42 protein-coding genes and 1 other RNA gene (1 of these 43 cut by a window edge) are annotated in these 40,630 nt (G+C 66.1%); 21 read left to right on the forward strand and 22 right to left on the reverse strand.

Annotation, left to right across the window (positions count from 1 at the left end; all coding sequences use genetic code 11):
* Positions 1 to 534: the 5' portion of a ribose-phosphate pyrophosphokinase gene (locus tag J0F76_RS01650; RefSeq protein ID WP_242689912.1), read on the reverse strand. 486 nt of this gene lie to the left of the window's left edge; only the first 534 of its 1,020 coding nucleotides appear in the window; it begins with the start codon at positions 532 to 534; its stop codon lies off the left edge, out of view.
* A gap of 90 nt (positions 535 to 624) precedes the next feature.
* Here J0F76_RS01650 and J0F76_RS01655 point away from each other — a divergent pair, with 90 nt between their 5' ends.
* Positions 625 to 1,224 carry a 2-hydroxychromene-2-carboxylate isomerase gene (locus tag J0F76_RS01655; RefSeq protein WP_207465014.1) on the forward strand — a complete coding sequence of 200 codons (600 nt, stop codon included), beginning with the start codon at positions 625 to 627 and terminating at the stop codon, positions 1,222 to 1,224.
* A 62-nt stretch (positions 1,225 to 1,286) separates the two neighbouring features.
* A complete protein-coding gene (locus J0F76_RS01660) occupies positions 1,287 to 1,997 on the forward strand; it encodes an alpha/beta fold hydrolase (RefSeq protein ID WP_242689913.1) in 711 nt (236 codons plus the stop codon).
* Here J0F76_RS01660 and J0F76_RS01665 read toward each other — a convergent pair.
* The 3 genes from J0F76_RS01665 to rsmI form a co-directional block, all read right to left on the reverse strand.
* The gene (locus J0F76_RS01665; protein WP_207465018.1) at positions 1,994 to 2,341 is read right to left on the reverse strand and encodes an H-type lectin domain-containing protein; all 348 of its coding nucleotides are present in this window, start codon (positions 2,339 to 2,341) and stop codon (positions 1,994 to 1,996) included. The two genes, J0F76_RS01660 and J0F76_RS01665, sit on opposite strands and share 4 nt — an antisense overlap.
* An 87-nt stretch (positions 2,342 to 2,428) precedes the next feature.
* A complete protein-coding gene (locus tag J0F76_RS01670) occupies positions 2,429 to 2,860 on the reverse strand; it encodes a YraN family protein (protein WP_207465020.1) in 432 nt (143 codons plus the stop codon).
* 2 nt (positions 2,861 to 2,862) lie between these two features.
* The gene (gene rsmI / locus J0F76_RS01675) at positions 2,863 to 3,753 is read right to left on the reverse strand and encodes a 16S rRNA (cytidine(1402)-2'-O)-methyltransferase (protein WP_207465022.1); all 891 of its coding nucleotides are present in this window, start codon (positions 3,751 to 3,753) and stop codon (positions 2,863 to 2,865) included.
* A 125-nt stretch (positions 3,754 to 3,878) separates the two neighbouring features.
* Here rsmI and J0F76_RS01680 point away from each other — a divergent pair, with 125 nt between their 5' ends.
* From J0F76_RS01680 to murJ, 3 genes are read left to right on the forward strand one after another with little or no spacing between them, the layout of a single operon-like run.
* Entirely contained in the window at positions 3,879 to 5,057 is a 1,179-nt protein-coding gene (locus J0F76_RS01680; RefSeq protein WP_479724744.1) for a penicillin-binding protein activator, read from the forward strand.
* A gap of 26 nt (positions 5,058 to 5,083) precedes the next feature.
* Positions 5,084 to 7,843 carry a [protein-PII] uridylyltransferase gene (locus J0F76_RS01685; RefSeq protein ID WP_377707348.1) on the forward strand — a complete coding sequence of 920 codons (2,760 nt, stop codon included), beginning with the start codon at positions 5,084 to 5,086 and terminating at the stop codon, positions 7,841 to 7,843.
* A gap of 1 nt (position 7,844) precedes the next feature.
* Entirely contained in the window at positions 7,845 to 9,371 is a 1,527-nt protein-coding gene (gene murJ / locus J0F76_RS01690) for a murein biosynthesis integral membrane protein MurJ (RefSeq protein ID WP_377707350.1), read from the forward strand.
* A gap of 24 nt (positions 9,372 to 9,395) precedes the next feature.
* Here murJ and J0F76_RS01695 read toward each other — a convergent pair whose 3' ends face one another.
* On the reverse strand, positions 9,396 to 10,097 hold the full coding sequence (locus J0F76_RS01695) for a rhomboid family intramembrane serine protease (RefSeq protein WP_207465034.1): 702 nt from the start codon (positions 10,095 to 10,097) through the stop codon (positions 9,396 to 9,398).
* Between the two features lie 76 nt (positions 10,098 to 10,173).
* Between J0F76_RS01695 and trpS the strand changes: the two genes are divergently transcribed.
* The gene (gene trpS, locus J0F76_RS01700; RefSeq protein WP_207465035.1) at positions 10,174 to 11,208 is read left to right on the forward strand and encodes a tryptophan--tRNA ligase; all 1,035 of its coding nucleotides are present in this window, start codon (positions 10,174 to 10,176) and stop codon (positions 11,206 to 11,208) included.
* A gap of 341 nt (positions 11,209 to 11,549) precedes the next feature.
* Here the strand turns inward: trpS and J0F76_RS01705 are convergent, their stop codons facing one another.
* The 4 genes from J0F76_RS01705 to rplU form a co-directional block, all read right to left on the reverse strand.
* Entirely contained in the window at positions 11,550 to 12,536 is a 987-nt protein-coding gene (locus J0F76_RS01705) for an LLM class flavin-dependent oxidoreductase (protein ID WP_242689915.1), read from the reverse strand.
* A gap of 99 nt (positions 12,537 to 12,635) precedes the next feature.
* A complete protein-coding gene (locus J0F76_RS01710; RefSeq protein WP_242689916.1) occupies positions 12,636 to 13,187 on the reverse strand; it encodes a GNAT family N-acetyltransferase in 552 nt (183 codons plus the stop codon).
* 110 nt (positions 13,188 to 13,297) lie between these two features.
* A complete protein-coding gene (gene rpmA / locus J0F76_RS01715; RefSeq protein ID WP_207465040.1) occupies positions 13,298 to 13,570 on the reverse strand; it encodes a 50S ribosomal protein L27 in 273 nt (90 codons plus the stop codon).
* Positions 13,571 to 13,582: 12 nt separating this feature from the next.
* The gene (gene rplU, locus J0F76_RS01720) at positions 13,583 to 13,945 is read right to left on the reverse strand and encodes a 50S ribosomal protein L21 (RefSeq protein ID WP_207465042.1); all 363 of its coding nucleotides are present in this window, start codon (positions 13,943 to 13,945) and stop codon (positions 13,583 to 13,585) included.
* Positions 13,946 to 14,209: 264 nt separating this feature from the next.
* Between rplU and J0F76_RS01725 the strand changes: the two genes are divergently transcribed.
* Positions 14,210 to 15,184, forward strand: coding sequence for a putative zinc-binding metallopeptidase (locus J0F76_RS01725; RefSeq protein WP_207465044.1), 975 nt, complete (start codon positions 14,210 to 14,212; stop codon positions 15,182 to 15,184).
* On the opposite strand, the gene J0F76_RS01730 is transcribed toward J0F76_RS01725, so the two are convergent.
* On the reverse strand, positions 15,181 to 16,989 hold the full coding sequence (locus J0F76_RS01730) for an ABC-F family ATP-binding cassette domain-containing protein (protein WP_207465046.1): 1,809 nt from the start codon (positions 16,987 to 16,989) through the stop codon (positions 15,181 to 15,183). The genes J0F76_RS01725 and J0F76_RS01730 overlap by 4 nt on opposite strands.
* Positions 16,990 to 17,103: 114 nt before the next feature.
* Here J0F76_RS01730 and J0F76_RS01735 point away from each other — a divergent pair, with 114 nt between their 5' ends.
* The gene (locus tag J0F76_RS01735) at positions 17,104 to 18,042 is read left to right on the forward strand and encodes a nucleoside hydrolase (RefSeq protein ID WP_207465048.1); all 939 of its coding nucleotides are present in this window, start codon (positions 17,104 to 17,106) and stop codon (positions 18,040 to 18,042) included.
* A gap of 1 nt (position 18,043) precedes the next feature.
* Here the strand turns inward: J0F76_RS01735 and J0F76_RS01740 are convergent, their stop codons facing one another.
* From J0F76_RS01740 to pyrH, 8 genes are all read right to left on the reverse strand, one after another.
* Complete coding sequence (locus tag J0F76_RS01740) at positions 18,044 to 18,676, reverse strand: OmpH/Skp family outer membrane protein (RefSeq protein ID WP_207465050.1); 633 nt, start codon at positions 18,674 to 18,676, stop codon at positions 18,044 to 18,046.
* Positions 18,676 to 20,976: an outer membrane protein assembly factor BamA gene (gene bamA / locus J0F76_RS01745; RefSeq protein ID WP_207465052.1), complete on the reverse strand. Its 2,301-nt coding sequence runs from the start codon at positions 20,974 to 20,976 to the stop codon at positions 18,676 to 18,678. The genes J0F76_RS01740 and bamA overlap by 1 nt, the downstream gene beginning before the upstream one ends.
* A 105-nt stretch (positions 20,977 to 21,081) precedes the next feature.
* Complete coding sequence (rseP, locus tag J0F76_RS01750) at positions 21,082 to 22,413, reverse strand: RIP metalloprotease RseP (protein ID WP_207465054.1); 1,332 nt, start codon at positions 22,411 to 22,413, stop codon at positions 21,082 to 21,084.
* Positions 22,410 to 23,567: a 1-deoxy-D-xylulose-5-phosphate reductoisomerase gene (gene dxr / locus J0F76_RS01755; RefSeq protein ID WP_207465056.1), complete on the reverse strand. Its 1,158-nt coding sequence runs from the start codon at positions 23,565 to 23,567 to the stop codon at positions 22,410 to 22,412. The genes rseP and dxr overlap by 4 nt, the downstream gene beginning before the upstream one ends.
* Positions 23,568 to 23,570: 3 nt before the next feature.
* Positions 23,571 to 24,413: a phosphatidate cytidylyltransferase gene (locus J0F76_RS01760; protein ID WP_207465058.1), complete on the reverse strand. Its 843-nt coding sequence runs from the start codon at positions 24,411 to 24,413 to the stop codon at positions 23,571 to 23,573.
* On the reverse strand, positions 24,410 to 25,147 hold the full coding sequence (gene uppS, locus J0F76_RS01765; RefSeq protein WP_374299128.1) for a polyprenyl diphosphate synthase: 738 nt from the start codon (positions 25,145 to 25,147) through the stop codon (positions 24,410 to 24,412). Before uppS ends, J0F76_RS01760 begins: the two co-directional genes overlap by 4 nt.
* 6 nt (positions 25,148 to 25,153) lie before the next feature.
* A complete protein-coding gene (gene frr, locus J0F76_RS01770; protein WP_207465063.1) occupies positions 25,154 to 25,717 on the reverse strand; it encodes a ribosome recycling factor in 564 nt (187 codons plus the stop codon).
* 117 nt (positions 25,718 to 25,834) lie between these two features.
* Positions 25,835 to 26,569 carry a UMP kinase gene (gene pyrH, locus J0F76_RS01775; protein ID WP_207465065.1) on the reverse strand — a complete coding sequence of 245 codons (735 nt, stop codon included), beginning with the start codon at positions 26,567 to 26,569 and terminating at the stop codon, positions 25,835 to 25,837.
* A gap of 93 nt (positions 26,570 to 26,662) precedes the next feature.
* Here pyrH and miaA point away from each other — a divergent pair, with 93 nt between their 5' ends.
* Together miaA and J0F76_RS01785 are read left to right on the forward strand one after the other, a co-directional pair.
* Positions 26,663 to 27,556 carry a tRNA (adenosine(37)-N6)-dimethylallyltransferase MiaA gene (gene miaA / locus J0F76_RS01780; RefSeq protein ID WP_341351547.1) on the forward strand — a complete coding sequence of 298 codons (894 nt, stop codon included), beginning with the start codon at positions 26,663 to 26,665 and terminating at the stop codon, positions 27,554 to 27,556.
* A 77-nt stretch (positions 27,557 to 27,633) separates the two neighbouring features.
* Positions 27,634 to 28,650 carry a helix-turn-helix transcriptional regulator gene (locus tag J0F76_RS01785; RefSeq protein ID WP_207465069.1) on the forward strand — a complete coding sequence of 339 codons (1,017 nt, stop codon included), beginning with the start codon at positions 27,634 to 27,636 and terminating at the stop codon, positions 28,648 to 28,650.
* On the opposite strand, the gene J0F76_RS01790 is transcribed toward J0F76_RS01785, so the two are convergent.
* Together J0F76_RS01790 and J0F76_RS01795 are read right to left on the reverse strand one after the other, a co-directional pair.
* Positions 28,638 to 29,387, reverse strand: coding sequence for an RlmE family RNA methyltransferase (locus tag J0F76_RS01790; protein ID WP_207465072.1), 750 nt, complete (start codon positions 29,385 to 29,387; stop codon positions 28,638 to 28,640). The genes J0F76_RS01785 and J0F76_RS01790 overlap by 13 nt on opposite strands.
* A gap of 1 nt (position 29,388) precedes the next feature.
* Positions 29,389 to 30,510, reverse strand: coding sequence for a Ppx/GppA phosphatase family protein (locus tag J0F76_RS01795; RefSeq protein WP_207465074.1), 1,122 nt, complete (start codon positions 30,508 to 30,510; stop codon positions 29,389 to 29,391).
* A 136-nt stretch (positions 30,511 to 30,646) separates the two neighbouring features.
* Between J0F76_RS01795 and J0F76_RS01800 the strand changes: the two genes are divergently transcribed.
* From J0F76_RS01800 to J0F76_RS01825, 6 genes are all read left to right on the forward strand, one after another.
* On the forward strand, positions 30,647 to 31,324 hold the full coding sequence (locus tag J0F76_RS01800) for an MOSC domain-containing protein (protein WP_207465076.1): 678 nt from the start codon (positions 30,647 to 30,649) through the stop codon (positions 31,322 to 31,324).
* Complete coding sequence (pdxY, locus tag J0F76_RS01805; RefSeq protein ID WP_207465078.1) at positions 31,321 to 32,157, forward strand: pyridoxal kinase; 837 nt, start codon at positions 31,321 to 31,323, stop codon at positions 32,155 to 32,157. The genes J0F76_RS01800 and pdxY overlap by 4 nt, the downstream gene beginning before the upstream one ends.
* A 10-nt stretch (positions 32,158 to 32,167) precedes the next feature.
* Positions 32,168 to 32,614 (forward strand): PaaI family thioesterase, encoded by a 447-nt coding sequence (locus J0F76_RS01810; RefSeq protein WP_242689917.1) that lies wholly within the window; start codon positions 32,168 to 32,170, stop codon positions 32,612 to 32,614.
* Positions 32,615 to 32,684: 70 nt separating this feature from the next.
* Positions 32,685 to 34,085, forward strand: coding sequence for an NADP-dependent phosphogluconate dehydrogenase (gene gndA, locus J0F76_RS01815; protein ID WP_207465080.1), 1,401 nt, complete (start codon positions 32,685 to 32,687; stop codon positions 34,083 to 34,085).
* A gap of 6 nt (positions 34,086 to 34,091) precedes the next feature.
* Positions 34,092 to 34,446: a transfer-messenger RNA gene (ssrA, locus tag J0F76_RS01820) on the forward strand.
* Positions 34,447 to 34,588: 142 nt separating this feature from the next.
* A complete protein-coding gene (locus tag J0F76_RS01825; RefSeq protein WP_207465081.1) occupies positions 34,589 to 35,068 on the forward strand; it encodes an SspB family protein in 480 nt (159 codons plus the stop codon).
* Positions 35,069 to 35,089: 21 nt separating this feature from the next.
* On the opposite strand, the gene J0F76_RS01830 is transcribed toward J0F76_RS01825, so the two are convergent.
* Entirely contained in the window at positions 35,090 to 36,685 is a 1,596-nt protein-coding gene (locus J0F76_RS01830) for a peptide chain release factor 3 (RefSeq protein WP_207465083.1), read from the reverse strand.
* 177 nt (positions 36,686 to 36,862) lie between these two features.
* On the opposite strand from J0F76_RS01830, the gene J0F76_RS21315 reads away from it, so the two are divergent.
* From J0F76_RS21315 to tnpC, 5 genes are read left to right on the forward strand one after another with little or no spacing between them, the layout of a single operon-like run.
* Positions 36,863 to 36,976: a DUF6471 domain-containing protein gene (locus J0F76_RS21315; RefSeq protein ID WP_377707344.1), complete on the forward strand. Its 114-nt coding sequence runs from the start codon at positions 36,863 to 36,865 to the stop codon at positions 36,974 to 36,976.
* Positions 36,977 to 36,982: 6 nt separating this feature from the next.
* Complete coding sequence (locus tag J0F76_RS01835; protein ID WP_207465085.1) at positions 36,983 to 37,957, forward strand: hypothetical protein; 975 nt, start codon at positions 36,983 to 36,985, stop codon at positions 37,955 to 37,957.
* A 46-nt stretch (positions 37,958 to 38,003) separates the two neighbouring features.
* On the forward strand, positions 38,004 to 38,411 hold the full coding sequence (locus J0F76_RS01840) for a transposase (RefSeq protein ID WP_242689918.1): 408 nt from the start codon (positions 38,004 to 38,006) through the stop codon (positions 38,409 to 38,411).
* Entirely contained in the window at positions 38,411 to 38,764 is a 354-nt protein-coding gene (gene tnpB, locus J0F76_RS01845) for an IS66 family insertion sequence element accessory protein TnpB (RefSeq protein ID WP_242689931.1), read from the forward strand. Before J0F76_RS01840 ends, tnpB begins: the two co-directional genes overlap by 1 nt.
* A 57-nt stretch (positions 38,765 to 38,821) precedes the next feature.
* Complete coding sequence (gene tnpC / locus J0F76_RS01850) at positions 38,822 to 40,387, forward strand: IS66 family transposase (protein ID WP_207465089.1); 1,566 nt, start codon at positions 38,822 to 38,824, stop codon at positions 40,385 to 40,387.
* Here the strand turns inward: tnpC and J0F76_RS01855 are convergent.
* Positions 40,370 to 40,630, reverse strand: a 261-nt coding sequence (locus J0F76_RS01855; protein ID WP_207465091.1) for a DUF2158 domain-containing protein, incomplete at its 5' end; no start/stop codon positions are given. The genes tnpC and J0F76_RS01855 overlap by 18 nt on opposite strands.

Below are 40,630 nucleotides of genomic sequence, written 5' to 3' on the forward strand. Positions count from 1 at the left end.
CACGACCATCAGGTCCTGCATCCGGCCGCGGAAGTGGTGCTGCACGTCCAGGGCAAAGACCGGCGCGGCATAAAGGTTGTCCACCGGGATGTCGAAGAAGCCCTGGATCTGGGCCGCGTGCAGGTCCAGCGTCAGGACGCGATCGATCCCCGCCTCGGTCAGCAGGTTCGCCACCAGCTTGGCGCTGATCGGCGTGCGGGCCTTGGCACGGCGGTCCTGGCGGGCATAGCCGAAATAGGGGATGACCGCCGTGATCCGCGCCGCCGACGACCGCTTCAGCGCATCGGTCATCACCATCAGTTCCATCAGGTTGTCGTTTGCCGGGTTCGAGGTCGGCTGGATGATGTACATGTCCTCGCCCCGGACATTCTCGTACACCTCGACAAAGATTTCCTGGTCGTTGAACCGCTCGACCCGTGCGTCGCAAAGGCTGACATTCATGCCCCGGTGCATCGACATCCGCCGGGCGATCGACGCGGCAAGGGTCCGGTTGGCATTGCCAGAAATCAGCTTGGGTTCGGTCATGACGGGCATGGGATGAAGGCCTTTTCGCGGGGATTCGCCAGATTGCGCCCGCCTTAGCACCCGGCTAGCTTGCGGGCAAACCGCAAGGGAGCCCTCGTTATGGCTAACATCGACTACTATTTCGGGACGATCAGCCCATGGGCCTATCTGGCAGGCGACCGGCTTGAACGGATCGCAGGGCGCCATGGCGCGACGATCACCTACAAGCCGCTGGACCTGCTGCAGCTTTTCGACCGGACGGGCGGGGTCCGGCCCGCCAACCGCCACCCCAGCAGGATGGACTACCGCGCGCAGGAACTGACCCGCTGGGCCGACCACCTGGGAATGGCGCTGAACCTGAAGCCCGCGCATTGGCCGGTGAACATGGCGCCGTCCTCCTATGCCATCATCGCGGCCCAGCAGGCCGGCGGCGGGGATCTGGGCGGGCTGGTGCAGGGCTTCCTGCGGGCCGTCTGGGCCGAGGATCGCGACATCAGCGACGACTCCATCATCCGCGACGTCCTGGCGGGGCACGGCTTCGATCCGGCCCTGACCGACAAGGGCCTGTTCGTCGGCGCCGAGACCTATGGCCGCAACCTGGAACAGGCGGTCGAGGCCGGCGTCTTCGGATCGCCCTTCTACGTCGTGCAGGCATCCGGGCAGAAGTTCTGGGGCCAGGACCGGCTGGACTTCCTGGACCGGCATCTCGGCACGCTATGACCGGCATCCACAAGCGGCACTGGCCGGGTGACACGGATCGCCCGGCCCTGGCGCTCCATTGCATGATGGGAAGCGCTGGTTATTGGGGACCGATCGCCAGGCGGCTTGGCGGCCGCGTCGATCTTGTCGGCTTCGACATGCCCGGCCATGGCCGGAGCGGCCCTTGGATGGAACAGCCGGACGGCCCCGACTTCCACACCGCCGTGACCCGGATCGCGGCCAGCTTCATCGACCGGCCCTTGGACCTGATCGGCCACAGCCTGGGCGCAACCGTCGCCCTGCGCATCGCCGTCGCCGCGCCCGAGGCGATCCGCAGCCTTACCCTGGTCGAACCCGTCCTGTTCGCCGCGGCCCCGGACGCCGGGCAGAAGGCGCGCGACCACGTCATTGCCGGGTTCCTGTCGCAGGATCGCCCCGAGGACGCCGCGCGCGCCTTTATCGACGTCTGGGGGGCCGAGCCGTTCGACGCCCTGCCGCTTGCGGCGCGCGAGACCATGACCCGGCAGATCCCCCTTATTGCGGCGACCGACGACACCCTGTCCGGGGACCGTGCCGACATCCTGCGCGACGGGGGACTGGAGGCCATCGACGCGCCGGTGCTGATCATCGCGGGCGAGCAGTCGCCTCCCGTCATCCACGGCATTGCCGAGGCCCTTGCAAAACGCCTGCCGGATGTCGGGCGCGCCCTTGTGCCGGGTGCGGGGCACATGCTGCCCTTGACCCATCCCGACCAGACCGCAAGCCTGATCGCCGTCAACCTCGACCGAGCCTAGACGTCGAATTCGTCGTCATGTCCGACAGATCCGATCGCCAGCCACTCGGCCCGGATGCGGGCGACCTTCGTGTCGCCCCAGGTCCTGAAGACGATCTCGAAGCTTGTGGCGGTGACCTCTTCGGCACTGATGTCCGCGCGCTGGTTGGCCTTGCCCTCGATGTCCCACATCCCGATCGAGACGTGGACAACCGGCGGGGCGGCAAAGGGCTCAGGGAACGTGACGGTCTGGCGAACGACCCGAGGTCCCTCGCCGGCCCACATCTCGCCCTGGTCCTCGAAGGCGGAAAACAGAAGCCGCGAGCCCCGGCTGACCCCGATCGCATGATAACCGAACCGATGCATCAATCCCTTCCGTCTCCGTCCGGAAACGTTAACGGCTCGGAACGGCTGACGAAAGCTGTTGATTGGGATAGGCTTTCGCGGCCGACCTCAGGGGCATGGCTCGTCAAAGGCGGCCTCCAGGATCTCGACGCGGCCCCGCTGATCGACAAGCGCGACATCGAAGCGCATTGCCGGCCATGGCGCATGGCCCTGGCTTTCGCAATACTCCAGCGCCCCCCGCAGGATGCGGCCCTGCTGAGCGGCGTTCAGGCGCTGGGCAGCCTGCTGGTGGGTGGAGGATTGCTTGACCTCGACGAAGACCAGACAGTCGCCGTGCTGACAGATCAGGTCGATCTCACCTGCCTGTCCGCGCCACCGGCGAGCCAGCACGGCCATTCCCTTGCCTTCCAGCAGGCGGGACACATTGTCCTCGGCCATGGCGCCGGACACATGGGCCACGCGCCCCCGCGCCTGCCGGGCCGGCGATGCCGCCCCACCCGGCTGCGCCTTCCTGGAAACCGGTGCCCTGCCCCTGGCCATGCTCAGTCCTTGTCGTCGCCCAGGGCCAGCGCGATCTGGTAGACCTCGCGCCGCGCCAGCTTCAGATCCGCCGCCACCTCTCTTGCGGCATCCTTCATTGTCATCCGTCCCATCCTGTCCCGCAGCGCCTGCCTGATCGTGTCCTCGTCGGTCTCGACCGCGCCCGGCCGATCGACCAGCATCACGACCTCGCCCTTCAGCCCGGCCATGCGCCCGTCCTGCGACAGTTCGGCAGCCGTGCCCCGGATCACCTCCTCGAACTTCTTTGTCAGTTCCCGCGCCACCACCGTCATGCGATTCGCGTCAATCTCGCACATCTCTGCCAAGGTCTGGTTAACGCGCCGGGGGCTTTCGAACAGGATCAGCGTCGCATCGACGGCCATCCAGTGCCGCAGCCATGTCATGCGCGCCCCCTTTGTCGATGGCGGGAACCCCGCGAACAGGAAGCGGTCGCTGGGAAGGCCGGACAGGCTCAGCGCCACCAGGGGGGCCGAGGGGCCGGGGATCGCATGGACGCGGTGCCCGGCCGCCGCGGTTTCGCGCGCCAGGCGAAAGCCCGGATCGGCGACCAGCGGTGTGCCCGCGTCCGAGGCATAGGCCACGCTTGCGCCATCGTTCAGGGCGGCCAGCAGGCCAGGGCGGGCACGGTCGCCGTTGTGGTCGTGATAGGGCAGGATGCGGCGGCCGCGCAGAGGAATGCCGTGGATGTCCAGCAGATGACGCAGCACGCGCGTATCCTCGGCGGCAAGCACGTCGGCCCCGTTCAGCACGTCCAGCGCGCGCAGCGTGATGTCGCGGGCGGTGCCGATGGGCGTCGCCACGAGGTAAAGTCCGCCGTCGAGCCGCCGCCCCTCGACATGGGCGGCAAGGCGCTGCGGGGGCTGAATGTCCATGGCGTTCTCCTTCCGACTGATTGCCAAGCAGGCCGGTTGGTCCTAGGCTGCCCGCACCTCGCCGATACCTCACAGCAGGGAAGTTTCCTATGGTCGTTTCCGCCACAACCCGGCCCGCAACCGGATTGCGCCGCGTCGTTTCCCGTGCCGCTGCCATCCTGTCGGCCTTTGTCCTTGCCGCCTGCGAGCCCACGGGCGGGTCGCAAACGGCACGCGGCCCCGTCACCGGCCCCCTGATCAACCCGGGCGAGCCCGTGCGCGTGGCCCTGCTGGCCCCAGGCGGCAGCGGTTCGGCCGATCTGGAATGGCTGTCGCGCAGCCTCAAGAACGCCGCGCGGATGGCGGCGGCCGACGCGCAGGGCGCCAATATCGACCTGCGCGTCTATGACACGGGCACCAGCACCGCGCAGGCCGTGGCACAGGCGAACGCCGCCGTCGATGCGGGCGCGCAGATCATCGTCGGCCCCCTGTTTGCCGAGGGTGCAAATGCCGTGGGCAACGCGATGCGTCCGCGCAACGTGAACGTCCTTTCCTTCTCGAACAATGCCGAGATCGCGGGCGGCAACGTCTTCATCCTGGGCAACAGCTTTTCCAACGTCGCCAACCGGCTGGTCGGCTTTGCCGCCCGCCAGGGCAAACGCAACATCTATGTCGTGGCCGAGGATGACGTCGCGGGCCAGCTTGGCGGCCGCGCCATCGAGACCGCCATCTCTCGCAACGGCGCCCGTCTGGCGGGGCGCAGCAACCACCCCGTCTCGGTGACGGGGATCGACGCCGTGACGCCGCAGATCGTCGCCGCCGCGCAGTCGGGCCAGGTCGATGCCGTCTTCATGACCGCCAACAACCAGGCCGTGCTGCCCTACCTGACCGAGAAACTGGCCACGGCCGGCGTCCGGTCGCCCGTCACGCAGATGATGGGCCTGACCCGCTGGGACCAGCCCGCCAACCGCATCGGGATGCCGCAGCTTCAGGAAGGCTGGTTCGCGATCCCGGACCAGGGCCTGAAGGCGCAGTTCGACGCGCGCTACCGTTCCGCCTATGGCGAGCAGCCGCACGAGTTGGCAAGCCTGGCCTATGACGGGGTCGCGGCCATCGCCTCGCTGGTCCGCAGCGGCAACCGGAATGCCGTGACCAGCACCGGCCTGACCCAGAACGCGGGCTTTGCCGGCGTGGGCGGGGTGTTCCGGCTGCGCCCGGACGGCACCTCGGAACGCGCGCTTGCCGTGGCGACGCTGCGCGGCAACCGGCTGGTGATCCTTGATCCGGCGCCGCGCGGCTTTGGCGGCGGCGGCTTCGGGTTCTGATCTTGGCCGACCTGTCCGACGTGACGATCCGGCGAAGCGCCCCGGCCCCGTCCGGGGCGCATCCGATCTTCGACCCCGCCATCTTCCTGCCGACCCTTGATGCCGCCCTGGCCGGGCTGACCGACCGCAAGGCGATCCGCGCGCGCACCGTGGCGCTGCTTCTGGATGCGCGCGCCGCGGCAATGGCCGCGATCGAGGCCGAACTGGCCAGCCACCCGCGCGCCGCGCGCGAAACGGTCAGGGCGATCGCCAGCCTGACGGACGGCATCGTCATCGCCAGCCACCACGTCGCGACGATCCTTCTGCACCCCCAGCAGTCGCCCTCGGACGCCGAACGGCTGGCCGTGCTTGCCGTCGGCGGCTATGGCCGGGCCGAGATGGCCCCCGCCTCGGACGTAGACCTGCTGTTCCTGACACCCTGGAAGATGACCGCCTGGGCGGAAAGCGTCGTGGAATCGATGCTGTACATCCTGTGGGATCTGAAGCTGAAGATCGGCCATTCGATCCGCAGCGTGGACGACTGCATCCGGCTTGGCGCGGGCGACATGACGATCCGCACCTCGCTTGTGGAACACCGGCTGGTGACGGGCCACGCGCCCCTGGCGGAAGAACTGCGCGAGCGCCTGTGGGTCGAGCTGTTCTCGAAGACCGTGCCCGAGTTCATCGAGGCCAAGCTTCAGGAGCGCACCGCCCGCCACCAGCGCCAGGGCGGTCAGCGCTATGTCCTTGAACCCAACGTGAAAGAGGGCAAGGGCGGGTTGCGCGACCTCCAGACCCTTTACTGGATCGCGAAGTATATCCACCGCGTGGACCGGGCCGTCGAACTGGTCGATCTGGGCGTCTTCACGCGCGAAGAACACCTGGCCTTCTGGCAGGCCGAGGATTTCCTGTGGGCGGTGCGCTGCCACCTGCACCTGATCGCGGGCCGTCCCGTCGACGTCCTGTCCTTCGACATGCAGGTCGAGGTTGCGCGCCGGATGGGCTACAAGGACACCTCGGCCCGGCGCGGGGTCGAATATTTCATGCAGGACTATTTCCGCCACGCCACCCATGTGGGCGAATTGACCCGCGTCTTCCTGACCGAGCTTGAGGCCCGCCATGTCCGCAGCGCCCCCTTCCTGGGCCGCCTGTTCCGGCGGCGGCGCAAGCTGCGGGCGGGTTTCCTGGACAATCACGGCCGCCTCAGCATCGTGAACGAAGCCGACTTCCTGAAGGACCCCCTGAACATCCTGCGCCTGTTCGAGGAAGCGCTGCGCACCGCCATCCTGATCCACCCGGACGCCATGCGGCTTGTCGCGGCGAACCTGGATCTGTTCGACGACAAGGTCCGGTCCGACCCCGAGGCCACGCGCATCTTCATGGATCTGCTGCTGAAGCACGGCAATCCCGAACGGGGCTTGCGGCGCATGAACGAACTGGGCGTCCTTGCCGCCTTCATCCCGGAATTCGAGCCGGTGGTGGCGATGATGCAGTTCAACATGTACCATCACTACACGGTGGACGAACATTCGATCCAATGCGTAGCCGCCCTGGCCGAGATCGAGCGGGGCGAACACCCCGAGGATCTGCCCCTCTCCAGCGAGATCATGGAAAGCGGCATCAACCGCAGGGTGCTCTATCTTGCGGTGCTGCTGCACGACATCGGCAAGGGCCGGCGCGAGGATCACTCGATCCTGGGCGCGCGTCTGGCTCGGCGGATCGCGGCGCGCTTCGGCTTTCCACAGGACGACATCGACACGGTGGAATGGCTGGTCCGCAACCACCTGCTGATGTCGGATGTCGCGCAGAAACGCGACATCGCCGACCCGCGCACCCTGCGCGATTTCGCCAAGGCCGTGAAGACCCGCAAGCGGCTGGACATGCTTCTGGTGCTGACGGTCTGCGACATCCGCGGCGTCGGCCCGGGCACCTGGAACAACTGGAAGGCCGCCCTGCTGCGCAAGCTGCATACCGAAACGGCGCTGGTGCTGGAGAACGGGCTGGAGGACCTGAACCGCGACCGCCGCCAAAGCGAGGCCAAGCGCAGCCTGCGCCACCTGCTGACGGCCCGGGGCTGGGAACCCAGGACCCTGCGCGCCGAATTGGGGCGGCATTACGACAGCTACTGGTCGGGGCTTGCCACGGAAACGCAGGCCACCTTCGCCGAACTGCTGAGCGAGATCGGTCCCGACGAAATCCGCATCGACCTGCGCGCGGACCCCGACCGCGACGCGACGCGGGCGGCCTTTGTCCTTGCCGACCATCCGGGCATCTTCTCGCGCCTGTGCGGGGCGCTGACCCTGATGGGCGCGAACGTGGTCGATGCGCGCACCTATACGACACGCGACGGCTTCGCGACCGCCGTGTTCTGGGTGCAGGACCCCGACGGCAGCCCCTTCGCCGAAGACCGGCTGCCCCGGCTGCGCCAGACGATCCTGCGCACCCTGGGCGGAGAGATTGTCGCGCGCGAAGCCTTCGCCAGCCGCGACAAGCCCAAGAAGCGCACGCGGGAATTCAGGTTCCCTACCCATGTCACCTTCGACAACGAAGGCAGCGACATCTATACCATCATCGAGGTGGACACCCGCGACCGGCCCGGCTTGCTTTACGACCTGACGCGGACGCTGGCCGCGAACCACATCCAGATCGTCAGCGCCGTGATCGCGACATTCGGCGCGCAGGTGGTGGACAGTTTCTACGTCAAGGATATGTTCGGCCTCAAGCTGCACAGCGAGGCGAGGCGCGACGCGCTGGAAAAGAAACTGCGTGCGGCCATCGTCGACGGGGCAAAACGGGCAGAGGCTTGAGATCATGAAAACCGGGCTGGTGCGCGGATTCCTCTCGGTGGGGATCTGGACCTTCGTGTCGCGCGTCTCGGGCTTTGTCCGCGACATCCTCATGGCCGCCTGGCTGGGCACCGGCCCCATGGCCGAGGCCTTCCTGATCGCGCTGTCCCTGCCCAACATGTTCCGCCGCTTCTTTGCCGAAGGCGCGTTCAACACCGCCTTCGTGCCAATGTTTTCCAAGAGGCTGGAAAACCGCGATGAGGCACAGCGCTTCGCCTCCGAGGCCTTTTCCGGCCTGTTCATGGCGGTGCTGGTCCTGTCGGCGGTCGCCATGATCTTCATGCCGGTGCTTGTCTGGCTGATGGCCGCGGGCTTTGCCGGTGACGAACGGTTCGGGCTGGCGGTCGAATACGGGCGGATCACCTTCCCCTATATCCTGCTGATCTCGCTAGCCTCGATGATCTCGGGCGTGCTGAACGCCAACGGCCGGTTCACGGCCGCGGCGGCCGCGCCGGTGCTGCTGAACCTGCTGTTCATCGTCGCCATGTATCTGGGCCGCTGGCGCGGCTGGGATCTGGGCCTGACGCTGGCTTGGGCCACGCCCGTGACGGGCCTGGCGCAACTGGGGCTGGTCTGGCTGGACGCGCGCCGCACCGGCTGGACCTTCCTGCCCCGCCGCCCGCGCCTGTCACCCGACATGCGTCGGCTGCTGGCCGTGGCGCTGCCCGCGGCCTTTGCCGGCGGCGTGGTCCAACTGAACCTGCTGATCGGCCGCCAGGTCGGTTCCCAGTTCGAGGGGGCCATCGGCTGGCTGTCCTATTCCGACCGCCTGTATCAACTGCCGTTGGGTGTCGTGGGGGCGGCCGTAGCCGTCGTGCTTCTGCCCGAACTGTCCCGCCGCCTGCGCGCGGGCGATCACGCGGGCGGCCAGTCCGCTTATTCCCGCGCGACCGAGTTCGGGCTGTTCCTGACCCTGCCCGCCGCCTTCGCCATCGCCGTGATCGCGGAACCCATGGTCCGCACGCTGTTCGAACGCGGCCAGTTCACCGCCGAGGACACCACCCAGACCGCCCGCGCCCTGGTCGTCTATGCCTTCGGCCTGCCCGCCTTCGTGCTGCAGAAGATCCTGCAACCGCTGTATTTCGCGCGTGAGGATACGAAGACGCCCTTCCGCTTTGCCCTATGGTCAATGGTCGTGAACGCCCTGGTGGCCTTTGGCCTGATGCCGTTCTTCGGCTTCCTGGCCGCCGCACTGGGCACGACCGTCGCCGCCTGGATCATGGTTGCGCAACTGTGGTGGGGCACGCGCGCCATGGGGGACGCCGCCCGCGCCGACGACCGCCTGCGCCGCAAGACACCCTTGATCGTCCTGTCATCCGCGCTGATGGCCGGGGCACTGTGGCTGATGATGGGCTGGCTGGATGGCCTTGGACAGGTGGCCGGGCTGGCAATCCTGGTTTTCGGCGGGGCCGCGATCTATTTCACGCTCAGCTTCCTGACCCGCGCTTATCGCCTGTCGGAACTCAAGGCGGCGGTACGGCGCTCGTAGGGTGGGGTTGCTCGCCCACCCTGCCTACCGCGCCCGGATCTGGCGCAAGACACGCTGCACCCCGCCATCCACCAGCACGAAGCTGAGCAGGAAGCCCGTGCCGAAGCCGGCAAGCTCGGCGATCCAGCCATAACCCGCGCCGCCGAAGACCATGGCGAAGACAAGCTGGAAGGCCAGCAGCATTCCGATCAGCGTGAAGGCCCGCGCCCGGTTGGCATGGACCGCACCCAGCCGAGCCCACAGCAGGAAGGTGAAGGCGCCGACAAGGCCGTAGACCGCCGGATAGCCGCCAATCAACGGCCCCTGCCGCCCCGGCAGGAGGGATATTGCCGCCGTATAGACCAGCGCACCGCCGACGGCCGATCCCAGGAACAGCGCCACGACCGCCCAAGGGCGGAACTCTCGCGCGATCATGTTGCCAAGCGCCAGGGTGAAGACCACCACGAAAAGCGCGTGGGTGAAGGACGAATTGACGAAGCTGTAGGACAGGATGCGATAGGCCTGGTCCCAGTCGATCGCGCCCACCTGCCACATGCGCTGCACCATCTCGGGCGCGAAGGCAGTCATCTGCATCGCGTTCAGGCGCAGGCCGATGCCCTGCGCGCCGCCGATCAGGCCGGTCTGGCCCAGAAGGAACGCGATCTCTCCGGCAATGGCAGGCAGGGCCAGGACCCAGACCGCGGCAGGCAGCGGATTGATCGGCGAGAGGGGCATGGCCTGGCGCATCGGTTTTCCTTCGCGGTTGCGGTCGCTCTGGCCAAGGGCTAAGCCAACGGCACGCAAAATCCAAGCAGGCCCGCATATGACCGAGACGACGAAAACCCGTTTCAAACCCCGCATCTTCTCGGGCATCCAGCCCTCGGGCGGGCTGACGCTTGGCAACTACCTGGGCGCGCTGAAGCGTTTCGCGGCCCTGCAGGGGGGCGAGGCCGAGACGATCTACTGCCTTGTGGACCTGCACGCGATCACCGTCTGGCAGGACCCCGAAACGCTGCGGCGCAACATCCGCGAGGCGGCTGCCGCCTTCATGGCGGCGGGCGTCGATCCCCGGCAGTCGGTCCTGTTCAACCAGAGCCAAGTTTCGGCCCATGCCGAAATGGCGTGGCTGTTCAACACCGTGGCCCGCGTCGGCTGGATGTACCGGATGACGCAGTTCAAGGACAAGGCCGGCAAGAACACCGAAAACGTCAGCCTGGGCCTGCTGGCCTATCCGGCGCTGATGGCCGCCGACATCCTGACCTACCAGGCCACCGCCGTCCCCGTGGGCGAGGATCAGAAGCAGCACCTGGAACTGACCCGCGACATCGCCGCCAAGTTCAACCACGACTACGGCGTCGAGCAGTTCCCGATCACCGAACCCCTGATCGAGGGCGTGGCGACCCGCGTGATGTCGCTTCGCGACGGATCGAAGAAGATGTCGAAGTCCGATCCCTCGGATGCCAGCCGGATCAACCTGACCGACAGTGCAGACGCCATCGCGCAGAAGATCCGCAAGGCCCGCACCGACGCCGATCCGCTTCCCGGCAGCGTGGACGGCCTGAAGGACCGCCCCGAGGCGCGCAACCTGGTCAACATCTATGCCGCCCTGGCCGATGCGACGCCCGACCATGTCCTGTCGCAGTTCGAAGGCCAAGGCTTCGGCGCCTTCAAGCCGGCGCTGGCGGAACTGGCCGTCGCCTCGCTGGAGCCGATCACCCGGCGCATGAACGACTACATGGCCGACCCGGCAGAGATCGACCGCATCCTGGGTGAAGGCTCGGTGCGCGCGGACGAGATCGCCACCCCGATCCTGGAACGCACGAAAGAGATCATGGGCCTGCTTCGCACCCGGCCTTGATTCGCGGTCCTGCTTCAGAAATCCGCCGGGCCAAAGGCTTCGGCGGATTTTTCATGGCCATGATCAAGCAGGGATTCTGTTTGCCTGCCAACGGCTTGACAAACACCCGACGAAAACAGTCAACATATTGATATTGCAGCGTTTATTGTTGCGCCATGCTGCAGGCCGCGATATGAAGAAGGTGACAAAGCCAGCCAGCCCCTGCCGCCAGCAAGCTTTCCCGGACCCCAGCAAGCCAGCATCACGCCCGCCAGCCAGTGGTCCTCTGCCAGCACAGCGCCAGCATCACAGGCCACATGGCCAGCAAGACAGCCCTTCGCCATCTCGCCAGCCCCGCAGCCCTACAGCGATCGCATCACCTCCGCTGCGATCTCGAAGCTTCGCAGCCGCGCCTGGTGATCGTGAATCTGCCCGGTCAGGATGACCTCGTCCGGCCCATACTTCGCGATCAGCGCCTGCACGTCATCCTTCACCTGCCCCGCATCGCCGACGGCGCTGATCGTCAACGCCTGATCCACCATGCGCCGCATCTGCGGCCCGATCTCGGCATCCAGGTCGCGCACGGGTCGCGGCAGCTTGCCCGGCATTCCGGTCCGCAGGCGCGCAAAGGCCAGTTGCATGGACGTGCGCAGATACTGCGCCTGGGCCGCATCGTCGGCGGCAAAGACGTTGATCGCGATCATCACCTGCGGGCGGTCGTTCCAGGGACCAGGGCGGAAGCGGTCGCGATAGATAGCGATGGCCCCCTCCATGTCCGAAGGCGCGAAATGGCTCGCAAAGGCATAGGGCAGGCCCAGATGCGCCGCCAGTTGCGCGCCGAAAAGGCTGCTGCCCAGAATCCAGACCGGCACGTTGGTCCCCTCGCCCGGCAAGGCGCGAACAGCGGCACCCGGACGTTCGGGGCCAAGGTAGTCGAGCAGTTCGACGACATCCTGCGGAAAGCTGTCCGCCATGGGATCGCGGCGCAGCGCCCGGATCACGGCGCCATCGCCCCCCGGCGCGCGGCCCAGTCCCAGGTCGATCCGGTCGGGAAAGGCGGTCGCCAGCGTGCCGAAGGCCTCTGCCACCGTCAGCGGCGCATGGTTGGGCAGCATGATCCCGCCCGCGCCGACCCTGAGCCGCGATGTGACCTGCGCCACCAGGCCGATCAGAACGGCGGTGGCGGCGCTGGCGATGCCAGGCATGTTGTGATGTTCGGCCAGCCAGAAGCGATGATAGCCCCAGCCGTCGGCCTGACGCGCAAGGTCAAGCGTGTTTCGGATGGCGTCGCCAGGTTCGAACCCTTCGGGAACAGGCGACAGGTCGAGAAGGGAAAATGGAATGCTCATGCTGCCGAGTTATGCCTCCGGCCTTGAAATGCAAGCGGCCGGATGCAGAATCTGCAACCGGCCGCGTCTGATCAGCACGGGCGGGATGGCGGCGCGGGATCACCCCATCTTGCGCAGATAGGTCCAGGTCGGCACACGGGCATTGCGGGCCACGGACCAGCTTTCCGCGTCGCCCAGGTAAACGAAGCCGCAGTTCGTCAGCACACGCGCCGAACCGGGGTTGTCCTGAAACGCTTCCGCAAACAGCGTCCGCGCCTTGTGCGGGTTGGCGCGTACCAGCGCATCGACAGCCTCGGTCGCGAAGCCGGTGTTCCAGAAACCGGCGCCGATCCAGAAGCCCAGTTCAGACTGGTCGCCCTCCATCCGGGTCAGCGAGACGACACCCAGCAGTTCCGCCAGCCGGTTCGCCGAGCCGTCGATCGCCCAAACGTCTTCGGTGCGGTCGGCCGAAAGGGCGCGTGCCACGAAAGCCTCGGACGCGCGGGGCGGCAGGGGGTGCGGAATCGCCCGCGTTCCTTCGGCGACGCGCTTGTCGGCGGTGTAATGCGCGATCATCCCGGCATCCGAGGGGCGCAGGGGACGCAGGACGAATCGCTCGGTGGCGATGACGGGCTGGTTGAGGGCGGCCTCGGATATCTTCAGATCGTCCAAGCGCGTACCCTCCCGCAGCGGTGCAGACATGACCATCTTCCCCTCCCGGAAAACAGGCGGGGGACCGGCTTTCGCCGATCCCCCTGTAACACTGGAATGTTAAACTCGGGTTACTCGGCAGCTTCGAGGGTTGCGGGAACCACCGAAATGAAGGTGCGACCCTTCAGGCCCTTCTTGAAGGTCACCTGGCCGTCGGACAGCGCGAACAGGGTATGATCCTTGCCCATGCCGACGTTGTCACCCGGCCACCAGGTGGTGCCGCGCTGACGCACGATGATGTTGCCGGCGATGGCTTGCTGGCCGCCATACAGCTTGACGCCCAGACGGCGACCGGCCGAATCGCGACCGTTGCGGGACGAACCGCCTGCTTTCTTGTGTGCCATGGGTCGGTCTCCTTACGCGTTTTCTTTGGTGCGGGCGCCGGTGGCGGTCTTCACGCCGGTCGAGCCTGCGCCTTCGGCCAGAACATCGGTCACGCGCAGCAGGGTCAGCTGCTGGCGATGTCCGCGCGTGCGCTGCGAGCTGTGCTTGCGGCGGCGCTTGACATAGGTGATGACCTTGTCGGCCTTGATCTGGTCGATCACTTCGGCCTGCACGCAGGCGCCGTCCACCAGGGGCGCGCCCAGGGTCGAGCCGACCATCAGGATTTCGTTGAACTGGACCTTGTCGCCAGCGGCGGCATTCAGCTTTTCAACGCGCAGGACATCGCCCGCCTGCACCTTGTATTGCTTGCCGCCCGTCTTCAGAACCGCGAACATTCGCCTTTTCCTTCGTTGCCGCGTCCTTCGGCCCCGGATCGCTCCGGCGTTCGGGCTTGCCCCGCCTTCGGACAGCGCATCCCGCGCATGGGGATGTCATTGAAAATAACACACCGGCCAAGGGCATGCGCCCGGCCGGTCCGCGTGGATATGGCCGATTTCCCCGCGCAAGTCAAGCAGCCCGCGTCCTGGGAAATTTGCGCCCGCCGGTGGAACCTTGGCGCGCGGCGGGGTTTTGTCCGCAGCCCAGCCAAGGAACCGATCATGCAGAGCTTTACCTGCCCCGCCTGCAACCAGCGCGTCTATTTCGACAACATGTTCTGCGCCTGCGGGGCGCCGCTTTTCTATGAACCCGAGGCGCGGGCCATGTGGAACGAGGCCGAGCCCTGCGCCAACCGCGATGCCATCCAGTGCAACTGGGTCGCCGTTCCGGGCGAAACGCTGTGCCGGTCCTGCACGATGTCGGACACCGTGCCCGCGCTGAACGTGGGCGACAACCGGCAGCTTCTTGAACGGGCCGAGCGGGCCAAGCGCTGGGTCCTGGCCAACCTGTCGAACTGGCAATGGTTCACCGATGCCGATGCCGGGATGCGGCCGCGCTTCCAGATGCTGTCCGAAAACACCGGCGGCGGCCGGGCCGAGCAGATCATGATGGGCCATGACAATGGCGAGATCGTCATCAACGTCACCGAGGCGGACGAATTGATCCGCATCCAGCGGCAGCACAAGCTGGGCGAGCAATACCGCTCGATGGTGGGGCACTTCCGGCACGAGCTGGCGCACTTCCTGTTCGACCGCCTTGCCGTCGCGCCGGGCTTTCTTGACGATTTCCGCGCGCTGTTCGGAAACGAGACGGCTGACTACAACGCCGCCCTGCAGGAACACTATGCCAATCCCAAGGAGCCGGGAGAGGAGTTCATCACCGCCTACGCCACCTCTCACCCCCACGAGGACTGGGCCGAGACGGTCGCCCACCTGCTGCACATGGTCGATTTCACCGACAGCTTCGTCAGCGCGGGCCTTTCGATGAAGGGCCTGCCCGACGACTACCAGCCCTATGCCGACACGGACGCCGACCACCTGCTGACCATCGCGGCCGCTGTCGCCATCGCCATCAACGACATCAACCGCGCGCTGGACAATTCGGACCTGTATCCCTTCGTCCTGACCCCGAAGATCCGCGAAAAGATCAAATTCGCGCATGGCTGGATCAGCAGCCATGCCGAACGCGGCGCCTAGGAGGCGGCCTTTTCCTCAAGCGACAGCCATTCTTCCTCGGCGACCGACAGCGCCTCCTGCCGCTCGGCCAGGGCTTCGGTCGCCTTCTGGAACTTGGCGGGCGCGGTCGTGAACAGATCCGGCTGGGCCAGGAACTCGGACAGCTTGGCGATCTCGGCCTCGAGCCGCTCGATCACGGCGGGCAGCGCGTCCAGTCGATGGCGTTCGGTAAAGGACAGGCCAGACTTGACGGACTTCGGCTTTTCCGGCGCGGCTTCGGGCTTCTTGGGCGCAGTCTCGATTGCCGCGGGTGCATCCTCGCCCCGCTGCGCGCGATAGTCTGACCAGCCGCCCGCATAGACGGTGGCGCGGCCGTCGCCCTCCATGGCAACCGTCGTATCCGCCACCCGGTCGATGAAGTCGCGGTCGTGGCTGACCAGCAGGACGGTGCCGTCGTATTCGCCCAGCAAGTCCTGCAACAGGTCCAGCGTTTCCACGTCCAGGTCGTTGGTCGGTTCGTCCATGACCAGCAGGTTCGACGGCTTCGCCATCAACCGGGCCAGCAGCAGCCGGGCCTTCTCGCCGCCCGACAGGCTGCGCACCGGCGCGCGGGCCTGCCCGTCGTCGAACAGGAAATCCTTGAGATAGGCCACCACATGCTTCGGCTGGCCCCGCACCATGACCTGGTCGGCGCGGCCCGACACGCGCATGTCGGGATCGCCGGTCAGCGATTCCCACAAGGTCTGGTCCGGATTCAGCGCCGAGCGGGTCTGGTCGAAGACCGCCACCTCCAGATTGGTGCCAAGGGTCACGGTGCCCTCGTCCGGCGCGATCTCTCCGGTCAGCATCTTGATCAGCGTGGTCTTGCCCGCGCCGTTGGGGCCGACAAAGGCCACGCGGTCGCCACGGTTCACCAGCAGGTCGAAGGGGCGCAGGATCGTGCGGTCGCCAAAGGTCTTTGCGATACCCTTGGCTTCGATCACCTTCTTGCCGGACTGCGGACCCGAATCCAGCGCCATCGCCGCCGTTCCCTGCCGCCGGATCTGGGCGCTGCGTTCGGCGCGCAACGCCGCCAGGGCACGAACCCGTCCCTGGTTGCGCTTGCGGCGCGCGCTGATGCCCTCGACGGCCCAGCGGGCCTCGGCCTTGATCTTGCGGTCCAGCTTGTGGCGGGCCTCGTCCTCGGCCGACCAGACGGCCTCGCGCCAGTCCTCGAACCCCTCGAAGCCGCGTTCCTGGCGGCGCACCTCGCCCCGGTCGATCCACAGGGTGGCGCGGGTCAGGCGGCGCAGGAAGGCGCGGTCGTGGCTGATGATGACATAGGCCGCGCGCGTCTGCGACAGGTGGTCCTCAAGCCAGCCGATCGCCTCGATGTCCAGGTGGTTGGTGGGTTCGTCCAGCAGCATCAGTTCGGGCGCCTGCGCCAGCAGCCGGGCCAGCGCGGCGCGGCGGCGTTCGCCGCCCGATGCGGTCTCGACCGGACGGGCGGGATCGAACTTCAGCCCCTCGGCCGCCATCTCGACCTTGTAGGCATCGGAGTCGGGCAGGCCCGCCGCGGCGAAATCGCCCAGCGTCGCAAAGCCCGACAGGTCGGGGTCCTGTTCCATGTAGCCGGTGGACACCCCGGCGCTCAGCACGACCTCGCCCCGGTCAGGCTCGACCAGACCGGCCATGACCTTCATCAGGGTCGATTTTCCCGACCCGTTGCGGCCCACCAGGGCCACCCGGTCGCCGGGCTGGATGGTCAGGGAAAGCCCGTCGAACACGGGGTCGCCGCCATAGGTCAGCGAGATGTCGGTCAGTTGAAGAAGGGGTGCGCGTGCCATACCCGCGCCCTAGCGCGGGGCGGTCGCAGGGTCAATGGACGCGGATGCCTTGCAGGGGGGCTTGCATGATCCCCGGATGCCACCCACAAAAGCGCCACCAGCCAGGAGGAACGCATGGCGCGCAAGATCATCATCGACACGGACCCCGGCCAGGACGATGCGGTGGCGATCCTGCTGGCTCTTGCCAGCCCCGAGCTTGAGGTGCTGGGGCTGACCGCCGTTGCCGGAAACGTCCCGCTGCCCCTGACCGAACTGAACGCGCGCAAGATCATCGAACTGGCAGGCCGCACCGACATTCCGGTCTTCGCGGGCTGCGACCGGCCCTTGTCGCGCAAGCTGGTCACGGCCGAGAACGTCCACGGCACCACGGGCCTGGACGGGATTGAGCTTCCCGCGCCGACCACGCCCCTCCAGGCCCAGCACGCGGTGGATTTCATTATCGACACCCTGCGGCGGGAACCGGCGGGCAGCGTCACGCTGGTTCCCATCGGCCCGCTGACCAACATCGCGACCGCTTTCCGCCGCGCGCCCGACATCGTCGCCCGCGTGGAACAGGTCGTCCTGATGGGCGGCGCCTATTTCGAGGTCGGCAACGTCACCCCCGCCGCCGAGTTCAACATCTATGTCGATCCCGAAGCCGCGGCCGCCGTCTTTGCCTCGGGCGTGCCGCTGGTGGTGATGCCGCTTGACGTCACGCACGATGCCTTGACCTCGCGCGACTGGATCGACGGAATGCGCGGACTACCCGGCCGATGCGGCCCGGCCGTCGCAAGCTGGACCGACTTCTTCGAGCGTTTCGACAAGGCGAAATACGGCAGCGAGGGCGCGCCCCTGCACGACCCCTGCACCATCGCCTGGCTGCTGCGCCCCGATCTGTTCCAAGGCCGCCGGATCAATGTCGAGATCGAGACCGAGGGGCGATTCAGCACCGGCATGACCGTCGCGGACTGGTGGGGCGTGACGGACCGTCCGGCCAATGCGCTGTTCATCCGCCATGTGGACCGCGACGGGTTCTTTGCCCTGCTGACGGAACGGCTGTCCCGGCTGCCCTAGGCTATTCGGCGGCCCTGTTTTTCAGGGGTACCCGCCCGGCGCCGTCGCCGAGGTCCTTGTTCAACCGCAGGACCAGATCCTGCGTGATGTCGATGGCGTCCATCGAAACGAAAACGGTGCGGCGGTCCAGCACCGCGACAGCGCCGCGTTCCTGCATCAGTTCCCCCATCAGGGGCAGCGCCGCGCGATAGAAGGCAGTGCGGTCGGTCTCGGCCCAGGCGTTCAGTTCCTGAACCACCTGCGCCCGCGCTCTGCGCACCTCGGTGGCCTTCTTGTCGAAAGCCTCGGCCAGCTTGCGGAACTCTGCCGGGTCGAGGGTGCCGCGCTGCTGGGTCAGGGCCGCTTCCTCGGTCGACAGCTCGTTCACCAGGCGCTCGTTCTCGGCCTCGATCTTGGCTTCTTCCTCGTCAAGGACGCGCTGCGTCCGCTTGCCCCAGTCCGAATTGGTGAACAACAGGTCCTGGTCCACCGTCACGATGGCCGAGACGCCCAAGGGCGGGGCGTCGGCCGGCGTCCGGATCGTCTGCGACGGAAGGTCGGCGGGCGGCTGCACCGCATCCGGCGCCCCGTCCTGCGCCGCGGCCCCGGTCGCCAGGGCCAGCGGCAGGATTAGGGCCAGGCCGACACCCCTCATCAGAACCGCGTCGAGATGGTCAGGTCGAAGTTCTGCTCCTCGTCATAGTCTTCCTTCTTGAGCGCATGAGAGAAGTTGAACCGCAAGGGGCCGATCGGCGTCGTCCAGAACAGCGAGGCCCCGACCGAGGCCCGGATATTCATCGAGTCGTCCACGATCTCTCCGCCGGTGCCGACCGTGTCGTCAAGACCCCAGATCGAGCCCACATCGGCGAACAACCCGCCCGAGATCCCGTATTCCTCGGGCAGGCCCAGCGGAAACTGCGCCTCGGTCCGGACCACCCAGAAGTAGTTGCCGCCCAAGCCGTCCTCGTTCTCGGCTGCAAGGTCGCGCGGGCCGATGCCGTTCGGCTCGAAGCCACGGATGCGGGTACCGCCGCGATAGCGGTCGAGAATCCAGGTGGAGTAGTCGTCAAGCGAGTGGATCGCGCCGCCCTCGAACTCGGCGCGCAGCGTGACCTCGTCGCGCCAGGCGTTGCTTTCCACGCCGGCCAGGGCGCTTGTGGTCACGCTTTTCGTGTCGCCGCCAAGCCCGGCAAAGTCCTGCGAGAAGCGCAGCTTGTAGCTGGTCAGGGGATCAAGCCCGGTGATGCGCGTGTCCCACAGGTAGCTGTAGCCCACTGCCGAGGTGACGCGCTGGCCTTCCTCGCGCTGCAGGATTTCAGAACTGTCGTCCTCGACCCCGCCAAGCGTTTCCTTGGAAAGGCGATAGCGCAGTTCCAGACGGCCGTTCTGCGAGATCGGGAATTCGATCGACGGGCGAACCCCGACCGAACGGGTGTTGTAGTCCGAGTTCAGGCTTTCGGTGACGTTGTAATAGGTGTTGAAGCCGAAGCGCAGATCGCGCCCCAGGAAATAGGGTTCGATGAAGGTCAGCGACGACGACTGGTCGCCATCCGCCGTCGAGAGCGACAGCCCGACCGTCTGGCCGCGGCCCAAGAAGTTGTTTTCCTGCAAGGACGCGTTCAGCCCCACGCCGGAGGCCACGCCATAGGACGCCCCGAAGGACAGCGAGCCGGTCGGCTGCTCCTCGACGTTCACGTCGACGATCACCTGTTCGTTGCTGCTGCCGGGGCGGCTTTCGACCTGCGCATCGCTGAAATAGCCAAGAGCGCGGATGCGCTCGGCAGCGTTGCGGATTTCGCGCGGGCTGAAGGGGTCGCCCTCGACCGTGTTGAACTGGCGGCGGATCACCTGGTCCAGCGTGGTCGTGTTGCCCTCGATGTCGATGCGTTCGACAAAGACGCGCGGGCCACGGGTGACGGCGAAGGTCAGGTCCAGGGTCTGGGTTTGCGGGTTGCGCGTCACGCGCGGGTCGATATTGACGAAGTTCAGACCCTGCTGCAGGGCCACCGTCTCCATCCGCCGGATGGTGTTGTCGATGGCGGCGGGGTTATAGATGTCGCCCCGCCCGACCCGGTTCTGCGCCGCGAATGCCGCCGCGTCGACGCCCGGGATCTCGGACACGGTGTTGACCTGCGCGAAGCGATAGCGCGGGCCTTCCTGGATGTTGAAGGTGATGTAGAAGGCGTCCCGTTCGCGTGCCAGTTCCGGCGCCACGGCCTGCACCCGGAAATCGGCATACCCGCGCGAGCGGTAGAAGTCCGTCAGCAACTGTTCGTCCAGTTGCAGCCGCTCGGGCGCGAAGGTGTCACGGCGGATGAAGGTGCGCAGGATGCCCGCCTGCTTGGTGTCCAGCACGTTGCGCAGCCGACGGTCGCTGAAGGCGCGGTTGCCGGTAAAGCCGATGCGCTCGATTTCGGTCACGTTGCCCTCGCGGACCTCGAAGACCAGATCGACGCGATTGTCGCTGCGGCGGATGATGCGAGGGTCCACGCGGGCGGCAAGGCGCCCCTGGGCGGCATAGGCCTGGGCGATGTTGCTGGCGTCCTGCAACGCCTGGCTGGGCTGGTAGACGCGGCGCGACTGGCTTTGCACGACCTCGGCCAACTGGTCGTCCTTGATGCGGCGGTTGCCCTCGAAGCTGATCTGGTTGATCGTCGGGTATTCCCTGACGCGGATCACCAGCACGTTGCCCTGCGGGACGATCTCGGCCGTTTCGAACAGGCCCGAGTTCTGCAGCCGTTGCAGGGCGTCATTCAACTCGCCTGCCGAGACATCCTGCCCACGCGCGATGTTGGCATAGGACAGCACGGTGGCCGGTTCGACCCGTTGCGACCCCTCGATCCGCACCTCGTTGAAGACATAGGCTGCGGCCGCGCTTGGGATGAGGGCCGCCGGGGCCGCGATCGTCAAGGCCGTCATCAGCGCAACCGCGCCCTTGCCCAGTTTCCGTGTCATTGCTGCCCCTCTTGCCGTCAGCCTGAAACGGCGCTGTTTTCAGCACCTTCTTTTATGTCAAGCTTGTGCATCAATAACCCCGCGCTGTCAAAAGCGCATCGCGGGTCAGGGACAGAAAAGATCGTTGGTGAGCCCGAAAATCATCAGCGACAAAACCGCCGCCATGCCGACCGCCGTCAGCAAGTTCAACGCCTTGTCCGAGGGAGGCCGTCCCGTCACGGCTTCCCATGCATAGAACATCAGATGCCCGCCATCCAGCACGGGGATCGGCAGCAGGTTCAGGAAGCCGATGGCCGCCGACAGGACCGCGATCCACCACAGGAAGTTGCCGCCCCCCGCGCTGGCGGCCTGCCCCGTGCTTTCCGCGATGCTGATCGCGCCGCCCAGGTTGCACGTCCCGATCTGGCCCGAGATCATCGCCCACATTCCCGACAGCGACGACACGATGATCCCCCAGGTTTGCGCGATCCCCAGCCACAGCGCCTCAAGCGGCCCCGCTTGCCGAGTCGCAGGTGCGAAGAAGCTTTCGCCGCCGGTCACGCCGATCAGCCAGCGGCGTTCATAGCCGCCGCCATCGGCGGGCAGGTCCTGCATTTTCGGGACCAGCGTATAGTCCGAAACCCCTTGGCCCGGCCGCCAGACCTGCAAGGCCAGCGGTTCGCCCTCCGCAGCCTCGACCGCCTCGCGCATCTGGGTGAAGCGGCTCACGGGACGGCCCTCGATGGAGGTGACGACGTCGCCCGCGCGCAGACCGGCATCCGCCGCGGCGCTGCGGGGGGCGACACCGCTGATGCGGGCGGGCATCGGGTCGGGACCGGGCACCGTCACCTCGACCCCGTCGCGCAGGACGCGCCAGTCCTGTCGAGGGGCAACCGGCAGCGTTTCCGCGATCCGCCCGATGTCGCCCCAGGTTTCGACCGGCTGGCCGCCCAGGGCGATGATGCGGTCGCCCGGTTGCAATTCGTTCACCACGCCCGGCGGCGCCTCGGCGATGGTGCCGACCTGCGGCTCATCGACGGGAAGGCCCTGGAACAGCGCGAAGCCGCCAAAGACCAGGATCGACAGCACGAAGTTGAAGACCGGCCCGGCCAGCAAGGTGGCAAAGCGCGCCCATAACGGGGCCCCGGTCAGCGTCTGGCGCCGCAGCGCCGGATCGACCGCGCGGCCCGTGCCGGCACTTGCCGCATTGGCATCGCCCAGGAAGCGCACATAGCCGCCCAGCGGGATCGCGGCCACCTGCCACAGCGTGCCCCGCCGATCCCGGCGCGAAACCAGCCGCGGCCCGAAGCCGACCGAGAACACCTCGGCCCGGATGCCCGACAGCCTGCCGATATAGTAATGGCCGAACTCGTGCACCGTCACGATGACCGCAAGGGCCACGAAAAAGGCGGCCAGTGTCCACAGGGTGCCGCCGAATTGCGGAAGAAGGTCGGTCATGCGGCGGCTTCCTTGCGTGCTTCCTGGTCCCAATGCAGGACAGTTTCGAGATCAGCCGGATCATCGCCGAAGCCCGCCCGCCCGGACAGGGCCTGCAAGGTCATTTCCACGCGAGGCGCCATCCGCGTGAAGCCGATCCGTCCGCCGATGAAATCGTCTAGGGCCTGTTCCTTGGCCGCATTGAAGACGGCGCCCGCCATGCCCCCCGCCGCCATGACCTCTCGGGCAAGGCGCAGGGCAGGCCAGCGATTTTCGTCGGGCGCGCGGAAGGTCAGGCTGCCGATTACGGCAAGATCCAGCGGCGCCACCGGCAGGGGCGCGCGGCGCGGCCAGTTGAGCGCATAGCCGATGGCATGGCGCATGTCCGGCGCGCCAAGATGGGCAATGGTCCCGCCATCGACATGGCTGACCATCGCGTGGATGATCGACTCGGGGTGGACAAGAACGCTGATCTGGTCGGGACGAAGGCCGAAAAACTCTTTGGCTTCTATGACTTCCATCGCCTTGTTGAACATCGAGGCGCTGTCGATGGTGATCCGCTGCCCCATTGCCCAGTTCGGATGGGTCGAGGCCTCGGCCACCGTCGCGGCCGCAAGCCGTTCCAGCGGCCAGTCGCGGAAGGCGCCACCCGAGGCGGTAATCGTCACATCCTTGACGTTTTCGACGTTTTCTGTACCAAGTGCCTGAAATATGGCGGAATGTTCTGAATCCACCGGCAGGATCGTGGCGCCGCTCCGCTTGGCGGTTGCATGGATCAGCGGTCCCGCACAGACCAGCGATTCCTTGTTGGCCAGCGCCAGCACGCCGCCTTGCGCCAGCGCCGTCAGGCCCGGCACCAGACCCGCCGCACCGACAATCGCCGACAATACCCAGTCAGCGGGCCGCTGCGCCGCCTCGACCAGGGCCTGCGATCCCGCAGCCGCCTCGACGCCGCTTCCCGCCAGGGCGGCGCGCAGTTCGTCCAGCAACTCGGGATGGGCGGTCACGGCGATTTCGGCCTGCAGGTCGCGCGCCATCCTGGCCAGCCGCGCGATGTTGCGCCCGCCCGTCAGCGCGACCGTATGGTAGGCCGCAGGCCCGCCCGCGCGGCGGATCAGGTCAACGCCATTCGCTCCGACCGAGCCGGTCGCGCCAAAGATCGAAATTCGTCTCATTCGTCAATTCACCGCGGGCAGCGCCGTCAGAAGCCCGATCAACATGGTGGCGAGAACCGCCCCCGTCACTGCGTCAAATCGGTCCATGAAGCCGCCATGCCCGGGGATCAGGTTCGAGCTGTCCTTGACCCCTGCCCGGCGCTTCAACCAGCTTTCGGCGATGTCGCCCATCTGTCCGGCAAAGCACACGATGGGCGAACACCAGATCAGCATGGCATCGCCCCGGCCCAGGCGCCACAGGATCACGCCCAGCACCAGCGCGCCGATCCATCCGGCTATGGTGCCGGACCACGTCTTCTTGGGGCTGAGCGAGGGCCAGAACTTCGGGCCGCCGATCATGCGACCGAAGAAATAGCCGGCGGTGTCGGAAACGATCACGATCCCCATCAGCCACAGAACGAAGTTCAGACCGTAAGCCTCGCGAAAGCCGACCAGGCCATAGGCGACCAGCATGATGGCCAAGCCGAAGATCGCATAGGTCCAGCGGTCGCGGGTCGCCGCGCCGGGGATGCCCGCCACCAGCGGGAACAGCAGCGCCAGGATCGCGGCCGGATGATCGACCTGCGCGATGACTTGCGACATGAAGGCGATCACCGCCAGGGCAAAGGGACGCCAGGCGCCGAAGATGCCGGGGTGCAGGCGCGGGTTCTTCCAGCCGGTCATCGCCGCCAGTTCCCAGAAGGTGATGGCCGAGATCGCCGCCATCGCCAACCGCAGCCAGATGCCCGTCGCGACCGCCAGCATGATGCCGATGCCCAGCAGCACCAGCGTCGAGGCGACACGGCGCGACAGGTCGGCCCATTTGCCCGCAGGGGGCTTCACCGCCGAGACTCGCCCCGCGCTCATACGCCCCCGAAACGTCGGTCGCGCAGGCCGAAACGGTCAAGTATCCGCGCCAGATGGTCAGGCGTGAAATCCGGCCACAGCGTCGGCGTGAATTCGTATTCCGCATAGGCGGCCTGCCACGGCAGGAAATTCGAGGTCCGCGTCTCTCCCGAGGTGCGGATCACCAGGTCGGGGTCCGGATGGCCGGCCGTGTCCAGGCAGGCGGTCAGGTCGGCCTCGGTCGGGTTTTCGATCTCGCCGCGCGCGATCTTCTGCGCCAGACGGGCCGAAGCGCGGGTCAGTTCGTCGCGCCCGCCATAGTTGATCGCCACGGTCAGGTTCAGGCGGCTGTTGCCGGCCGTCCGCGCCTCGATCGAGGACATCAGGGCCTGCAGCTTGCCGTCAAGGCGGCTCCGCTCGCCGATGAAGCGCAGCCGGACGCCTTCGGCGGCCATGCCTTCGGCTTCATACTGGATATAGCGGCGAAAGATCTTCATCAGCCCAAGGACTTCCTCGGTCGTGCGCTTCCAGTTCTCGGTCGAGAAGGCATAGATCGTCAGCCAGTTCACGCCCAGGTCTGGACAGGCGCGGACGATCTGCTTGACGCGCTCGGCCCCCCGCCTGTGACCCACAAGACGCGGCCAGCCGCGTTCGACGGCCCAGCGGCCGTTGCCGTCCATGATGATCGCGACATGCCGGGGCCGCTGATCGACCCCGCCCGATAGCAGCAGCGGTGCGGTTTCAGCGGCCATCATTGTCCCTCAGACCTGCATGATTTCGGCTTGCTTGCCTTCAAGCGCCTGATCGACCGAGGCAATCATCTTGTCGGTCAGCTCTTGCACGGCGGTTTCCCAGAACTTCTGGTCGTCCTCGGGCATCCCGTTGGCCTTGCCCTTCTTGATCTGGTCCATGCCGTCGCGGCGCACGTTGCGGATCGCGACGCGGGCGCTTTCGGCATATTGCGCGGCGACCTTGGTCAGCTCGCGCCGGCGCTCCTCGTTCAGTTCCGGGATCGGCAGCATGATAATGGTGCCGTTCAGCTGCGGATTGATGCCCAGCCCGGATTCGCGCAACGCCTTCTCGACCTTGCCGACCATGCCCTTGTCCCAGACGTTGATCGTGACCATGCGCGGTTCCGGGACGTTCACGGTGCCCAGCTGGTTGATCGGGGTCATCTGGCCATAGGCTTCGACCTGCACCGGGTCGATCATCGAGGCCGAGGCGCGCCCGGTCCGCAGGCTGGAAAACTCATGGCGCAGGCTTTCCATCGCGCCTTTCATCCGCCGCTCCAGGTCGTCGATGTCGATTTCGATGTCCTCTGCCATGTGGCACTGCCCTTGTATTGAATTTTGTTCGTTTGTAACGGGATTTGCGCATGTTGGCAAAGCCTTTGCCCGGCATTCCGGCAGCGGTTTTCCGCCCTCTGCGCCGAATTGCAGGTCCTAGTTGTGCACCCGCGTGTAGGTTCCCTTGCCTTCGAGGATCGTGCGGAATCCGCCCGGCTCGTCCAGCGAGAAGACGATGATCGGCAGGCGGTTGTCGCGGGCCAGCGCGATGGCCGATGCGTCCATCACGCCCAGGTGCTTTTGCAGCACTTCGTCATAGCTGACCTCGCCGTAACGCTTGGCATCCCCATGCTTCTTCGGGTCCTTGTCATAGACGCCGTCGACCTTGGTGCCCTTGAAGATCGCCTCGCAGTTCATCTCGTTGGCGCGCAGGGTGGCCGCGGTGTCGGTGGTGAAATACGGGTTCCCGGTCCCCGCCGCGAAGATCACGATGCGCTTCTTTTCAAGGTGGCGGATGGCGCGGCGACGGATGTAGGGCTCGCAGACCTCATCCATGCGGATGGCGCTGATGACGCGGCAATGCAGGCCCTTGGCTTCAAGCGCCGACTGCATGGCCAGCGCGTTCATCACGGTGGCCAGCATCCCCATGTAGTCCGCGGTCGTGCGCTCCATCCCCTGGGCGCTGCCCTGCAGGCCCCGGAAGATGTTGCCGCCGCCGATCACCATGCAGACCTCGACCCCCATCTTCTGGACCGATTCGACCTCGTCGGCGATGCGCGCGACCGTCGGGGGATGCAGTCCATAGCCCTGATCGCCCATCAGCGCCTCGCCCGAGATTTTCAGCATCACCCTGCCGTATTGCGTGGGCGCCGCGTTCTGATGATCGGTCATGTCCATTCCTTCGTGTCAGCGCCGGTCGCTTTCATCGGGGCGCAAAATGTCGCAAAAGGCGGCCGTGTTCAACTGTCCGAAAGCCACCCTGCCGTGCCTCCTCTGCACCAGATCGACCCTGCCCGCCACCTGCTGATCGCGGGCCCGACGGCCAGCGGCAAGTCTGCGCTTGCGATGCGGGTCGCCCAAGCGCAGGGCGGCCTGATCGTCAACGCGGACGCGCTGCAGATCTGGTCCTGCTGGCGGGTGCTGACCGCCCGGCCCTCGGCGGCGGACGAGGCATCCGCGCCCCATGCGCTTTACGGGCATGTCGCGCCGGGCGTGACCTATTCGGTCGGCGACTGGCTGCGCGACATCGCCGGACTGTTGGACAGGCGGCTGATCGTGGTGGGCGGGACCGGCCTTTACCTGACGGCGCTGACGCGGGGACTGGCCCATGTGCCGCCAACGCCCCCTGCCGTGCGGGCCGAGGGGAACGTCCGCCTTGCCGCCGAGGGCGGGCTGGCGCGCATGGTGGCCGACCTGGACCCCGCCACCCGCGCCCGCATCGACACGCTGAACCCCGCCCGGGTCCAGCGCGCATGGGAGGTGCTGACCGCCACCGGGCGCGGTCTGGCTGACTGGCAGGCCGACACGCCGCCGCCCCTGATCGGCGCGGACGATGCCCAGCGCATTGTGGTGACGGCGGATCGCGACTGGCTGGCCGACCGGATCACCGCCCGCTTTCAGGCGATGATGCGACAAGGCGCGCTGGAGGAAGCGCGCGCCATGCTGTCATCCTGGGACCCCGCGCAGCAATGGGCGCGCGCCATCGGCGCACCCGAACTGATCGCCCATCTTCGGGGACAGATCGACCTGCCCACGGCAACGGAACGCGCGATCATTGCCACGCGGCAATACGCCAAGTCGCAGCGCATCTGGTTCAGGGGCCGCATGAAGGACTGGAAGACCGTCGAGGCTGACCAAAAAGGCACGGAACGAAACTGATCGCGCATCAACGACGTTGAGTTGAAAACGTTCATCGGCGATAATTCGCTTATTGTCCTTTATGTCAGGCGAATCTCATGACCGCGTTGGAGCATTCGCAGTGGAAAGCCGGCTTTCCGTTTTCGCCCAGCACCATCCGGGCAGGACGCCGCCTGCAGGTGGACGGGGTGAACGCCCCCTTCATCCCCGAGGCTCATGAACATCCGGCCGCGCCGCCCGCCGTCGCCCCGCCCGCCGCCGCGCCGTCCGGGGACAACCCCATGCCCGCCGTCATGCAGCCCGCCCTTCGCGGAGCGCATCCGGTCGGCCGTCAGAGCGGGATGCGGCTGGTGCCGCTTGAGGCCTTTGTCTGGGGCAGCCGGTCCAATCCGCCGCAGCCTCGTACCCGTCCGGATCATGTGCTGATCTGGGTCAACGAAGGGCGCACGCAACTGGATTTCCCGCGCAACCGCTTCTGTCTGCGCGCCGACGACCTGCGCTACATCCCTGCGGGAACCGCCTTCGCGGCCTCGCCCGCAGGCGGGACAAGGGGGCATGTCGCGCTGATCTCGGCCCGGCTGGGGGCTCAGGCCACGCCTCGGCTGCCCGACCGCGTCACGGCCGCGCATGTCGGAAACCATGCCGCGCAACTGGAAGCCACGCTGCGCGAGATCGGTGTCGAGACATCGACCAGCGATCCCGGCACGCTGTCCTGCCTGGTGAACCTGCTGTCGCTGCGCCTGCGCCAGCTTGCGCCGGACCGCCCTGACGCCGCGTCCGAGACGGGCCTGCCCGACCGCCCGCTGATCGACAGGTTCCTGGCCCTTGCGCAAGAAAGGCTTGGCGCGTGCCGGTCGGTGGCGGAACTGGCGGCCGAACTGGGCAGCAGCACCTTGTTGCTGGATCAGGCCTGCCTTGCCGCCCATGGCAAGCGCGCGGTCGAACTGGTCCACGACCTGCAACTGGAATGCGCCGTCCGCCTGCTGCGCGAAACCGCCCACGCGACCCAGCGCATCGCGGCAGAGCTTGGCTATTCCAGCCATGCCCATTTCACCCGCGCCTTTGTCGCGGCGACCGGGCGAACGCCCGAGGCATTCCGCGCTCAGTCCTGCTGATCGTCCTGCGGCTGCCGGCCGCGAAAGCCGGTGGCGACCACGAACTTCTCGGACGAATCGCTGCGGCTGGCGGGCGGCTTGACGTTGGCGACCTTGTCGAAGTTGCGCTTCAGCATGGCCTGCATCTCGGTTTCCGCACCCCCGGCCAGGACCTTGGCCACGAAAGTTCCACCGGGTTCAAGGACATCGAAAGCCAGCGCCGCCGCAGCTTCGACCAGCGCCACGATGCGCAAATGGTCGGTGCCCTTGTGGCCCGAAGATGCGGCGGCCATGTCGGACATCACCACGTCGGCGGGACCGCCCAGCCATTCCTTGACCTTCTCGTCCGCGCCCTCGGACAGGAAATCAAGCTGGTGGATTTCAGCGCCGGCGATGGGATCGACCTCTTGCAGGTCGACGCCCAGGACCTTGCCGACAGCCTTGCCGCCCTTCTCGCCCAGGGCATTCACGCGGCCCACGGCGACCTGGCACCAGCCGCCGGGCGCGCAGCCAAGATCGACCACGCGCGCGCCAGGCACCAGGAAGCGATACTTGTCGTCCAGTTCCAGAATCTTGAAGGCCGCCCGTCCGCGATATCCCTCGCGCTTGGCCCGCGCCACATAGGGGTCGTTCAACTGCCGTTCCAGCCACAGCTTCGACGACAGCTTGCGGCCCTTGGCGGTCTTGACCCGCACGCGCAGGTCGCGCTGACCGCGACCGCTGGACTTGCCCTCGCGGCTGCCTGGCGCCTTTGTCATCTCATGCCACCCCGTTCAAACCTTCCGATGCCAGCACCCCATCGCGCACCATCTGGGCATAAAGCAACCCCTCGCGGAGGCCCCGGTCGGCAACGGACAGCTTGCTGGTGGGCCAGATGCGCATCAGCGTCTGCAGGATCGCGGCCCCAGACATGATCAGCGCATGGCGTTCGCGCCCGATGCGCGGGTCGGCACGTCGTCCGTCCGGGCCAAGCTGCAGGTATGAATGGATCACCCGGTCGATCTGGGTGCTGGTCATCTCCAGCCCGTCCACCTTGGTCCGGTCATAGCGGCGCAGGCCAAGGAAGCTGGCCGCCACCGTCGTCACCGTCCCCGAGGTGCCGATGATCTGGAACCCCTCGTCAGGCGAGCCTTCGGCATAGGGGGTGAAGCCCGACAGCATTTCCTCGAAATACCAGGACATAAGGGCGAAGCGGCCCTGGTCGTCCTCGACATCGGCGAACTGGTCGCGCAGCGTCGCCACGCCCAGCGGCACGCTGATCCAGTCCACCACCCGCGCCCCGCCGGGCTGCGGATTGCCGAAGCCGTCCGACAGCCGCATGATCGCGCGCGGCCGCTCCTTCGGCTCCACGTCCTCCAGGTCGATCCAGACCAGTTCGGTGGACCCGCCGCCGATATCGACCACCATCAGCGTTTCCGTCTTGTGGCTGACCAGCGGCGCGCAGGAGATCACGGCCAAGCGGGCCTCTTCCTCGGCGCTGATGGTTTCGATCTGCAGGCCGGTTTCGCGGCGGATCGTGCGCAAGAGGTCGCGGCTGTTGCGCGCGCGCCTGCAGGCCTCGGTCGCGACCAGGCGCATGTTGCGCACGCGGTGCTGTTCCAGCTTGCGCCGGCAGACCTGCAATGCATGAACCGTGCGCGCCATCGAGCTGCGGGACAGGCGCCCCGAAGCTTCCAGCCCCTGACCAAGCTGCACAGGCTTGGAGAAGCTGTCGATGACCTGGAACTGACTGCCCTTCGGTCGGGCAATCAGCATCCGGCACGAGTTTGTGCCAAGGTCGAGGGCGGCATAAAGCGCCCCCTCCTCGGGTTGGCGGGCGACGGACGGCTCTACCGTAATTTTCGGGAACGCGTCCGCACCCGCAGGACGCTTGGGCGCCATCACGACACGCCCTCCGATATCAAGTTGAACAAAACGTAACCTGCGGCCCTGTCCCATTCAAGGGGCGGCAAAAGGGTGATTGCCGAGGAAGTGCCAGCCGGTTGATAACGGTATGAAGTTTAAGCCAAGGCAGCCCATGCCCATGACCCTGTTGACTGGCCCCGTGCCCCCCCTTCCGGGGACCGATGCCAGAAGCGCGATTGCCAAGTTTCCCGTGGCGGGCAGCCTTGCCCTGACGCGCGACGGATTTGAAGGCGATGCCCAGGCCGACCGTCGCGTGCATGGCGGCCCCGAGAAGGCGGTGCATCACTATCCCTTCGACCACTATGCCGCGTGGAGGCAGGACCTGGGCGCGCTGCCCCTTCTGGACGAACCCGGCGCCTTCGGAGAGAACATCTCGGTGTCCGGCCCGACCGAGGACGACGTGGCGGTCGGCGACATCTTCCGCCTCGGCAGCGCGTTGGTCCAGGTCTCTCAGGGCCGCCAGCCGTGCTGGAAGCTGAACCATCGCTTCGGCATCCCGGACATGGCCCGGCGGGTCCAGGCGACCGGCCGGATCGGCTGGTATTACCGCGTGCTGGAGCCGGGAAAGGTCCGGCAAGGCGACGACCTGCACCGGATCGACCGCCTTGCGCCCGACTGGACGCTCCGGCGGCTGTGGCGGGCAATGTATGTGGACCGCCTGAACCGCGCCGAACTGGAGGGCATCGCTGCCCTTGAGGTGCTGGCGGACGGGTGGCGGCGTCATGCCGTCCGCCGCCTCGACAGCGGCCGGGTCGAGGATTGGCGCCCCCGGCTGGAGGGCAAGGCATGAGACCGCCGCTGGTGATCTCCATCCAGAGCCAGGTGGTCCACGGCCATGTCGGCAACTCTGCCGCCGTCTTTCCCATGCAGGCGGCAGGGCTGGAGGTCGCGGCGATCCCCACGGTGATCTTCTCGAACACGCCGGACTATCCCACCCTGCGCGGCGCGCCCCTGCCGCCCGGCCTGTTCGCCGACCTGCTGCTGGGCGCCGAGGAACGGGGCCTGCCCCAGCGCGCGGAATGGATGATGACCGGCTATATCGGCTCGGTCGAGGTGGGGCTGCTGGTCGCGGACTTCGTGGCACGGGCCAAGGCCGCCAATCCAAGCCTTCGTTACCTGTGCGATCCGGTGATGGGCGATCACGGGCCGGGTCTTTATGTCCCGCCCGAACTGGCGCAGGTCATGCGGGACCGGCTGCTGCCCCTGGCCGATCTGGCGACGCCCAATTCCTTCGAACTTGGCTATCTGACGGGGCGCACCATCACCGGGGTGGCCGATCTGCGGGACGCGGCCGCCGACCTTCGCATGGCGGCTGGCAGCACCCTGGTCGCGACGGGCTGCGTGCTGAGGGACAGTCCGGCGGATCATCTGGAAAGCGTCATCCTGGGGCCAGGGGGCATGTCGCGCCATCCGACCCGGCGGCTGCCCTTCGCGCTGCCGGGAACGGGCGATCTTTACGCCGGGCTTGTCATGGCGGGGCTGGCCAGGGGGCGGGACCTGACACAAGCGGTCGAAACGGCGCAGGACCTGACGGCGGCGGCGCTGGCCCATGCCGACCGGATCGGCGCCCGAGAGGTCGTGCTGTCCGATCCAGACTTCCGCGCCGCCTTGCTGACCTTGTGAAGGACACCACATGAACATCGGCGACGACCTGTCCCCCGCGACCGTGATCCGCATCCGCGACAGTTTCGCCCGGCAGGGACTGATGCGGCACCTGGGGGCGGACCTGGCCGAGGTGAAGGCGGGACTGGTCACGATCCGCCTGCCCTTCCGGCCGGAACTGACGCAGCAGCACGGCTATTTCCATGCGGGCGGCACGTCCTCGATCGCGGATTCGGCGGGCGGCTATGCGGGGTTCACCCTGTTCCCCGAGGACAGCTCGGTCCTGACCGTCGAATTCAAGCTGAACCTGATCAACCCCGCACAGGGCGACTGCCTGGAGGCACAAGGCCGCGTCATCAAGCCGGGCCGCACGCTGACCATCTGCCACCTGGATGTCTGGGCAACCACTCCGGACCGGCGCATCCATGTGGCGACAGGACTGCAGACACTGATCTGCGTCAGGGGCAAATCGGCTTGACGTCAGCGTGACAACGGCAAGCCGTTAGCGTAAACAGCCCGAAATCATGGAATTGCGGAAGGATTGCATCATGGCACAGGCGCGGATCGGGCTGATCGGCTTGGGGACGATGGGGGCGGCGCTGGCGCTGAACATCGCGGAAAAGGGATTCCCCATCGCGGTCTGGAACCGCACGACCGAGGTGACGCGCGCCTTTGCCGCCAATGCTGGCGACTTGGCGCAGAACGTCATCCCGACCGAGACGCTGGCCGACCTGGTTGCCGCCATTGCGAAGCCCCGCGCCATCATCCTGATGGTGCCTGCGGGCCAGCCGGTGGATGACCAGCTTGCCGCCCTTGCGCCGCTGCTGGATGCCGACGACCTGGTGATCGACGCGGGCAATGCCGACTTCCACGACACCAATCGCCGCGACGGCGCCGGGCTGCCGTTCCGCTTCCTTGGCATGGGCGTGTCGGGTGGCGAGGAAGGCGCGCGCCACGGCCCTGCCATCATGGGCGGCGGCACGGCGTCCGACTGGGACCGCGTGGCCGACGTGATGACCGCCATCGCCGCCCGGGCCGAGGACGGCACCCCCTGCGCCGCCCGCATGGGCGATGCGGGCGCCGGGCATTTTGTGAAGATGGTCCACAACGGCATCGAATACGCCGACATGCAGATGATCGCCGAGATCTATGGCATGATGCGCGACGGCATGGCGATGGAAGCGGCGGCGATCTCGGACATCTTCGCGCGCTGGAACACGGGCGTGCTGCAGTCCTACCTGATCGAGATCTCGGCCAAAGTGACGGCCGCCGCCGATCCCCATACCGGCAAGCCGATGGTGGACGTGATCCTGGACCGCGCGGGCCAGAAGGGCACCGGCCGCTGGACCGCGATCGAGGCGCAGCACCTGTCCGCCCCCATTCCCGTGATCGAGGCCGCCGTGATGGCGCGCAACGTCTCGGCCCGGCTGGACGAACGCCTGGCGGGCGAGGCGCGCTTCGGTGCCGCCCCGCAGCCCTGCGCCATCGACCCGCAGGTCCTGGAACAGGCGCTGATCGCGGGCAAGATCCTGTGCTACGCGCAGGGCTTCACGATGATCTCGGCCGCGTCCGGGCGATTCGGCTGGACGCTGGACCTGCCCGAGATCGCGCGGGTCTGGCGCGCGGGCTGCATCATCCGGTCCGCCATGCTGAACGACATGGCCGCCGCCCTGGCCGAGGACCCGGCCCGCAACCTGATCATGGCGCCCTTCTTCGCGGACCTGATCGAGACGGCCATTCCCGCGCTGCGGCAGGTCGTGTCGCAAGGCGCGGCGGCGGGCCATGCGCTGCCCGCGCTCGCGTCGGGGCTGATGTGGTTCGACCTGATGCGGACCGGCCGGGGAACGGCGAACCTGATCCAGGCCCAGCGCGACTTCTTCGGCGCGCATGGCTTCCAGCGGATCGACGGACTGGACGCGCCGCATGGCCCCTGGGGCGGCCTGGCCTGAACGGCATGGCTTGAAGCCGCCGGACGGGACGCCTATATTCGTCCTGTCCGGGGCAACCCGGACTATGGACATAAACGCGCATGGAATAAGCGGATCGGACCCGGGGGCGGTACCCGGCGACTCCACCAGATCACCCTCGTTGGGGGGCCTTGGGGTCGAAACAGGATCGACGAACGTCTAAAGATGTTTGCTTTGTCTCGGTGAGCTACCACCGTTATCGGTGCAAAATGTACAGTTGCCAACGACAACCGTGCTCCGGTCGCGCTGGCTGCGTAAGCAGTCCGCAAGATCGAAACCTAAGCCCTTGCGCCTAGCAGCGTAAGGCGGGGCCCGCAGGAGCCTGGCAACAGAATCCTGCACTTTCAGCCCTTTGCCCATCATGCCCGCCCTGCGTCCTTGCGACCGCCGGCAAGGCGATGAGGGTTTCTTGCCAAAGCCTTGGCCCTCCCTCTTTTCAATACCGGTCATATGCCTATGCTGGCCCGAAATCGAAGGGAACGGACATGGCGCGATCGGGAATCGACTACGGCGGAATGATGCATCGCGCATTGCAGGGTCTGATCGCGGACGTGCTGGAGCGTGTTGCCGAACACGGGCTGCCGGGCGACCACCACTTCTTCATCACCTTCGACACGCGCGACGAAGGGGTCGAGATGGCCGACTGGCTGCGCGAACGCTATCCCGAGGAAATGACCATCGTCATCCAGCACTGGTTCGACAACCTGACCGTGGACGACGAGGGGTTCACCGTGACCCTGAACTTCGGCAACTCTCCCGAGCCGCTGCGCATCCCCTTCGACGCCTTGCGCACCTTTGTCGATCCTTCCGTCGAATTCGGCCTGCGCTTCGAGACGCAGGAGTCCGAGGACGACGACGATGATGACGAAGGCGATCAGGACGGGGACGAGGATGGCGGCGACAATCCCGACGGCACCCCGAACGGCGGGGGCGAGGTGGTGCAACTGGACCGCTGGCGGAAATAGCCGCGCGGTCCAGGCACGGGCCTAGACCATCATTTCCTTTGTGGCCGTCAGCCGCAATTCGGGATGGTCGCGCCCCACGCGGTCGATGTCCCATTGCAGGCGCGTCAGATAGACCATGTCGCCGTCGTGATCCTGCGCGATATGGCCCTTGTTGGCGTTCACGAAGGCCTCGACCTTGTCCTTGGGTCCGGCAACCCAGCGGGCAGAGGTGAACTGCGACGCCTCGAAGCGGACGGGGATGCCGTATTCGATCTCGATCCGACTCGCCAACACCTCGAACTGCAACGCGCCCACGACGCCCACGATGAAGCCCGACCCGATCATCGGCTTGAAGACCTTGGCCGCGCCTTCCTCGGCGAATTGCATCAGCGCCTTTTCCAGGTGCTTGGCCTTCATCGGGTCGGTCGCGCGCACCGATTGCAGCAGTTCGGGGGCAAAGGACGGGATGCCGGTAAAGCGCAGCGCCTCGCCCTCGGTTAGGGCGTCGCCGATGCGAAGCTGGCCGTGGTTGGGGATGCCGATGATGTCGCCTGCCCAGGCCTCGTCCGCCAGTTCGCGGTCGGCGGCCAGGAACAGGACCGGGTTCGTCACTGCCATCGGCTTTTTCGACCGCACATGGGTCAGCTTCATGCCGCGTTCGAAATGCCCCGAGGCGAGGCGCACGAAGGCCACCCGGTCGCGGTGCTTGGGGTCCATGTTGGCCTGCACCTTGAAGACAAAGCCGGTCACGGGCTTTTCCTCGGGCGCGATCTCGCGGTCGGCGGCGTTCTGCGGCTGCGGCGCGGGGCCGTATTCGCTGATCCCGCGCATCAGCTCTCGCACGCCGAAGCTGTTGATCGCGCTGCCGAACCAGATCGGCGTCATGTGCCCTTCCAGGAAGGACTTGCGGTCAAAGGCGGGCAGCAGTTCGCGCGCCATCTCGACCTCCTCCCGCAGCTTTTCCAGCAGGTCGGCGGGAACGTGGTCGGCCAGGCGGGGATCGTCCAGACCTTCCATCTTGACCGACTCGGCGACCTTGTTGCGGTCGGCGCGGTCCATCAGCTCCAGCCGGTCGTTCAGCATGTCGTAGCAGCCGATGAAGTCCCGGCCCACGCCGATGGGCCAAGATGCCGGGGCTACGTCGATGGCAAGGTTTTCCTGGATCTCGTCGATGATCTCGAACGTGTCGCGCGATTCGCGGTCCATCTTGTTGCAGAAGGTCAGGATCGGCAGGTCGCGCAACCGGCAGACCTCGAACAGCTTGCGGGTCTGGGATTCGACCCCTTTGGCCCCGTCGATCACCATGATCGCCGCGTCCACGGCGGTCAGGGTGCGATAGGTATCCTCGGAAAAGTCGCTGTGGCCCGGCGTGTCCACCAGGTTGAAGCGGTGGCCGTCGAAGTCGAAGGACATCGCCGACGCGGAAACCGAAATCCCCCGCTCCTGCTCCATCTTCATGAAGTCCGACCGCGTCCGCCGCGCCTCGCCCTTGGCGCGCACCTGACCGGCCATCTGGATGGCGCCGCCATACAGCAGGAACTTCTCGGTCAGGGTGGTCTTGCCCGCGTCGGGGTGCGAGATGATCGCGAAGGTGCGGCGGCGGGCGATTTCGGGCGGAAGTTCGGGGCGATTTGTCATGGTGCGGCCTGTAGCCTGCGGATCGGAAATGCGCAATCGCCCTGACGGGCGACGGGTGCATCTGAACGGGATCTGAAATGGTGCTGCGAGAGAGAATTGAATTCGGCGTCTCCGATCAGTGTTGCTTGATTTTATTTCATAAAACTTCTCCCCGCGCAAATGCTGTGTGTAAGGTAGGTGTGCGAGCCAGTTTGGGGACACCCGGCGACCTATGCTCAGATGGGCCGAAAGCTGCAAGCGATAGGCGTTGGTGACAACGTGAGGAACTTGCGGAATAAGGTGAGCCGATAGAAATTCATGAGGCTTCTTTCTTCAATGTCTAAGCGATTTGAGAACGGATACTTTGCCCTTGTTCTGACAGGCGCTCTCGCCCTGTTGAGCATCGCTTTTATTAGTTACATCTTTGCATTCTCAAAGGGCTATCAAAGCGCCGACCGAGAGCATTCCGCCTTTTATGCCAAAAGGGATGCAACAGAAGTAGCCTATAGCGAATGTCTTAGTAACTCTTCATCGCTCGACAGTGCGAAGGACTGTATAAACAATGCAAAAGATATTAGCCGCGAATCTGAGCGTTCCGAGCAAGATTTAAACATTCAACGGGAAATGGCCCATTGGGCCGAGGGGGCTCTATGGGCCGCTTGGCTAATTGGCTTGGCCACTATAGGCATCACCACTATTGGTGTGCGTTATGTATACCTGACACTTATCGCGACTCAGCAGATGGTAGTCGACACGAGGGCGCTGGGAGAGGCTCAAACCCGCGCGTGGCTTGGCATTGAAATAACGGATATCGCGATACGCCCCTACTTTTACGAAGGCCATAAGAGGCTCGCCTTTACGGTAAGACTAGCAGTGGTCAATCAAGGCAATAGCGTTGCTGGGGACGTAAGATTTTCATGGCTAGGTGACATAATTGCCGATGGCGATAATCCAGACAACTTCTTGGACAGGTTCAATGAGCTACCTGAGAAGAAACTACACTCCGTGGTTCCAAATCTCCCCAAAGGAGCACGCGCCGACTTTAATCTCTCAGAAGCCGATATATTGAAAAATCCCGATTTCATAGGTTTTGGCTTTTGGGGGAGATTAAGCTATGTTTCGGTAGGTCAAAAAGAGACAAAGTCTGTTGATTTTTACACCCTGCTTGCCAATATAGATGGTCCTCATACCAAACGGATTGATATTAGCACCGCCGATTGGATCAAGCGTAAGCGCGACGGCGTTCCCCTTCTGCCTCTTGTAATCTGCTTGGGCCATTCTGCACGCGCATGAGCGTGGGAGTGTTGGCTTGGAGAGAGACGGCAAAGTGGGCGTCCATTTGGACGGCTTCTCGGGTAGTGAGGTTTCCCGGCTGGAGGTGATGGAGGGGCCGACCGGGCGCCGGCGACGCACAAAAGCGGAGCGGGCGCGGATCGCAGCTGAGAGCCTGGTGCCGGGAGCTTCGGTTACGGAGGTCGCGCGGCGGCACGGGACGACGCGCTGGCAGGTCTATGACTGGCGGAAGAGGCTGCGGACGGGGCAGTTGATTGTGCCCGAGCGCGTGGCGGCGTTGCCGATGTTTGCGGAACTGGTCGTTGAGGGCACCGCAGCGGAGTTGCCGGCAGAGATGGGGATCACCACCGGCGTGGAGATTGTTGTCGGCGAAGTCGTGATCCGGGCCTCTGCTGGCGTAGACGAGGAGTTGCTGACGCGGGCAATCCGGGCAGTGCGGGCGGCGGCATCGTGATGCTCGGTCAGGGAGGGCCGGTAAAGGTCTACGTGGCAACACGTCCTGTGGACTTCCGCAAGGGAATCGACGGTCTCGCGCTTGCTGTGCAGGAGATGTTCGGCCTCGACCCGTTCTGTGGGGCGGTGTTCGTATTCCGTGCGAGGCGGGCAGACCGCATCAAGCTCTTGATCTGGGATCAGACCGGGATGGTGCTGGTTCACAAGCGGCTCGAAGGCGGCAAGTTCGTCTGGCCTCAGGTGCGGGACGGGGTGATGCGGATGTCATCGGCGCAGTTGTCGGCGCTGTTCGAGGGGCTGGACTGGCGTCTGGTGCGACCGCAACGTTCGCGGCGTCCGCAGGTAGCCGGGTGAGCCCTGGGCACCTGTTTTTGCTGGCCAGAACCGGGTCAGCGTGATTCAATCCCGGTTATGGATGCCAATGCCCTCAGTCGCGAGAACGCCCATCTGAAGGCCCGCCTGGCCGAGGTCGAGGCGGCACTGGCCGAGGTGCAGGAGGCCAACCGTCGGCTGGAAGATATCCTGCGCTCTTCGCAACGCGCGCAGTTTGGCAAAAGCTCCGAGAAGCTGTCGCCCGACCAGATCAACTTGGCCCTGGAGGATGCCGAGTTTGCTCAGGGTGTGCTCGAGGCGGCACAAGAGAAGGCCGAGGCTGCGCTGCAACGCGCGCGCGGGGAAACGCCTCCCAAGCCAGCGCGCAACCGCGGGCATCTGCCGCCGCACCTACCGAGGATCGAGCGGGTGATCGAGCCCGCCAGCACCCTTTGCCCTTGCGGTTGTGGCGAGATGGCCCGGATCGGTGAGGACATCTCCGAACGCCTTGATGTGATCCCGGCGCAGTTCCAGGTGCTGGTGACGCGGCGTCCCAAATATGCCTGCCGCCGCTGCTCGCAGGCCGTGGTGCAGGCGCATGCGCCGGAGCATGTCGTGCCAGGCGGGCTGCCGACCGAGCGGCTGATTGCCTGGATCATGGTGTCGAAGTTTGGCGACCACCTTCCGTTTTACCGCCAGGCCGGGATCTTCGAGCGGCAGGGCCTCCATCTCGACCGCGGCACGCTCGGCAACTGGGTTGGCCGCGCCTGCTTCCACCTGATGCCGGTCGTCGACCACATGCGCGCCCATCTGCGCGGCGCCGATCGCATCTTCGTTGACGAGACCCGGGCGCCGGTGCTCGATCCGGGCAGGAAGGCCACCAAGAGCGGCTTCTTCTGGGCCGTCGTGTCCGATGATCGCGGTCATGGCGGGGCAGGCCCACCAATCGTGCTGTTCCATTATGCCCCTGGCCGGGGAAAGCAGCATCCGCTGAAGTTCCTTGCCGGATACCGCGGCCGGTTTCTGCAATGCGACGCCTATCAGTCCTACAATGCGATGACCGGGATGGAGCGCGACAACGGCCCCTGGCAACTGGTCTATTGCTGGACCCATGTGCGGCGGCGCTTCGTGAAGCGCTTCGAGAACGAGGGCTCGCCCATTGCCGAGGAGATGCTGCGCCAGATCGCACTGCTGTATCAGATCGAGAAAGTTGTGCGCGGCAAGCTCCCTGCCGACCGCCTCGCAGCCCGGCGGGAGCACGCCACGCCGATCATCGCCGCACTCAAGCCTTGGCTGGAAGTCCAGCTTTCCCGCATCCCGCAGAAATCCCAACTCGCTGAGGACATCCGCTACACCCTCGCCCACTGGCCCGGCCTGATCCGTTTCCTCGAGAACGGCACCCTCGAACTCGATACCAATCCGGTCGAGAACCAGATCCGTCCGATCGCGCTGACAAGGAAGAACGCCCTCTTTGCAGGCAACGAGGTCGGCGCCGAGAACTGGGCTATGCTCGCCTCACTCGTCGCCACCTGCAAGATGTCCGGCGTGAACCCCGTCGACTACATCTCCACCACCTTGCACGCCATCCTCGAGGGCCATCCGAAAGCCCGCATCGAGGAACTCATGCCCTGGAGCTTCGCGCAGCCGTCAAGCCTCGCCGCATAGGCCCACGCCGTCGCGCTTACAGTAAGACTCATGTTTCGCAACATGAAACCAGGTGCAGATTGCTCGTCCTGCAAAGTCGTTGCCCGAGTAGGTCATGATCGGTCCTCCAGACTTGAGCCGTACCAGATCGCCGGGTTTGAATTCTTGTTCGTTCATTAGAGCGTGTTGCGGCTTTCCCGATTCAGGATATCCCTGCGGCTTGATCTGTGATTCCCTGCCTGCATGACAGGTGGAGGGATGATA

The organism is Paracoccus fontiphilus (genome assembly GCF_017356265.1).
Taxonomy (GTDB): Bacteria; Pseudomonadota; Alphaproteobacteria; order Rhodobacterales; family Rhodobacteraceae; genus Paracoccus; species Paracoccus fontiphilus.

Bases quoted from the DNA above. Each gene is read 5' to 3' on its own strand.
- J0F76_RS01835 (WP_207465085.1), top strand. From the start codon at position 36,983: ATGAGGCTTCTTTCTTCAATGTCTAAGCGATTTGAGAACGGATACTTT.
- J0F76_RS01760 (WP_207465058.1), bottom strand. From the start codon at position 24,413: ATGAGCGCGGGGCGAGTCTCGGCGGTGAAGCCCCCTGCGGGCAAATGG.
- J0F76_RS01725 (WP_207465044.1), top strand. From the start codon at position 14,210: ATGCAGAGCTTTACCTGCCCCGCCTGCAACCAGCGCGTCTATTTCGAC.
- rpmA (WP_207465040.1), bottom strand. From the start codon at position 13,570: ATGGCACACAAGAAAGCAGGCGGTTCGTCCCGCAACGGTCGCGATTCG.
- bamA (WP_207465052.1), bottom strand. From the start codon at position 20,976: ATGACACGGAAACTGGGCAAGGGCGCGGTTGCGCTGATGACGGCCTTG.
- J0F76_RS01800 (WP_207465076.1), top strand. From the start codon at position 30,647: ATGCCCATGACCCTGTTGACTGGCCCCGTGCCCCCCCTTCCGGGGACC.
- J0F76_RS01695 (WP_207465034.1), bottom strand. From the start codon at position 10,097: ATGCGCCAGGCCATGCCCCTCTCGCCGATCAATCCGCTGCCTGCCGCG.
- trpS (WP_207465035.1), top strand. From the start codon at position 10,174: ATGACCGAGACGACGAAAACCCGTTTCAAACCCCGCATCTTCTCGGGC.
- tnpC (WP_207465089.1), top strand. From the start codon at position 38,822: ATGGATGCCAATGCCCTCAGTCGCGAGAACGCCCATCTGAAGGCCCGC.
- J0F76_RS01730 (WP_207465046.1), bottom strand. From the start codon at position 16,989: ATGGCACGCGCACCCCTTCTTCAACTGACCGACATCTCGCTGACCTAT.
- J0F76_RS01655 (WP_207465014.1), top strand. From the start codon at position 625: ATGGCTAACATCGACTACTATTTCGGGACGATCAGCCCATGGGCCTAT.
- dxr (WP_207465056.1), bottom strand. From the start codon at position 23,567: ATGAGACGAATTTCGATCTTTGGCGCGACCGGCTCGGTCGGAGCGAAT.
- rseP (WP_207465054.1), bottom strand. From the start codon at position 22,413: ATGACCGACCTTCTTCCGCAATTCGGCGGCACCCTGTGGACACTGGCC.
- tnpB (WP_242689931.1), top strand. From the start codon at position 38,411: ATGCTCGGTCAGGGAGGGCCGGTAAAGGTCTACGTGGCAACACGTCCT.
- J0F76_RS01790 (WP_207465072.1), bottom strand. From the start codon at position 29,387: ATGACAAAGGCGCCAGGCAGCCGCGAGGGCAAGTCCAGCGGTCGCGGT.
- J0F76_RS01825 (WP_207465081.1), top strand. From the start codon at position 34,589: ATGGCGCGATCGGGAATCGACTACGGCGGAATGATGCATCGCGCATTG.
- pdxY (WP_207465078.1), top strand. From the start codon at position 31,321: ATGAGACCGCCGCTGGTGATCTCCATCCAGAGCCAGGTGGTCCACGGC.
- J0F76_RS01660 (WP_242689913.1), top strand. From the start codon at position 1,287: ATGATGGGAAGCGCTGGTTATTGGGGACCGATCGCCAGGCGGCTTGGC.
- gndA (WP_207465080.1), top strand. From the start codon at position 32,685: ATGGCACAGGCGCGGATCGGGCTGATCGGCTTGGGGACGATGGGGGCG.
- J0F76_RS01665 (WP_207465018.1), bottom strand. From the start codon at position 2,341: ATGCATCGGTTCGGTTATCATGCGATCGGGGTCAGCCGGGGCTCGCGG.
- J0F76_RS01735 (WP_207465048.1), top strand. From the start codon at position 17,104: ATGGCGCGCAAGATCATCATCGACACGGACCCCGGCCAGGACGATGCG.
- rplU (WP_207465042.1), bottom strand. From the start codon at position 13,945: ATGTTCGCGGTTCTGAAGACGGGCGGCAAGCAATACAAGGTGCAGGCG.
- J0F76_RS01705 (WP_242689915.1), bottom strand. From the start codon at position 12,536: ATGAGCATTCCATTTTCCCTTCTCGACCTGTCGCCTGTTCCCGAAGGG.
- pyrH (WP_207465065.1), bottom strand. From the start codon at position 26,569: ATGACCGATCATCAGAACGCGGCGCCCACGCAATACGGCAGGGTGATG.
- J0F76_RS01785 (WP_207465069.1), top strand. From the start codon at position 27,634: ATGACCGCGTTGGAGCATTCGCAGTGGAAAGCCGGCTTTCCGTTTTCG.
- frr (WP_207465063.1), bottom strand. From the start codon at position 25,717: ATGGCAGAGGACATCGAAATCGACATCGACGACCTGGAGCGGCGGATG.
- J0F76_RS01830 (WP_207465083.1), bottom strand. From the start codon at position 36,685: ATGACAAATCGCCCCGAACTTCCGCCCGAAATCGCCCGCCGCCGCACC.
- J0F76_RS01795 (WP_207465074.1), bottom strand. From the start codon at position 30,510: ATGGCGCCCAAGCGTCCTGCGGGTGCGGACGCGTTCCCGAAAATTACG.
- J0F76_RS01740 (WP_207465050.1), bottom strand. From the start codon at position 18,676: ATGAGGGGTGTCGGCCTGGCCCTAATCCTGCCGCTGGCCCTGGCGACC.
- uppS (WP_374299128.1), bottom strand. From the start codon at position 25,147: ATGATGGCCGCTGAAACCGCACCGCTGCTGCTATCGGGCGGGGTCGAT.
- J0F76_RS01670 (WP_207465020.1), bottom strand. From the start codon at position 2,860: ATGGCCAGGGGCAGGGCACCGGTTTCCAGGAAGGCGCAGCCGGGTGGG.
- rsmI (WP_207465022.1), bottom strand. From the start codon at position 3,753: ATGGACATTCAGCCCCCGCAGCGCCTTGCCGCCCATGTCGAGGGGCGG.
- J0F76_RS01810 (WP_242689917.1), top strand. From the start codon at position 32,168: ATGAACATCGGCGACGACCTGTCCCCCGCGACCGTGATCCGCATCCGC.